We start from the raw sequence: 54,976 nt of genomic DNA, 5'->3' as shown, positions 1-54,976 counted from the left end.
GTTCCTCGGCCGCAAGCCCTGCCTGCCCGCGAGCCCCTTGCTGCTGGGGCGGCGCGAGGCGGAGGGGGTGCGGGCCGCGCTCGCCGCCGAGCCACTGGCCGATATCGGCCCGCGCCGGCGCCCCGGCCCCATCCCGGCCCTGTGGCCGCTGGATGAGGGGCAAGGTGCCCAGGTCGAAGAGCGCTACGCCCCGCGCGACTGGCGCAACAACATCCACCGCGGCACGCAGCGCCATGCCGTGGGCTTTCTGGAGGTACTGGCATGAGCGCGCTGCATCTCGTGCGCATTCCCGTCCATGCACCGCGCCTGCTGCGCTTCGCCCATGAACACGGCATCGCCCAGGAAGACGAAACCCTGGGCTACACCCTGCACGCTTGGTTCGCGGCCCTGTTCGGGGAACACGCGCCCAAGCCCTTCCGCTACTTCGAGCGGCGCGACGAGGTGCTGGGCTACGCCCGGATCCCCGCCGAAGAACTTCTGGCGCGGGCGCAGGCCTTCGCCTCCCCCGGCGGCTGGGCGGCCCTGGATGCCGAAGGCCTGGCCAGCAAGCCCATGCCCGGTGAGTGGCGTCGTGGCCAGCGCCTGCGGCTGGAGGTTCTGGTCTGCCCCGTTTCGCGCAAGGACGACGAGGAGAAAGACGTGTACCTGCGGGCGCTGGACCGCACGGGCGCGGCCACACCGCCACGCGCCGAGGTCTATCGCCAATGGTTCATGGCCCAATGGGGCGAGGCGCTGCGGCTGGAACAGGTGGAACTGCTGGGAATGAGCGCCCGCAGCCGGCTCTTGCGCCGCGCCCGCAACGGCGGCAACCGCCTCCGCCTCGTCGAGCGGCCGCAGGCCCTGTTTGGCGCGGATGCCGTGGTGCAGGACGGCACGGCCTTCGCGGCGCAACTGGCCCGCGGCATCGGCCGCCATCGCGCCTTCGGTTTTGGCATGGTCCTGCTCAGCCCGCCGCGATGAGCCCCGCGCCTGGCCTGTTGCACGGGCGGCTGGGACTGGCCGCCTCGCGCATCCCGCACGCCGACCGCCACGGCCTGTTGTGGCTGGAGTACGGCAGGCTGTCGGTGGAGGACGGCACGCTGCGCTTCGTGGCGGCCAAAAGCGAGACGCTCGACGCTGGCGACTACGCCATCCCCTATCAGGCGGTGTCGATGATTCTGCTCGGCCCGGGCACCAGCCTGACGCAGGATGTGCTGCGCCTTTGCGCCCGCCACGGCACCCTGATCGCCGCCGTCGGCGAAGGCGGCGTCAAGAGCTACACCGCACCGCCGATGGGGCAAGGCCGCTCCGACGTCGCCCGCCGCCACGCCGAGCGCTGGGCCGACGCAAAACTGCGGCTCGACACCGCACGCCGCCTCTACGCCTGGCGCTTCGGGCGCGTGCTGCCGCATCGCGACATCGAAACCCTGCGCGGCATCGAAGGCGCGCGCATGAAGGAGAGCTACAAGCTCGTTGCGCAACGGTTCGGCATTCCCTGGCAGGGGCGCCGCTATGACCGTGACAATCCAAACAGCGCAGACCCGGCGAACCAGGCAATCAACCATGCGGCAACGTTCGTGGAAGCCGCCGCCGACATTGCCGTCGCTGCCGTCGGCGCGCTGCCACCGCTGGGCTTCATCCACGAAGATTCGAGCAATGCCTTCACTCTGGATGTGGCCGATCTGTACCGTGTCGACATCACCCTTCCGCTGGCGTTTGGCGCAGTGCGTGCACTCGCTGATGGCAAGGCCGCTCATCTGGAGCGTGAGGTTCGACAACGCGCCGCCAGGCTCTTCCGGCAGGAGAAGCTGATCCCCCGCATGATCGACCGCATCAAGGAGCTCTTCGATGTCGATGACGGTGGTGGTGACCCGTAACGTATCCCCGCGGATACGCGGTTTTTTGGCCTCTGTAATGCTTGAACTGGCACCTGGCGTCTATAGCGCCCCTCGCCTCTCCCCCGCAGTACGGAATCGCGTCTGGCAGGTGCTCGAACAATGGTTTCCTAACGAACGCGATGCCGCGCTGATCCTCCTGTGGCAAGAGCGTGGCATCCCCGGTGGGCAGGCCATACGCGTATTGGGCACCCCACCCATCCACTTCCAAGAAGCCGACGGCCTGCTCCTTGCGTGCAGACGCTGATACCGAGCGAAATAGGGTTCTTTGACAATTTGGCTTTATCGCCAGAGACTTAGATACTAGGGTCTCCCCCGCGCACGCGGGGATCGACCTCCAGAGGCCAGCAGGCCATGCCACGCCCCCAGGTCTCCCCCGCGCACGCGGGGATCGACCCCACGGTCGGATCGTCGCACCATACTTTTGCTGGTCTCCCCCGCGCACGCGGGGATCGACCCCCCACGAACAACGCGGCACTGGATGCCTGCGGGTCTCCCCCGCGCACGCGGGGATCGACCCGGCGTCGGCGTGTTCGGCGAGGCAGGCCCCGAGTCTCCCCCGCGCACGCGGGGATCGACCCCGTTCGATGTCGCGGGCATCGCCGATCTCCAGGTCTCCCCCGCGCACGCGGGGATCGACCCGAACCCGGATACCGCGTGCTGGTCGGCAGATCGTCTCCCCCGCGCACGCGGGGATCGACCCTCGCCGGAGATTTCCGGCGAGCACCTGTCCGCGTCTCCCCCGCGCACGCGGGGATCGACCCGTATGTCGCCAGCGTGCCGACCGCGGCGAACCGTCTCCCCCGCGCACGCGGGGATCGACCCCTGCTGCATATCGACACCTCAATGCTCGGATAGTCTCCCCCGCGCACGCGGGGATCGACCTCAGGATCAGCGCCCCGCGGGGGGGGGTTCTTCGTCTCCCCCGCGCACGCGGGGATCGACCCGTCGCCACCCGCGTGCCGTCCAGTTCCACCAGGTCTCCCCCGCGCACGCGGGGATCGACCCCAGGCCACCAGCTACGCCGCCGGCCGCCTGGCGTCTCCCCCGCGCACGCGGGGATCGACCCCTGCCCGTCACCGCCACCGGCGACGAGGTGGCGTCTCCCCCGCGCACGCGGGGATCGACCCCGGAAAATAGCCATATCAGGTATCAGCGCCCGGTCTCCCCCGCGCACGCGGGGATCGACCCCACCCCTGTGAGGCGTGTAAACCGCGTATGAAGTCTCCCCCGCGCACGCGGGGATCGACCTCCACTCCGGAGACCTGATCCATGGCCATCATCGTCTCCCCCGCGCACGCGGGGATCGACCCTTCGGCCCAGGGCATGCCCAGCGCCCGCAGCGGTCTCCCCCGCGCACGCGGGGATCGACCTTAGGCGTGATTGGGAATTTAACGCGTTAAATTGTCTCCCCCGCGCACGCGGGGATCGACCCGATGCCGGGCGATCTGCTGCTGCTGGGCCTGCAACCCGCGCAGCCTGTCCTGCAGCGCGGCCATGGCCTTGTCGGCGGTGTGGCTCCCGCCGGTGATGGCGCGGAGCTTGGCCCCCGCCCGATCCACCAGGTCCAGGATGACCTGTAAACGCAGGGTGTCAGCCATGGCCGGCCTCTGCCGGCCGCGCCAGCGTCAGAACGGGACGAACTGCATGAGGTTGCCGACCAGGATCCACACGGCAAGCCAGAACCAGATGCGGCGACGCCTGCGGCGGCTCACCGCCACGGCCGCCGGGGTCGGCGGCAGCGGCGGGGGAGTGGCCTCCACGGGATAGGCGCGGTCGACCAGGGGCTTGATCACGCCGTTGAGCGCTGAGTGCACGCCTACGGCGAGCATCACCACCACCAGAAAGACCAGCGCGTCCATGATTCGATCCTACCATCATTCCGACGCCTCATGCCGCTCGCGGGCACGCTCCCGCCATGCCATCAGTTCATCGAGGAACATGCCGTCCATCGCTGCCGGCGGCCAGTGGAACACCACCGCGATGTCGGCCATGGCGTCCTCTACGTCTCCCCCGCGCACGCGGGGATCGACCCGCGGCGGGTTGACCTGGATATAGGCGCGGCTTCATGCGGGAGGTCTGCCCAGCGCACACGCACAGGAGATCGCCCCTTCCGGCCCGGCAGCTTGCCTGGCACAAGACCAACCGCGCGCCGCGCCATGACCGCTGCGGGGCCGCGGCTCGCGTCGGCTCTTCCCGCGTCGCAACGCCTTCCGCCTCTCCCTCTCCCGCTGCCAAGCCTGCCTGGGGCTCGCGCCCCCTCGACGCCGCGGCATCGCATCATGCGCGCACACGGGGTCACAGCGGCCCATACGAGGGAGGCGCACATGTTCGGAATGCTGTTCCAGTGGATCGGCTACATGCTGACGATGGCCGGCGTCCTGCTGGCGCTGCTGCTGGTCGCCCGGTTCGATGCGTGGTGGTGGGCGGCGGCGCTGGTGCTGCTGATCGTCGGGGGTTCGATCGCGGTCGGGATCGGCGCCGGTCTCGGCAAGCCGTGGGCGCTGAAGGCGTACCGCTGGCTGACCTGGCACCGGCGGCACGGCGCGCAAAACGACGAGGCAGACGACGCGCCGTGACTGCCCGCGGGGCTGCGGCTCACACCGGATGCCCGTCCAGGAACGCGCGGATGCGCGGCACCAGCACTTCGTGGGTGTCCTCCAGCACGTAGTGCCCGGCGTGCGGGTAGGCGTGCACCTCGGCGTTCGGCAGGGCGCGGCGGAAGCCGTCGAGGAAGTGGCGGTCGAACACGAAGTCGCGCAGGCCCCAGCCGATCAGGGCGGGGCGGTCGGCATAGCCGGGCAGCGCCGCGGCCATCGCCTGCACCAGCGGCATCGCGCGGTCGTCCGCGCGCAGCGGGATGTCCTGCATGAAGCGCAGGGTGGCGATGGCATTGTCCCAGCCGGCGTACACGTCGGCATAGGCCGCGCGCACGGCGCGCGGCAGGCGGCGGGTGGTGCCGAAGTGGGCGGCGCCGCGCGCGAACAGGTTGTAGCGGCGGATCAACCAGCCGCCGAGGCGGGAGTCGCGGCCGAGCGCCAGCCGGCGCGGGAAGCGCTTGCCCGCCGGCAGCGGGAACGCGCCGGTGTTGGTGATCACCAGCCGGCGCACGCGCGCGGGATCGCGCAGCGCCCAACCGAAGCCGATGCCGCCGCCCCAGTCGTGCACCGCCAGGGTCAGCGGGCCGTCGATGCGCAGGTGGCGCAGCAGGGCGTCGAGGTCGTCGATCCGCGACTGCAGGGTGTAGTCGTAGCGCGGCACGGCGTGCGGGGCATCGTCCGGGCGGTCGGACAGGCCCATGCCGACGTGGTCGGGCACGACGCAGCGGTAGCGGTCGCGCAGGCCCAGCACCAGATGCCGCCAGTAGTAGCTCCACGACGGATTGCCGTGCAGCATCAGCACCACCTCGCCGTCGCGCGGGCCCTCGTCGAGGAAGGACAGGCCGATGCCGGGGCGGACCGTGAAGCGCTGCGGGGTGAACGGATAGTCGGGGCGCGTCATCCGTGCATTGTAGGCGGGGGCGCGGGATCCTCCGCTGCGATCCGGATCCACACCGCCAGCGGCGCGTCCACACCCGGCGCCGGCTGCACCGCGCGCACCCGCGCGATGAGCCGCCGGCCCGCGCGCAGATGGGCCTGCACGCCTGCCGCGCGCCCGCGCGTGACCCAGCCGACCTGGCGGCCATCGTGATACAGCCGCACGGCACACGGATCGAACGGATCCTCCTCCGCCACCGCCGCCAGGGTCAGCGCCTGGCCCGGGGCGAACGCCTCGGCGGTCAGCCCGAGGTGTTCGAACCCCACCATCCGGCAGTCCCAGTCCAGCGGCAGCGCGCAAGGCGCCAGCACCTGCGCGCGCAGGCGCGGCAGCAGGCGCGCGAGCAGGGCCTGGCTGGCGGCATCCAGCGGCGCAGGGCGGCGCCGTTCCGCCTGCACCGCCGGCCGCCGGCACCGGGAGGCGTCGCGCTCCGCCGCGATCTTGGCCGCCGCCAGCGCGGCGCGGCTGGCCGCCGCTGCCGCGGGGGAATTGAGCCATTGCAATAGGCCATCCGCCGCCTCCGCCAGCGCATCGTCCGCCGCGCTGTTGCGCACACCGCGCAGCTGCGCCAGCGACCAGCGGATCTCGCCCTCCCCCATGGGCTCAGGCGCGAATTGCGCGGTCGCGCGCACGTCGCGGGCGGCATGGTGCAGATGCACGATGCGGTGCCCGCGTAGGCGGCAGGCCTGGGCATAGCCCAGGCTGCCGACGCAGTGCCGCATGCGCGCGCCCTCCTCCGCCAGCGCGGCCAGGTCCGGCAACTCGCGCCAGTGCACGCCGGCGGCCTCGCCCTGCCCCAGGACCGCCGGCCATGCGGCTGCGTCCGCCACACCCGTGTCCTCTGCGGGCGGCGCCTGCGCGGCAGGCGCCACCGCCGGCTGCCGCTGCAGGGCGGCATGCCAGGCCTGCGAGGCGCGCAGCCAGGCGCGCGGCCCGAGTTCGAGCAGCGCCAGCGTGCGCACCGCGTCGCCCATGACGCGGCTGCCGAGCGCGCGGTCGGCGGCCACCAGCGCCTCCAGCAGCGCCTCGGCGAAGTCGTCCGCGTCCCGCCACGGACCGCCCACGTGGGTGTCCGGGGCGCCGCAGTCCTGCGACCGCGGGGGACGGTCAGTGCGGCATGCAGGCCCTCGGCGCGCCGGCCGATCCCGGCGGCCGCCTCACCAGACCACTTCGGCCATCGAGCAGTTCAGGCCGGAACCGATGCCCAGCAGGGCGATCCGCTTGCCCTTCTGCAGGCGGCCCATCTCGCGCAGCTTGGACAGCACGATCGGCACGCTGGCCGGGCCGATGTTGCCGTGCTCGCCGAAGATGGTCATGACCTTGCGCGGGTCGATGCCCATCGCCTTGGTGAAGGCGGCGGTGTGCACCTTGCTGACCTGGTGGATCACGAACTCGTCCAGCTCGTGCACCGCCCAGCCGAGCTTCTGCTTGGCGACCTCGAAGGTCTTGGTCGCCAACTTGATGCCCTCCACCAGCAGCAGGCGGGTATCGGTGATCATGCCGTCGAGATTACCGCGGCAGAGCTTGTTCCACTCGGTCGCGGCGCGGGTGACGCCGCCCTTGTAGCGCGGCGCGCCCGGGGCCAGCTCGGCGCGCGCCAGCACCATCGCGGCAGCGCCGGAGCCGAGGGTGAGCGTGGCCAGCTCGTTCTTGAAGTCCTCCTCGGTGACGTCGGCGCGGGTCATGCGCTCGATCGTCTTCTCGTAGGCGAGGTTGGCGGTCTCCCCGTCCACGATCAGGGCGTACTCGATCTCGCCGCGCTCGATCATGCGCGCGGCGATGTCCATGCCGTTGATGAAGGCCAGGCAGGCATTGGCCACGTCGAAGTTCTGGCAGGTGTCGGGCAGGCCGAGGTTGCCGCTCACGATCGAGGCGGTGGACGGCTCCAGGTAGTCGCGGCTGACCGAGGTGTTGACCAGCAGGCCGACCCGCTCCGGGGCGATCCCGGCGTCGGCCAGCGCCTTCACCCCGGCCAGGGTGGCGGCGTCGGAGGCCTGCACGTCACCGTCCCACAGCCGCCGCGCCTGCACCCCGGCGATGTCGCCGAGCACGTCCACCCGGATGCCGAGGCGGTCGAGGGTCGGCTTCAGGCGCGCGTTGATCTCCTCGGTGGTCAGCCGGCGCGGGGCATCGATATGGGCCAGACCGGCGATGGCGACGTGATGGAACAGCATGGAGCGGGCTCACGGAAGCAGGCGCAAGGCGCCGGAACCGCACAGCATAGCGGTTTTCGCCTCAGTACGCCGGCGTAGGGGGCGCCCTGTTCAGCCAGGTCCCGCGCCGCAGCGCCACAGCGCCCAGCGCTGGCGCCCGTCCTCCGGGGGCCCGAGCGGGCTGATAGCGTCCGCACCGGCGCCGGGGGCGGCGTTGCGCGCCAGGGTCTCCAGCTCGTCGCGCACCTGCAGTTCGCTGCGGCGGTAGTACAGTACCCGGTCCTGGACCGAGACCTTGGCCTCCCCGCGCGGGAGGCAGCCGGCCGGGGCGGCGCCGAGCACGCGCACCCGCGCCGCGTCCGGGGCCAGATGCACGAAGGTGCAGGCCGAAACGGCCAGCAGCAGCGGCACGGGCAGCAGGCGGAGGGATCGGCGCATGTGCTGAGGCTCCGGGCGGACGCGGGCCGCCAGTGTGGCCGGCGCGGGCTGAACCCTCGCGCAGCCGCAGGACGCGGCCGCCGCACGGCGGCCGCGTCGCCCGCGTCACGGCTTGGCGGCGACCGGCCTGCCGTCGGCGTCGATCACCTGCACCTCGCCCAGGTTGAGCGCACGCACCGGGCCGGCGGTCTTGGACAGGTCGCCGACCACCACCCAGGTCAGGCCATCGGGGGCGAGGGCCTTGGCGGCGGCATTCACCTGCGCCGGGGTCATCGCCTCGATCTGCGCCTTGCGCTGCAGCACGTAGTCGTCCGGGCGGCCGTACAGGGCGTTGCTGGCGATGGTGTTCATCACCGCGGCGGCGGTCTCGTAGGCGCCGGGCAGGCTCAGGGTCAGGATCTTCTCCATGCCCTCGACCTCGTCCGCACTGGCCGGGCGCTTGCCGCTGGCATAGTCGGCGATCTCGCGCTGCATCTCGGCCATCGCCTCGCCGGTCTTGTCGATCTGCACCGGGGCCGAGGCCGTCCACAGGCGCGGGCCGACCGCGCCGCCGGCGCCGCTGCGGGCGCCGTAGGACCAGTGCTTGTCCTCGCGCAGGTTCATGTTCAGGCGCGCGGTGAAGTCGCCGCCGATCACCATGTTGGCCATGTCGTACTCGACCGTCTTCGGGTCGGTGCTGGGCGGCAGCGGCTTGGCGGCGACGATGGTCGCCTGCACCGCGCCCGGCTGGTCGATCAGGAACACCCGCGGCTTGGCCTGCGCGGGCGCAGGCGGGATGCTGGCGGTGGTCGCCGCGGCGGGCGCCAGCCAGTCGCCGAAGTACTTCTCCAGCAGCGGCAGGATCTCCTTCATCGTGGTGTCGCCGACCACCACCAGGGTCGCGTCCTGCGGGCGCAGCGCCTGCGCGTGCCAGGCCTGCAGGTCGGCGCGGGTGAGCGCGGCGATCGAGGCCTCGGTGCCGCTGCGCGGCGCGGCGTAGGGATGCCCGGGGCCGTACACCAGCGCCGGCAGCACCCGCTGCACGATCCCGTTCGGGTTGGCCTTCTCCTGCTGGATGCCGGCGATCCACTGGCCCTTCACGCGGTCGATGTCGGCCTGGTCGAAGCGCGGCCGCCGCAGCATGTCGGCGTACAGCGCCAGCGAGGGCTCGAGGTTCTGCTTGAGCGCGGACAGGTAGCCGCTGCTGCTGTCCTGGCCGGCGCTGGCGCCGATGTTGGCGCCGAGGGCCTGCGCGCGGTCGGCGAACGCCAGCGCGTCGAGCTTGCCCGCGCCCTCGTCCAGCAGGCCGGCGGCGAACGCGGCCAGCCCCGGCTTGCCGGCCGGGTCGGCGGCGCTGCCGCCGCGGAACTCGTAGCTCATCTGCACCACCGGCACGTCGTGGCGCTCGGCGAGGATCACCTTCGTCCCGTTGCGCAGGGTGGCGTGCTGCTGGGCCGGGAACACCAAGTCGGGGAAGCGGCTGGGCATCGGCGGGCCGGCCTTGCGGTCGACCGTGCTCGGCAGGGTCTTGTACTTGGGATCGACCGCCGGCAGCGCGAGCTTGGCCGGGGTGACCGCCGGCTCCTCCACCACCGGCTGGCGCTCGCCGGGCACCACCACCAGGGTATGGCTGCCCTTGCCGGCGCCGAGCCAGCGCTCGCCGGTGGCGCGCAGGCTGGCCGGGGTGGCCGCGGCCAGGGTCTTCAAGCTGTCGCGGAAGCAGCCGGGGTTGCCGGTGTAGACGGTGCACTCGGCCAGCACGTCGGCCTTGCCGCCGAAGCCGCCGATGCGCTCGATGCCGCGGATCCAGCCGGCCTCGAGGGTGGTGCGCGCGCGCGCCAGTTCGTCCGCGCTGGGGCCGTCCTTGAGCAGGCGCTTGAGCTCCTCATCGATCGCGGCCTCGACCTTGGCCGGATCCACGCCCTTCTTCACGCTGGCGATGACGTAGAAATTGCTGCCCAGCTGGGAGCCGTTGACCCCGGCGGTGACGTTGTCCACCAGCTTGTCCTGGTGCACCAGCCGGCGGTCCAGGCGCGAGGACTTGCCGCCGCCGAGCACCTGCGCGAACAGCTGCAGGCGGTCCAGGTCCGGCTGGCCGAACTCGGCCACGTTCCACAGCCGGTAGATGCGCGCCTGCGGCACGCGGTCGGTCATGGTCGCGCGGGTGTCGGTGGTGTGCGCGGCCACGTCCACCTTGGGCTGGGCCATGGTCGGCCCGGCCGGGATGTCGCCGAAGTACTTGGCAACCTTCTCCTTGGCGGTGGCCAGGTCGATGTCCCCGGCCAGCACCAGCACCGCGTTGTTCGGCCCGTACCAGGTGCGGAACCAGGTCTTCACGTCCTCCAGCGAGGCCGCGTTGAGGTCGTTCATCGAGCCGATCGTGCTGTGGTGGTACGGGTGGCCCTTGGGGTACATCGCCTTGCCGAGCGTGTCCCAGACCAGGCCGTAGGGCTGGTTCTCGCCCTGCCGCTTCTCGTTCTGGACCACGCCGCGCTGCTCGTCCAGGGTCTTCTGGTCGATCGCGCCGAGCAGGTGGCCCATGCGGTCGGACTCCATCCACAGCGCCATGTCCAGCGCGGTGGTGGGCACGTTCTCGAAGTAGTTGGTGCGGTCGGAATTGGTGGTGCCGTTCTGGTTGGTGGCACCGACCGCCTTGAACGGGGTGAAGAACTCGCCCGGCGCGTTCTCGCTGCCGTTGAACATCAGGTGCTCGAACAGATGGGCGAAGCCGGTGCGCCCGGCCGGCTCGTCCTTGCTGCCGACGTGGTACCAGACGTTGACCGCCACGATCGGCGCCTTGCGGTCGGTGTGCACCACCACCCGCAGCCCGTTGGGCAGGGTGAAGGTCTGGTAGGGGATGTCGACCGCGGCGGCGGCCGGCGCCGTGGCGGCGCGCGTGGCCGGGGCATAGGCGGCGCCGGCGAGCGCGCCGGCGAGGGCGACGGCGAGCGCGGCGGGACGGAACAGGGACATGCGCGACTCCGGAACGGGATGGGCGATGGCCGGATGTTATGGGCGCAGGCGCGCCGATACACTAGGCCTAAAGCCACTGCCGGGAGTCTCGCGTTCATGTCCGCCCGGGTCCTCGTCACCGGTGCCAACCGCGGCCTCGGTCTGGAATTCACCCGCCAGCTGCTGGCGCGCGGCGATGCGGTGATCGCCACCTGCCGGCGCCCGGCCGCCGCGGATGCGCTGACCGCGCTGGCCGCCGCACATCCGGGCCGGCTGCACGTGCTGCCGCTGGACGTCGCCAGCGAGGGCGCACGCGCGGAACTGGTGCGCGAGCTGGCGCTGGTGCTGGACGGCGCCCCCCTCGACCTGCTCGTCAACAACGCCGGCGTGCTGCATGCGGGCGAACGCTTCGGCGCGGTCACCCAAGCCGCGCTGGAGCACAGCCTGCGGGTGAACGCGGTCGGCCCGTTCCTGCTCGCCCAGGCGCTGGCGCCGCAGCTGCGCGACGGCGCGACCGTGGCCAATTTGAGCTCGCAGCTGGGGTCGATCGCACGGGTGGACCGCTTCGGCACGCCCAGCTACTGCACCGGCAAGGCCGCGCTCAACATGCTCGGCGCGCAGCTGGCGCGGGCGCTGGCGCCGCGCGGCATCGTGGTGCTGCAGCTGCATCCGGGCTGGGTGCAGACCGACATGGGCGGGCCGCAGGCGCCGCTGGCCGCCCGCGATGCGGTGGCCGGCCTGCTGGAGGTGATCGCGGCGGCGACGCCGGCGCAGTCCGGCGCCTTCCTCGACTGGCAGGGCCAGCCGCTGCCGTGGTGAGCCGCGCGCGCGGATGTTCCACGTCATCCTGCACCGGCCGGAGATCCCGCCCAACACCGGCAACGTGATCCGGCTGTGCGCCAACACCGGCGCCCGCCTGCACCTGGTGCAGCCGCTCGGCTTCGTGCTCGAGGACCGCCTGCTGCGCCGCGCCGGGCTGGACTACCACGAATACGCGCAGGTGCAGGTCCACCCCGACCTGCCGGCCGCGCTGACGGCGATCGCCGCTGCCACCGGTGCGCCGGTGCGCGTGTACGCTCTGAGCACGCGCGGGCAGGTGCGCTTCGACGCGCCGCGCTTCGCCGCCGGCGATGCCTTCCTGTTCGGCAGCGAGAGCCGCGGCTTGCCGGAGGACGTGCTGGCGGCGATCCCCGCGGCGCAGCGGCTGCGGCTGCCGATGCGCCCGCACAACCGCAGCCTCAACCTGTCCAACGCGGTGGCGGTGATGGTGTTCGAGGCCTGGCGCCAGCACGGCTACGCCGGCGGCGGCTGAGGCCCGGGGCACGACCGCGCTGGACCCGAATAGTTCCTGTACCGAAAAGTTTTGTATTCATCGCCGGTTGCAACGGCGCGCCGAGAATGCGCCCCACGCCGCCACCCCACGGCGGCGTGCCACAACAACACAACAACCGAAGCGAGGTCTCCCCCATGACCACCAAGCGCTCCATGCTGGCCCTGGCCCTGCTGGCCGCCCTGCCGTTCGCCGCCTCCGCGGCCGACGGGCTGTCCTACAACTACGTGCAGGGCAACTACGCCTACACCAACACCAAGTCCGGCGATGCCGACGGCTGGGGCCTGAACGGCTCGGTCGCGGTCCACCCAAACGTGTTCCTGTTCGGCAGCTACGCCAACCAGGACATCAAGCACACCAGCACCGGCTACGACCAGTGGCGGCTGGGCGCGGGCTACAACACCGCGATCTCGCAGAACACCGACTTCGTGGCCGACGTGGCCTACGACAAGTACAAGGGCCACCACGGCGGCCCGTCGTACGACGGCTACAGCGTCGAGGGCGGTGTGCGCTCGGCCCTGCTGCCGCAGCTGGAGGGCTATGCCCTGCTCGGCTACGAGGACGGCCACAAGATCAGCGGCGAGGTCTACGGCCGCCTCGGCGCCCAGGTCAAGTTCAACCCGAACTGGGGCGTGGCCGCGGACGTCAAGCTGGCCAAGGGTGGCGACACCCAGTGGATGGTCGGCCCGCGCCTGACCTGGTAAGCGCCTCGAAAAGGGCGCGGCCGCCGGTTCCTGTCCCGGCGTCGCGCCCCTCGGTCGAGCGGCAGTCCCCCTCCGCCCGACACCGGTGCCCGGCCGCAAGGCCGGGCACCGCCTTTTCCGGGCCGGCCATTTGGTACGAATGGCAGCGGGCCGACCGCCGCCCTGGCCCGGCAGCGGTCCGGTCGCATCGCGGTGCAGGCGCGCACGGCTGGGGTGAAGCGGCCGCTCCGGGCCAGCAGCAGGCACGCCCGGCGGCGCGTCAGTGGCCGCCGAACAGGCCGCTGGGGTATTCCGGCTTGCGCTCGCGCGCCATCAGCCGCCGCAGGCCCTCGGCCGGGGTGATCCGCCCGTGCAGCACGTCGCGCACGTGGCTGGAGATCGGCAGCTCCACGCCGTGGCGCTCGGCCTGGCGCATGACCTCGTCCGCGGTCTGGATGGATTCCACCACCTGGCCGATCTCGCGCACCGCCTCGGCGATGCTGGCGCCGCGCCCGAGCGCCAGCCCGAGGCGGCGGTTGCGCGACAGGTCGCCGGTGCAGGTCAGCACCAGGTCGCCCAGCCCGGCCAGGCCCATCAGCGTCTCCGGACGGCCGCCGATGGCGAGGTTCAGGCGCAACATCTCGTTCAGGCCGCGGGTGATCAGGCCGGCGCGCGCGTTCAGCCCCAGGCCCATGCCGTCGGCCACCCCGGTGGCGACCGCCAGCACGTTCTTCATCGCGCCGCCCAACTCGGCGCCGAGCAGATCGTCGCCGGTGTAGGCGCGGAACGCCGGGCCGTGCAGCAGGTCGGCGACCCGCTGCGCGAACGCGGCGTCCTCCGAATGCACGGTCAGCGCGGTCGGCAGCCCGCGCGCGACCTCCAGCGCGAACGACGGGCCGGTGACCACCGCCAGCGGCACGTCCGCGCCGAGTTCGGCGGCGGCGACCTCATGCAGGAAGCGCCCGCTGCCGGGCTCGAAGCCCTTGGTCGCCCATGCCACCCCGGCCGCCGGCGGCCGCAGCGGGGCGAGCGCGCGCAGGGTCTCGGCGAACGCATGCGAGGGCACCACCACCAGCACCAGGCCGGCCTCGGCCAGTGCCTCCGGCAGTGCGCTGGTGGCGCGCAGCGCGGGCGGCAGCGCGATCCCGGGCAGGTAGCGCGGGTTCTCGCCGCGCCCGGCGATGGCCGCGACCGTCTCCGGGTCGCGGCCCCACAGCACGGTGGGATGGCCGTGGCGCGCGATCAGCGCGGCCAGCGCGGTGCCCCAGGAGCCCGCGCCGAGCACCGCGACGGTCGGCGTGCCGGCAGCCATCCGCGCCGGCTCAGGCGTTGCCCGCGGTCTCGGTGCCGGCCAGCCCGGCGTCGCCCTGGCCCTGCCGCTGCGCGGCGCGCTGGCGCAGGGTCTCGGCGTACAGCCCCTCGAAGTTGATCGGCTGCAGCGGGAACGGCGGGAAGCCGCCGGACTGCACCAGCTGGCCGAGCGCGGCGCCGGCGTAGGGGTAGAGGATGCTGGCGCACTGGATGCCCAGCAGCGCGTCCACGGTCTGCTCGTCGAACCCGGCCAGGATGAACACGCCGGCCTGCTCGATCTCCGCCAGGTAGGCGGTCTTGCCGTTCAGGGTGCAGGTCAGGGTGATGCCCAGGCTGACCTCGTAGGCGGCCTCGTTCAGGCGCTGCACCTTCTGCGCCAGCTTCATCTGCAGGTCCGGCTGGCCCTGTTCGGTGAACACCTGCGGCGCGCCGGGGACTTCGAAGGACAGGTCCTTCACGTACAGCTTCTCGACCGCGAAGGTCGGGCCGGCCGGCTGCGGCTGGGCGTCGGCGACGGGCGCGCCGCCATTGAGGGTTTCGTCGGACATCGGGGACTCCAGTGGATGCGCCGCGCGGCGCAGGATGAACGGAACGGGACCGCGAACAGGGGCGGGATTATCGCACGGCCCGGCGCCGCGGCCGCGCCGGCCCGACCGCCGGCCTCAGCGCCGGCCCTTGACCAGCGGCAGGTCGGCGCCCTGCCAGGCGTGGATGCCGCCCTCCAGCACCGCCACGTTGCTGAAGCCGGCCTTGCGCAGGCGCGCGGCGGCGACGCTCGCGGTCTGCCCGACCCGGCACACCATCACCACCGGCAGTTCGCGCGCCGGCGCCAGCGCCTTGTTCTCCGGATCGAACTGGCTCATCTGCACGTTGCGCGAGCCGGCGATGTGGCCCTTCTCGAACTCCGCCGGGCTGCGCACGTCCACCACCAGCGCGTTGCCGTGGTTGATCATCGCGGTCAGCTCGGCCGGGCCGATCCGGCGGATGCCGGACAGGCGCCCGGCGATCTCGTTGTAGACGATGGCCACGGTCAGGCCGGCCAGTGCCAGCGACAGGTAGGGATGGCGGCCGGCGAAGGCGATCAGTTCGGCGAGGGTCACGGCGGCAGGCTCGGCGGCACGGGCGCGCGCGGGGCGCGGGAGGGGCGCGGATTGTAGCGCGCGCGCCGGGAGGCTCAGCGCTCGCCCCACAGGTCGGGCAGCCCGCTCATCTGCCACCAGGCCTTGCCCTGCGGGTCGTAGTGCCAGTGCTCGCGGTAGCGCACGGTGCGCTCGACCAGGGTGTGGCGGTTGATCACCCCGATCTCGATGTCGCGCACCACGTCGCCGTCCGGGCGCACGCTGGCGCCCAGCTCGCGGTAGCTGGAGATCTGGATCTGGCCGTAGCGCGACAGGTCGAGGTCGGTCAGCGGATGCGCGCGCCGCACCTCCGGATCGACCAGGTTCCACGCGCCCTCGAAGTCGCCCCAGCGGATCGCCGCCGACCACGCGTACTGCGCTTCATCCAGCGCACTGCCGCGGCTGGCGGACTTCGGGCAGCCGGCCAGCAGGGCCAGGCAGCACAGCAGCAGGCAACGCAGCAGCAGGCGGGGCATCGCGGGCGCTCCGGTCGGGGCCTGCATGCTAACCCGGCGCCCGCCTCAGCCGCGCGCGATCGCCACGTAGCGGGCATCGAGGACGGCGGCGACCGCGCCATCGGCCAGCCGCACCTGCGCGCGCACGCGCAGTCCGGCGCGGCCGTGGGCACGCACCTGGGCCGCCAGCGCCGCGGCGGCCGCAGGATCCTCGGCGGCCGCCTCCACTTGCAGGTCCTCGTACACCGGCTTGAGGTAGCGCACCCGGCTGTCGGCCACGTAGAGGTCGGCCTCCACCCCGGCCTCGGCCAGCCGCAGCGCCAGCACGCCCCAGCCGGCGATCGTCATCAGCGACACCAGGCTGCCGCCGAACGCGCAGCCCTTGTCGTTGACGTTCGCCGCCAGCGGCGCGCCCAAGCGCAGGCGGCCGTCCGCCCAGCCGAGCACGCGCGGCTGCAGCGCGCGCACCGGCGGCATGGCGTCGAAGTGGGAGGCGAGCAGGTCGGCGGCGGACACGGTCGGCATGCCGCCAGCCTGCCGCAGCATGGCGGCCTGTGCCAAGCTCGGCGCATGCCCGCCACCGCCCCGCCCCCGCCTGCCGCCCGCTGGACGGTGCTCTCGCTGCGCCCGGCCGGACAGCACGCCGGCCTGCGCCGGGCCGCGGCGCGCGCCGGCGGGCGCCTGCTGGCGCTGTCGCCGCTTGCGATCGTGCCGGCCGGCGAGGCCGCCGTGCGCGCGGCGCTGGCACAGGCGCTGGCCTGCCCGCGGGTGGTGGTGACCAGCGCCAACGCGGTCGCGGCCGCCGCCGCGCTCGCCCCGCTGCGCGCCCGCCGCGGGCAGGTCTGGCTGGCGGTCGGCAGCAGCACCCGGCGCGCGCTGGCGCGGATCGGCATCCCCGCGCTTGCGCCGCAGCGGATGGACAGCGAGGGCCTGCTCGCGCTGCCCGCGCTGCAGGACGTGGCCGGCCTGCACATCGGCCTGCTGACCGGCCGCGGCGGCCGCGACCGCCTGCTGCCGGCGCTGCGCGCGCGCGGCGCGATCCCGGTGCGCGCCGACCTGTATGCGCGCCAGCCGCGCATGATTCCGGCGCGGCGCTGGCAGGCGCTGCGCGCGGCCTGGGTGCCGCCGGTGCCGCTGTGGCTGGCGCTGAGCAGCGCCGAGGCGCTGCAGGCGTGGCAGGCGCAGCTGCCGCCCGACCTCGCCGCGCGCCTGCCGCAGCTGCCGGTGGTGGCAGCCAGCGCCCGCCTGGCCGAGGTCGCCCGCGCCGCCGGCTTCACCCGCCTTGCAGTGGCCGCCGCCCCCACCCCGCCGGCGCTGGTCCAGGCCGCGCTGCCGCTGCTGGGCATGGCCGCGGATGGCACGCCTACAATGCCCAGATGACCGCCATCCCCCCGCTCGACACCGTCCGCGCCTACCTCACCGACCTGCAGGACCGCATCTGCGCGGCGATCGAAGCCGCCGACGGCGGCGCCCGCTTCGGCGAGGACGCCTGGACGAAGGATCCGGATGCCTCGCCCATCCGCGGCGGCGGACGCACCCGCGTGCTGCGCGAGGGCGCGGTGTTCGAGCAGGCCGGGATCGGCTTCTCCGACGTGGCGGGCGACCGCCTGCCGCCCTCCGCCAGCGCGCATCGGCCGGAACTGGCCGGCGCCGGCTGGCGCGCGGTCGGAGTCTCGCTGGTATTCCACCCGCGCAACCCGTACCTGCCCACCACCCATGCCAACGTGCGCCACTTCCGCGCCGAGCGCGACGGCCAGACTGTGGCCTGGTGGTTCGGCGGCGGCTTCGATCTCACCCCGTTCTATCCGTTCGACGAGGACGTGCGGCATTGGCACCGCACCGCGCGCGCGCTGTGCGAGCCGTTCGGCGGGCAGGCGCGCTACGCGGCGCACAAGCGCTGGTGCGACGAGTACTTCTTTCTCAGGCACCGCGGCGAGACCCGCGGCGTCGGCGGGCTGTTCTTCGACGACCTCGGCGAGGACTTCGCCCGCGACTTCGCCTACCTGCGCGCGGTCGGCGACGGCTTCCTCGACGCCTACCTGCCGATCGTCGCGCGCCGCAAGGACACCGCCTACGGCGAACGCGAGCGCCAGTTCCAGCTGTACCGCCGCGGCCGCTACGTCGAATTCAACCTGGTCTACGACCGTGGCACCGTATTCGGCCTGCAGAGCGGCGGCCGCACCGAATCCATCCTGATGAGCCTGCCGCCGCTGGCGCGCTGGGAATACGGCTATAGCCCAGAACCCGGCAGCCCGGAAGCGCGCCTGGCCGACTACCTGCGCCCGCGCGACTGGCTGGCGGGGGAGTGACCATACGCCGGCAGCACTCGGGACATGGGCGCAGGGCCGGATTCCGTCACTGCGCGCATAGGGGGATGGCCGGCAAAGCCGGCGATTGCACGACCGGGAGCGCGCGCAGGCACACCCTCCTGCGCGTGTGCGCGCCGAGCCGCCCTCAATGCCCCGGTCGCCGCCGCCGGCGGCTGGCCGGATGCACGCGCACCACGCCGTCGATGCGGTGGCGCGGCAGCACGCTGATCTTGCCGTCGGTCTCGAGCAGGGCCAGGCCGATGTCGGCCACGTTGGCAATGCCGTTGAGCCGCATCGCCTCCTCGAAGTCCTGCCGGCTGACCAACTCCTGCTCCAGCATCTCGGAGAACACCACGCCGTCGTGCGCCAGCACCACCGGGCGGCCCTCGAGCAGGCGCTCGGCCGCGGGCGAGCGCGCGGTGACCCAGGCCACGGCGTAGTTCAGCACCATCAGGGTCGCGGCCAGGATGACCGCGCCGGTGACGGAGTTGTCGCCGCCGTTGAGGCCGTTCTGCACCGCGTTGCCGACCAGGATCAGCAGCACCAGGTCGAACGGGGTGAACTGGCCGATCGCGCGCTTGCCGGACAGCCGCACCAGCACCATCACCAGGGCATAGATGACCACCCCGCGCAGGACGAACACCCACCACGGCGCGGAAAGTTGCAGCACGGCGTCCATCGACGAATCCCGGGAACGACGGCCGGCACTGTGCCGGATGCGCCGCGGCGATGCCAGCACGGCCGCAAATAAAAAGCCCCGCAGCCAGGGGGAGGGCTGCAGGGCCGGGGGAGCGCAGGTTGGGGAGGACCTGGACTCCGGTGTGATCACACCAGGGGAGGGGTTGTGATCATCGCAACGGGCGTTGCACCCGTTGCGCACATGAGACCACCCGCCACATGGATGGTTCGTGAAGATTCGGGTTAAAAAACTGTTGGGTTCAGGAATGATTCATTGCGTCGGACGCGGCGTTGTGCTCGGTCTTGCGACGCAGGCGGCGCGCGGCGCAACGCCATGGCAGCAGCTCAATGCGCCTCGTCCCAGTTGGTCCCCACCCCGCCCTCCACCTTGAGCGGCACGCGCAGGTCGGCGACCCCGGCCATCAGCGCGGGCACCTGCGCCATCAGCGCGGGCACGAAGTCGGCGTCGGCCTCGAACACCAGCTCGTCGTGCACCTGCAGGATCATCAGCGCGCGCGGCGCGCCGGCGGCGGTGCGCTGGCCGTCCAGCCACGCATCCACCGCCACCATCGCGCGCTTGATGATGTCGGCGGCGGTGCCCTGCATCGGCGCGTTGATCGCGGCGCGCTCGGCGCCGGCGCGCTGCGCGGCATTGCGCGCGTGGATGTGCTCCAGCGCCAGCCGGCGCCCGAACACGGTCTCGACGTAGCCCTGCGCGTGCGCCTGCGCGCGGGTGCGCTCCATGTAGTCGCGCACGCCCGGATAGCGGCTGAAGTAGAGCGCGATGTAGTCCTGCGCCTGGCCGCGGTCGATCCCGAGCTGGCGCGCCAGCCCGAACGCGCCCATGCCGTAGATCAGCCCGAAGTTGATCGCCTTGGCCGCGCGCCGCTCCTCGGCGGTCACCGCCTCCAGCGGCTTGCCCAGCACCTCGGCGGCGGTCGCGCGGTGGATGTCCGCGCCCTGCGCAAACGCGCGCAGCAGCGCCGGGTCCTGCGACAGGTGGGCCATGATCCGCAACTCGATCTGCGAATAGTCGAACGAGACGATCCGGCGCCCCGGCGGCGCGACGAACGCGGCGCGGATGCGGCGGCCCTCCTCGGTGCGCACCGGGATGTTCTGCAGGTTGGGATCGGACGAGGACAGCCGCCCGGTGGCGGCGCCGGCCTGGTGGTAGCTGGTGTGCACGCGCCCGCTGGCCGGGTTCACCATCTCCGGCAGCTTGTCGGTGTAGGTGCTCTTGAGCTTGGCCAGGCCGCGGTAGTCGAGGATCACCCGCGGCAGCTCGTGCAGGTCGGCGATCGCCTCCAGCGCCTCCTCGTTGGTGGAGGGCGCGCCGCCCGGGGTCTTCACCCGCGCCGGCAGCCGGAGCTCGTCGAACAGCAGCGCGCCCAGCTGCTTGGGCGAATCCAGGTTGAAGCTGCGCCCGGCCAGCGCGGTGGCGCGCTGCTGCAGGGCGAGCATGCGCCGCGCGAGGTCGGCCGACTGCCGGCGCAGCGCCTCCACGTCGATCATGACGCCGTTGTCCTCGATCCGCGCCAGCACCGGCACCAGCGGCATCTCGATCTCGCGGTAGACCGCCAGCAGCGCCGGCTCCGCCTCCAGCTTGGGCAGCAGCGCGCGGTGCAGGCGCAGGGTGATGTCGGCGTCCTCGGCGGCATAGCGGGTGGCCGGCTCCAGCGCGACCTGCGCGAACGGGATCTGCTTGGCGCCCTTGCCGGCCACGTCCTCGTACTTGACGGTGGTGTAGCCGAGGTGGCGGCGCGCCAGCGAGTCCATGTCGTGGCGGGCCTGTCCGGCTTCCAGCACGAAGCTCTCCAGCAGGGTGTCGTCGGCGTAGCCGCGCACTGCGATGCCGTGCCGGCGCAGCACGTGCAGGTCGTACTTGCCGTGCTGGCCGAGCTTCTTCTTCGCCGGATCCTCCAGCAGCGGGCGCAGCGCCTCCAGCACCTCGCCGCGGTCCAGCTGCGCGGGCACGCCGGGATAGGCGTGCGCCAGCGGGATGTAGCAGGCCTGCCCGGGCTCCACGCTGAAGCTGAGCCCGACCAGGTTGGCGCGCAGCGGGTCGAGGCTGTCGGTTTCGGTGTCGAACGCGAATTCCGCGGCCGCCTGCAGCCGCGCGATCCAGGCATCCAGCTGGGCCCGGGTCAGCACGGTCTCGTACGCGCCGGCCGCGGCTTGGGCGGCGTCGCCCGGAGCGGCCGCGGCGGCCGGCGCGGGGCCCGCGGCCGCAGCGGCGGCGTCCAGCTCCTTCAGCGCCTGGTTGAAACCGTAGCGGGTGTACAGCGCGCGCAGGGCCTCCACGTCGCGCGCGCGCAGGGCGAGATCCTGCGGCGCCACGTCCAGCGCCACGTCGGTCTTGATGGTGACCAGTTCGCGGTTCAGCGGCAGCCGCGGCAGCGCCGCGCGCAGGTTCTCGCCGAGCTTGCCCTTCATCGCCGCGGCCTGCGCCATCACCGCGTCCAGCGAGCCGTAGTCGGCGAGCCACTTGGCCGCGGTCTTCTCGCCGCATTTCTCCACGCCCGGCACGTTGTCGATCTTGTCGCCCATCAGCGCCAGCCAGTCGACGATCTGCGCGGGGCGCACGCCGAACTTGGCCAGCACCGCCTCCTCCGAGTCCAACCGGCTGCCGCTCATGGTGTTGACCAGCGCGATCGCGCCGCGGCCGTCCTGCCCCGGCGGCCGCACCAGCTGGGCGAAGTCCTTGTCGCCGGTGGAGATGGTGACCGCCATGCCCTGCTCCGCCGCGCGCATCGCCAAGGTGCCGATCACGTCGTCGGCCTCCACCCCCGGCACGCGCAGGATCGGGATGCCCAGCGCCTGCACCACCTCCAGCATCGGCGCCACCTGCGCGCGCAGGGCCTCCGGCATCGGCGGGCGGTTGGCCTTGTAGGCCGGATCGAGCGCGTCGCGGAAGGTCGGCCCCGGCGCGTCCACCACGAAGGCGATGTGCTCGGGCTGCTCCTTCAGGTGCGCGCGCAGCATGTTGACCACCCCGAACAGCGCGCCGGTCGGCTCGCCGGCCGCATTCGACAGCGGCGGCAGCGCGTGGAACGCGCGGTACAGGTAGGAGGAGCCGTCGATCAGGACCAGGCGGGACATGCCCGGATTCTACGGCGCGCGCAGCCCGGCCCGGCGCGGCTTCGCGCATACTGTCGGCATCGCACTGCCGAGGACGACCCGATGCGCGCCCTGCTGCCCCTGACCTGCGCCGCCCTGCTCGCCGCCTGCGCCAGCCCCGGCCCGGAGGCCCTGCTGCCCAAGGAGGCGCAGCCGGTCACCCGCACCGAGGCCAACGGCGACACCGTGACCGAGTACCGCGTGGCCGGGGTGCTGAAGATGGTCAAGGTGGTGCCGCTGCGCGGTCCGACTTACTACATCTACGACCGCAACGGCGACGGCATCGTGGACGAGCGCGACAACACCAACGGCGGCCCGATGACCTACTACAAGCTGTTCAGCTGGTGAGGCTTCAGGCCGGGGCGAGGTGGGCGTAGGCCAGCACCAGCCACTTGCTGCCGGCCTCGTCGAAATTGACCTGCACCCGCGCGTGGGCGCCGCGGCCCTCGACGTCGGTGACCACGCCGAGGCCGAAGGTCGGATGCCGCACCGCGGACCCCAGCGCCAGCGGCGGCGGCTCCAGCGCGGCAGGCCCGGGCGCGCGGCGCGGCGCCGGGGCGAACGCGCGCGCGCCGAACCCGGGCTGCGGCCGCGGCCGGATCTCGTGCAGCAGGGCCTTGGGGATCTCGCGCAGGAAGCGCGAGGGCATGCCGTACAGGTCGCTGCCGTGGATGCGCCGCGATTCGGCGTGGCACAGCACCAGCTGGCGGCGCGCGCGGGTGATGCCGACGTAGGCCAGGCGGCGCTCCTCCGCCATCCGCCCCGGCTCCTCGGCCGAGCGCGCGTTCGGGAACAGCCCCTCCTCCAGCCCGACCAGGAACACCAGCGGGAACTCCAGCCCCTTGGCGCTGTGCAGGGTCATCAGCTGCACCCCGTCCTCGCCGGCCTCGGTCTGGCCCTCGCCGGCCTCGAGCGCGGCGTAGGCGAGGAAGGCCAACAGCTCCGGCATCGCCGCGGCGTCCTCGTCGTCGCCGTGCACGAAGCGCGAGGCCACCGAGACCAGCTCGTCGAGGTTGTCGGTGCGCGAGTCGAGCTGCCCGCGCGACTCGGCCTCGTAGTGCGCGCGCAGGCCGGAGCGCGCCAGCGCATGGTCCAGCTTCTCCGCCAGCGGCAGCGGTGCGGCCTCCTCCGCGATCGCCTCCAGCAGGCGCAAAAAGCCGGCCACCGCGTTGCGCGCGCGCGCGGCCAGGGCGTCGCCCGCGGCCAGCCGCGCCGCGGCGCGCCACAGCGAACTGCCCTCGGCGCGCGCCAGGCGCCGGATCTCGTCCAGGGTGCGCTCGCCGATCCCGCGCGGCGGGGTGTTCACCACCCGCTCGAACGCCGCGTCGTCGTCGCGGTTGGCCAGCAGGCGCAGGTAGGCCAGCGCGTCCTTGACCTCGGCGCGCTCGAAGAAGCGCAGCCCGCCGTACACCCGGTACGGGATCTGGCGCTTGAGCAATTCCTCTTCGAACGCGCGCGACTGCGCGTTGCTGCGGTACAGGATGGCGGCGTCGCCCCAGTTGCCGCCGCCCTGCACCCACTGCGCGATGCGGTCGGCCACGTAGGCGGCCTCGTCCAGTTCGTTCCAGGCGGCGTACACGTCGATCGGCTCGCCCTCGCCGGCCTCGGTCCACAGGCGCTTGCCGAGGCGGTCGTCGTTGTGCGCGATCACTGCGTTGGCGGCGGCGAGGATGTTGCCGCTGGAGCGGTAGTTCTGCTCCAGGCGCAGGGTGGTGGCGCCGCGGAAGTCGCGCAGGAAGCGCTGCACGTTCTCCACCCGCGCGCCGCGCCAGCCGTAGATGGCCTGGTCGTCGTCGCCGACCACGAACACCTGCCCGCATCTTTCATCGGTGCCGCCGCCGGCGAGCAGGCGCACGAAGCCGTACTGGATCGCATTGGTGTCCTGGAACTCGTCCACCAGCAGCTGCCCGAACCGGCGCCGATAGTGCTCCAGCAGGGCCGGCTGCCCGCGCAGCAGCTCGTGCGCGCGCAGCAGCAGCTCGGCGAAATCGACCAGCCCGGCGCGCTCGCAGCGCTCCTGGTAGGCGGCGTAGGCCTGCAGCAGGGCCTGGCCCCAGTCGTCGCCGGGCGCCGGCTGGATGTGCGCCGGGCGCCGGCCCTCGTCCTTCTGCGCGTTGATCCACCACGCGATCTGGCGCGGCGGGTAGCGGCCCTCGTCCAGCTCCAGCGCCTGCGCCACCCGCTTGACCAGGCGCAGCTGGTCGTCGCTGTCGAGCACCTGGAAGCCCTCGGGCAGTCCGGCCTCCTGCCAGTGCAGGCGCAGCAGGCGGTGGGCCAGGCCGTGGAAGGTGCCGATCCACATCCCGCGCGGGTCTCCGCGCAGCTGCGCGGCGATGCGCGCGCGCATCTCGCCGGCGGCCTTGTTGGTGAAGGTGACCGCGAAGATGCCGTGCAGCGGCACCCCGTACACCTCGTGCAGCCAGGCGATGCGGTGGGTGAGCACGCGGGTCTTGCCGGAGCCGGCGCCGGCCAGCACCAGGTAGTGCCCGGGCGGCGCCGACACCGCCTCGCGCTGGGCCGGGTTCAGGCCGTCGAGCAGGTGGGAGACATCCATCCGCGCATTCTAGGGAATGCGGCCGCAGGCGGCCGCCCATGTGCGCGCACCGCGCGGCGCGCACACGGCGCGCGGCAGGCCCGGCTCAATGCCCGCCGTGGACGCGGCGCGCGGCGGCGATGCCGGCGTTCATCACCTTGTCGGTATAGGCGATGCCGAGCGCGGACAGGATGAACACCGCGTGGATGATGGTCTGCCACATCACCCCGGTGGCGGTGCTGTTGGTGCACGGCGCGCCGCCGACCGCGGCGGCGCACAGCGGCAGCCCGAGCTGGCCGGCCTCGATGAAGGTCTTGAGCAGGTGGATCGAGGAGATGCCGATGATCGCCATCGCCAGCTTGACCTTGAGCACGCTGGCATTGACGTGGCTGAGCCACTCCGGCTGGTCGGGATGGCCCTCCAGGTGCAGGCGCGAGACGAAGGTCTCGTAGCCGCCGACGATCACCATCACCAGCAGGTTGCTGATCATCACCACGTCGATCAGGCCGAGCACGATCAGCATGATGCCCTGCTCGCTGAGCCGGTTGGCGTCGTGGATCAGGTGCCAGAGTTCCTTGAGGAACAGGAACACGTACACGCCCTGGGCCACGATCAGGCCGAGGTACAGCGGCAGCTGCAGCCAGCGCGAGGAGAAGATCAGGGCCGGCAGCGGGTTCAGGCGGGGTGGGCTCATGGCGCGTCGGGCGGGGCGGAACCGGCGCGCAGGGTAGCCAAGCCGCCGCGCGCGGCCAAGCCCCGCGCGGAGGCCGCGGCGCTCACGGCTGCAGCGGCTTGAGCGCGAACTCCCGCGGCGGCTCGGCGCCGAGCAGGTGCCTGACGAAGTAGTCCCAGCGCCGGCGCATGACGTAGTAGCTGTCGGCGCCGAAGCCGTGCCGGGCCTGCGGCAGCAGCAGCAGGTCGAAGTCCTTGTTGGCCTTCATCAGCGCGTCCACCACCAGCAGGGTGGACTGCGGCGGCACGTTGTCGTCCATCAGCCCGTGCAGCAGGAACAGCTTGCCCTTGAGCTGCTTGGCGTAGGGCGCGTTGTCCTGGCCGGTGTAGTTGGTGGTGCCGTCCGGCCGCTTCTCCAGCAGGCCCTGGTAGCGCTCGCCCCAATCGTCCTCATAGCTGAGGTTGTCGTGGTTGCCGGATTCGGCGATGCCGACCTTGTACACGTCCGGGTAGCGGAACATCGCCGCCGCGGTGGCATTGCCGCCGCCGGAATGGCCCCAGATGCCGGCGCGCGCGGTGTCGATCCACGGATAGCGCTCGCCCAGCTGCTTCAGCGCGGCCACCTGGTCGGGCAGGGTGTTGTCGGCCATGTTGCCGTAGCAGCTGTCCTGGAACGCCTTGCTGCGCAGCGGCGTGCACATGCCGTCCAGGGCCATCACCACGAAGCCGAGCTCGGCCAGCGCCTGGTGGTCGAGGTGCGCCGGCAGGAAGCTGCGGCTGCGCACCGAGCCGACCTGCGGGCCGGGATAGATGTAGGTGATGATCGGGTACTTCTTGTTGGGATCGAACTGCGAGGGCTTGAACAGCTGGCCGTACAGGTCGGTTTTGCCGTCGCGCGCCTTCACCGTGAACGGCTGCGGCGGCACCCAGCCGGCGGCCTTCAGGCGGGTGAGGTCCGCGCGCGCCAGCTCGCGCACCAGCGTGCCGTCGCGCGCGCGCAGGCGCGCCACCGGCGCGCTGTCCACGGTCGAGGCCACGTCCAGAAAGTGGCGGCCGTCCGCGGCCACGGTCAGCACGTGGTTGGCGTCCTCCGGGGTCAGCAGGCGCACGCGGCCGTCGTCCAGGCCGACCTCGTAGGCGTGCACGAAGTAGGGATCGCGGCCCGGCTCGCGGCCGACGCCCTCCACCAGCAGGGTGCGCCGCTGCGGGTCGTAGTGGTCGATGCGGGTGACGTTCCAGTCGCCGTGGGTGAGTTGGCGCTTCTGCTTGCCGGTGGCCAGATCGTGCAGGTACAGGTGGCCCCAGTCGGACTTCTGGCTGAACCAGAGGAACTCGTTGCTCTCCGGCAGGTAGCGCCAGTTGGCGGTGTCCAGCGCCGGCGCGCTCTGGTACTGGGTGGCCACGGTCTCGGTGTACACGTCGCGCACCCGGCCGGTGGCGGCGTCCGCTACCCGCAGGGTCGCGGACTTGTGGCCGCGGTCGGTGCTGATGAAGGCCAGGGTCTTGCCGTCCGCCGCCCACTGCACGTCCTGCCAGCGGTCGTCGCACAGCAGGTCGTCGGCGCAGGTGGAGCGGTGCGGCTCGGCCGGCAGCTGCAGGCGGATCACCCGCGGCGTGCCGCCGCCGAGGTCCACGATCACCCGCTCCAGCATCAGGATGTCCGGATCGCCGGCGAACGGATAGCGCCACTGCTCGACCTTGGGCGCGCCGACGTTGGTCGCGGTCAGGGTCATCTGCCGCACCTTGCGCTGGTCGAGGCGGAAGGTGGCGAGCTTGTGGCCGTCCGGCGACCACACCACCACCGCATTGTCGGTGTGCTTCCAGCCGGCGTTGTCGGTGGCATAGCCGTAGTCCGGCTGGCCGTCGAAGGTCAGCTGGGTCTCCGCCCCGCTGGCGAGGTCGCGCAGCCACAGGTTCCAGTCGCGGATGAAGACCTCGCGGGTGCCGTCCGGGGACGCCGCGCCCGGCTCGCTGCCGGTCGCCGGACGGGCCAACGGGCGGCAGCCCGCCGCGTCGCAGCGGAAGCGGCGGCCGTCGCGCAGGGTGAGCTGCAGCGCGTCGCCGTCGCGCGCGACCGTCGCCACCGGCAGCCGTCCGGGCGCGACCGCGCGGGCGCCGTCGCCGGCATTGGCGGCGGCCGCCAGCGCCGCGGCGTCGAACGCCGGGCGCGGTTCCTGCCCGGGCAGCACCCGCCACCAGCGGGTCTGGCCGTCCACGCTCTCGCCGTAGACCAGGCTGCCGTCGTCCAGCCAGGCCGGATTGACCAGCAGGTGGTCGACCAGGGGCGCGGTGCGGTCGCCCAGCATCCGCGCGGCGCGCTCGTAGTCGGCCGCGGTCACCTGCGGCACCTGCGCCTGCGCGCCCGCCGCCAGCATCAGCAGCCCCCCGGCCAGCAGTCCGGCCCATCCGTCGATCCTGCGCATGCAGACTCCATCGCGTTCGCTCGCCCCCTGCGGGACACCGCGGCGATGCTAGCGCGACGGCGCCGCCGCCACCCCTGCCGAACGTCCCGCGCGGCGCCCGCAAGGCGCGCTTAACGCCGGCGCAGGCCATACTTGCACGCATGGTTGCCGACCCGTCCCCGCTGACCCCCGACGCGATCGCCGTGGTGATCCCGGCATTGAACGAGGCCCGCCGCATCCGCGAGGTGGCCAGCGCCGCCCTGCGCGAATGCCCGCGCGTGATCGTGGTCGACGACGGCTCCGACGACGGCACCGCCGAGGCGGTCGCCGACCTGCCGCTGACCCTGCTGCGCCATACGCACCGGATGGGCAAGGGCGCCGCGCTGCGCGATGGCTTCGCCGAAGCCCTGCGCCAGGGCGCGCGCGCGGTGCTGACCATGGACGGCGACGGCCAGCACGCGGCGGCCGACATCCCGCGGTTGCTCGCGGCCGGCAACCGCCACCCGGGCTGGATCGTGATCGGCGCGCGCCTGCGTCGGCGCGAGCTGCAGCCGCGCCTGCGGCGCTGGGCCAACGGCTTCGGCGACTGGGGCCTGGCCTGGGCGCTGGGCTACCAGATCGCCGACAGCCAGAGCGGGCAGCGCCTGTACCCGGCGGAGGTGTGCCGGCTGGCGCTGGCCGGCATCCCCGGCGAGGACTTCGTGTTCGAGGCGCAGGTGCTGATCTCGGCCGCGCGCGTGCTCGGCACCCGCTGCGTGTCGGTCCCGATCGAGGCCCGCTACAACAGCGTGCACGGCGCGCCGCAGTTCCGCCCGAGCCATTTCCGCCCGCTCCGCGACCTGTGGCGGATCACCCACCACATCGTCGGCCAGGCCCTGCGCCACCACCCCTGGCGCCTGCACCGGCAAGCGCGCCGGCAGCCGCCGGTGGTGTTCGACCCGGACCCGGACGCGGCCGCCGCCGAGCCGCGCGTGGCGCAGCTGCCGGCTGCCTCCTGACCCCTCCGGGTATCCTGCGCGCCGCATGTCCGTGCTCCCGCTCGCCGCCGCCGCGCCCGCGCTCCGGGTGGACTACCGGCCTGCGCCGCTGGAGGCGCTGCTGGCCGAACCGGGCACCCTGGCGGTGTTCGGGTTCGGCGACGCAGCGCCGGCCGTGCACCCGGATCCGCGCTACCTGCACGTCGCCCTGCCCGCGTACGGCCCGCCCGCGTTCGAATGCTGGACGGTGGCGGGGCCGGTGGCCAGCGGCCGCCACGACGGCCTGGCCTGGAGCCGCGGCGGCGGGCTGGCGTTCGCCGCGCTGGCGCTGCCCGACACCGCCGACGCCGCCGCGGTGGCCGCGACGGCCTATGCGCGCCTGCAGGCCTGGCTGGCCGCCAGCGACACCCCGCATGCGCTGCGCATCTGGAACTACCTGGACGCGATCACCGCCGGCGACGGCGATGCCGAGCGCTACCGCCGCTTCTGCGTCGGCCGCGCGCAGGGCATCGGGCGCGCGCTCGCCCCGGCCGAGCTGCCGGCCGCGACCGCGATCGGGCATCCGCAGCCGAGCGGCCGCTTCCAGCTCTACTGGCTGGCCGCCGCGCAGCCCGGCACCGCGCTGGAGAACCCGCGCCAGGTCGCGGCCTGGCGCTACCCGCGCCAGTACGGGCCGCAGCCGCCGGGCTTCGCGCGCGCGCAGTTGCCGGCCAGTCCCGGCATGCCGCTGCTGCTGTCCGGCACCGCCGCGGTGGTCGGGCATGCCTCGCATCATCCGCATTCGGTGCCGGCGCAGCTGGAGGAGATCCTGGCCAATCTCGACAGCCTGATCGCCGCCGCACGCCGCCTGCGTCCCGCGCTGGCGGAGCGGCCCGGCCCCGGCACCCGCCTGAAGGCCTACGTGCGCGATCCGCAGGCGCTGCCGGAGGTCGCCGCCTGGCTGCAGGCGCACCTGCCGGAGGTGCCGGCGCTGGTCCTGCACGGCCATGTGTGCCGGCGCGAACTGGCGGTCGAACTCGACGGCGTGCATGCTTGAACGCGGGCACCGCACGGGTGCCGCATCGCGACAGGAGCGGACATGGGCCTGCTGAGCCTGCTGTGGGGCATCGTGGCGCTGGTATGGATGGTGCTGGCGCTGCTGCCGGTGGTCGGCATCACCAACTGGCTGCTGATCCCGTTCGCCGCCCTCGGCGCGATCCTCGCCGCGCTCGGCCTGCTGGTCACCCGCCGCGAGCGCAACGCGCGCGCCAAGGCCGGGCTGGCGGTCAACCTGCTGGTGATCGTGGTCGCCGTCTGGCGGCTCGGACTCGGCGGCGGGCTGCTGTGAGGGCGCCGCTGCGCCGCGGGCCTGATGGCTGCCCTCGTGCCATCGCCAGTCGCTCGATCCCGGCCTCGGCACCAACCAGCAAAGCGTAGAATGCCGGCATGAGCTATCCCCATGTGCGCCTGCGGCGGATGCGCCGCGATGCCTTCTCGCGCCGGCTGATGCGCGAGCACGTGCTGACCGCGGACGACCTGATCTACCCGGTGTTCGTGCACGAGCCGGCCGGGCGCGCGCCGGTGGCGTCGATGCCGGGGGTGGAGCGGCTGTCGATCGACGAGTTGCTGCGGGTGGCCGAACAGGCCTGCACGCTGCGCATCCCGGCGCTCGCACTGTTCCCGGTCACCGCGCCGGAGGCCAAGACCCCCACCGCGGAGGCGGCCTGGGACGACGACGGCCTCGCCCAGCGCGCGGTGCGCGCGCTCAAGGCGCGCTTCCCCGAACTCGGCGTGATCACCGACGTCGCGCTCGACCCCTACACCAGCCACGGCCAGGACGGCCTGCTCGACGCCGCGGGCTATGTGATGAACGACGCGACGATCATGGCCCTGGTGAAGCAAGCGCTGAGCCACGCCCGCGCCGGCGCCGACGTGGTCGCGCCCAGCGACATGATGGACGGGCGGATCGGCGCGATCCGCGCCGCGCTCGAGGCCGACGGCCACGTCCACACCCGCATCCTCGCCTATAGCGCCAAGTACGCCAGCGCCTTCTACGGCCCGTTCCGCGACGCGGTCGGCTCCGCCGCCGCGCTTGGCAAGGCGGACAAGCGCACCTACCAGATGGACCCGGGCAACGGCGACGAGGCCCTGCGCGAGGTCGCGCTCGACCTCGCCGAGGGCGCCGACATGGTGATGGTCAAGCCCGGCCTGCCCTACCTCGACATCGTGCGCCGGGTGAAGCGGCGGTTCGGAGTGCCGACCTTCGCCTACCAGGTCAGCGGCGAATACGCCATGCTCAAGGCCGCGGCCGGCAACGGCTGGTTGGACGAGCGCGCATGCGCGCTGGAGGCGCTGACCTGCTTCAAGCGCGCCGGCTGCGACGGCATCCTCACCTATTTCGCGCTGGACGCCGCGCGCTGGCTGCGCGAGGAGGCCGGCGCCTGAGCGCCGCCGCGCCCGCGCTGCACGCCGTGTTCGGGCACCCGGTGGCGCATTCGCGCTCACCGCGCATCCATGCCCTGTTCGGCGCGCAGACCGGGATCGGCGTGCGCTACGAGGCGATCGACGCCGCGCCGGCGCGCTTCGCGCAGGCGCTGGCCGCCTTCGCCGCGCGCGGCGGCCGCGGCGCCAACGTCACCCTGCCACTGAAGGAAGACGCCTTCGCGCTGTGCCGCTCGGCCAGCCCGCGCGCGCGCCGCGCCGGCGCGGTGAACACGCTGGTCCGCGCGGACGGCGGCTGGCACGGCGACAACACCGACGGCGCGGGCCTGGTGCGCGACCTCAGCGCGCGCCACGGCCTGGACCTGCGCGACCGCCGCGTGCTGCTGCTGGGCGCCGGCGGCGCCGCGCGCGGGGTCGCCCCCGCGCTGCTGGACGCCGGCATCGGCGCACTGTGGATCGCCAACCGCACCGCCGCCCGCGCGGATGCGCTGGCGGACGCGCTGGGCGATCCGGCGCGGGTGCAGGCGCGCGGCTGGGACGCCCTGCCCGGGCTGGGCGGGTTCGACCTGCTGGTGAACGCCACCGCCGCCACCCGCGGCGGCGCGCTGCCGGCGCTGCCGATGGCGCTGGTGGCGCCGCACAGCGCGGCGGTCGACCTCGGCTACGGCACGGACGCCGCGCCGTTCCTCGCCTGGGCCCGCGCCGCCGGCTGCGCGCAGGCGTTGGACGGGCTGGGCATGCTGGTGGAACAAGCGGCGGAAAGCTTCCAGTGCTGGCACGGCGTGCGTCCGGACACCGACCCGGTCTATGCCGACCTGCGCCGTCTCACCGATACGCAGCCTACAAGCGACTAAACCCAGAGCGCGACGTGCGCCCCTGTGCGCGTCGCCTTTCGTCAACGCTCAAAGCGCCTGGTTCAACACGCTGCGGTCACGCAACCGGAACGGCGTGTTGCCTGACACCATCTCGCCGCTATTGAGATCGGACACGCCCACAGCCAGCTCCATGTCATCCGCTTTCGACCATGGCGGATCCAGCCGGGGGCCGCGGTATTCGTAACGCCAGACGCCGACTCCATAGCGCTCGACTTCATCCGGTTTCTTGTTTATTACATATTCCACCGGCACTCTCACCATATGCTTCTGCCCAGGGCTTGAGTTTTCGACACTGAACGTCCACTTTCGCGCAGCCCCCATCGCATTTTTTTCCAGCAGCGCTCTTGCCTTGTCGAGGACTCTTGGGCTGCCTTTGACGTTATACAGGCTTGATTGTTCAGCAAATACATCCGCCACACTGCCATCCGAATTGACGCGCAGGCGCAGCAACGCGATGCCTTCAACACCAGCCGCAAACAATTCGTATGGGTATTTTGGGTATAGGTGAGACTGCAGACTATTCAACCTGGCCACCGCTTTGCCAGCCGCACGTTCGGCTGCCTCTCGGTCTTCCTTGGTCAACGGCGCAAATATGACATTGTCGATTTTGACCTCGTATTTTTGCTCCCCGATCTCCCGAGCCACCAGGGTGATCCGCATCGGCGTCTTCGCCCGAACCGGCTTGCCATCCTGCTCGATCGGCACAAATGCCCACTTCGGGATTGCCTTATCCAGCATCTTCTGAATGTCCGGGGTGAGCTCGGTACGCAGGGCATAGGCTTCGACTTCGCCCTGGGTGCCAATGGTCAACTCCCCGTCCACCCGCATGGTCAACACGCTTTCGCCCGACCCCTGCTCCGCCGGTGCCGTCCCGGCCTGCGCCCCGGCACAGGCCAGCCACAGCGCCAGCACGCCTGCTTGCAACAAACGCATGATTGTCTCTCCCTGATGTTCGATCACATCCCCACACACCCGAAATCTACCGCGCAAGACGCGCCCCTCATGACCCCGCGTCGCCCGCCAGATACTCGTCTTTCAAGCGTACGTAGTGGCCGGCGCTGTAGTAAAGCGCCTCGATCTCGGCATCACTCAGCATCCGCACTTTTCTGGCCGGGTTGCCCAGCCACAGCTCCCCCTCGCCCACCACCTTGCCCGGCGGCACCAGCGCGCCGGCACCGACGAAGGCGTGCTTTCTCACCACTGCGCCGTCCAGCACGATGGCACCCATCCCGATCAGCACCGCATCCTCGATCGTGCAGGCATGGATGATGGCCTTGTGGCCGATGGTGACGTCGCTGCCGATGCGGGTGGCGAAACCGCCCAGCTTGGCGTGCGGGCCGTCGTGGCTGACGTGGATGACGGTGCCGTCCTGAATATTGGTGCGGTCGCCAATACGGATGAAATTGACGTCACCGCGGATGACCGTGTACGGCCACACCGACACATCATCACCCAGTACCACGTCGCCGATCACGCTGGCGCGGGGGTCGACGTAGGCGCGCGCGCCGAGGGTGGGCGTGATGCCGCGGTAGGGTCGCAGGTCCATGGGCGGATTATCGCGGGTTCCCGCGTGCGCCGCGCGCAACCGGCCGCCCGCGGCGCCGGCGCGCGGGATTGCCCCGCCGCCGCACTACACTGGCCCGCATGGACACCGCCGCCGACACCCCGACCACCGACCTGCGCCCCACCCTCGACCGCCTGCGCGCGGCCTGGCAGGCGCGCAAGCCCGATTTCGCCCAGCGCCGCGACGACCTGCGCCGGCTGCGCGCGGCGCTCAAGCCGCGGCTGGACGAGATGGCGCGCACCATCGCCGCCGACTTCGGCCACCGCGCGCTGGACGAGAGCCGGATCGCCGACGGCATGACCGTGCTCAACGACATCGACCACCTGCTGGCGCACCTGCGCGGCTGGATGCGCCCGCGGCGGGTGGCGGTGGGCTGGCGCTTCTGGCCGGGGCGGGCGTGGATCGAACCGCATCCGCTGGGCGTGGTCGGGGTGATCGCGCCGTGGAACTACCCGGTCAACCTCGCGCTGATCCCGCTGGCGACGGCGATCGCCGCCGGCAACCACGTGTTCCTCAAGCCCTCCGAGCACACCCCGCGCACCAGCGCGTTCCTGCGCGACCTGCTGGCGGAGGTGTTCCCCGCGGACCGGGTGGCGGTCGCCACCGGCGGGCCCGAGGTCGGCGCCGCGTTCGCCGGCCTGCCGTTCGACCACCTGGTGTTCACCGGCTCCACCGCGGTCGGGCGCAAGGTGATGGCCGCGGCCGCGCCCAACCTGACCCCGCTGACCCTGGAGCTGGGCGGCAAGTCGCCGGCGATCGTGTGCCCCGACTATCCGCTGGCGAAGGCGGCCGCGCGGATCGCCACCGGCAAGTGGTTCAACTGCGGCCAGACCTGCATCGCGCCCGACTACGTGCTGGTGCCGGCGGCGCAGCGCGATGCGTTCGTCGCGGCCTTGCGCGCGGAAGTGGTGGCGCGCTACGGCGCCCAGCTCGACAACCGCGAGGACTACACCCGGATCGTCAACGCCGGCCAGTACGCGCGCCTGCAGGGCTACCTCGACGATGCGCGCGCGCGCGGCGTCGCGGCCGTCACCCTCGCCGGCGGCGCCGACCCGGCGCAGCGCCTGCTGCCGCCGACCGTGCTGCTGGACCCGGGCGACGATGCGCGGGTGATGCAGGAGGAGATCTTCGGCCCGATCCTGCCGGTCAAGGGCTACCGCACGCTGGACGAGGCGATCGCCTACGTCAATGCCCACGACCGCCCGCTGGCGCTGTACCCCTTCAGCCGCGACGCCGCCAACGTGCGCCGCATCCTCGAGGCCACCCTGGCCGGCGGGGTGAGCATCAACGACACCCTGTTCCACTTCGCGATCGCCAACCTGCCGTTCGGCGGGGTCGGCCCCAGCGGCATGGGCGCCTACCACGCGCGCGCCGGCTTCGACGCCATGAGCAAGCCGCTGCCGGTGTTCCGCCAGGCCGCGCTGACCGCCGGCGACCTGCTCAAGCCCCCGTACGCGAAGGTGCGCTGGCTGCTGGACCGTATCATCCGCTGACGCCGCGCACCCGGACCTCGCATCGAACGCGCATGAAGATCGCCAGCTGGAACGTCAATTCGCTCAACGTGCGCCTGCCGCAGCTGCAACAGTGGCTGCAGGAGGCCGCGCCGGACGTGGTGGGCCTGCAGGAAACCAAGCTGGAGGACCACCGCTTCCCGGACGCGGCGCTGCTGGAGGCTGGCTACCGCAGCGTGTTCCACGGGCAGAAGACCTACAACGGGGTGGCGATCCTGGCGCGCGGGCACGCGCCCGAGGACGTGCAGGTGGGCATCCCGGGGTTCGAGGACGCGCAGGCGCGCGCGATCGCGGCGACGGTGGGCGGCGTGCGCATCGTCAACCTGTACGTGGTCAACGGGCAGGACGTGGGCACCGAGAAATACGCCTACAAGCTGCGCTGGCTGGAGGCGGTGCGCGCCTGGGTGGCGGACGAACTCGCGCGGCATCCGCGGCTGGTGGTGCTGGGCGACTTCAACATCGCGCCCGACGCGCGCGACGTGCACGACCCGGCGGTGTGGAACGACGCCCACATCCTCACCTCCGCGCCGGAACGCGAGGCGCTGCGCCGGCTGCTGGCGCTGGGCCTGCACGACGGCCTGCGCCTGCACCGCGAGGACGGCGGCATCTTCAGCTGGTGGGACTACCGGCAGGCCGCGTTCCGCCGCAACCTGGGCCTGCGCATCGACCTGACCCTGGTGTCGGACGCGCTGCGCGCGGCCACCGTCGAAGCCGGCATCGACCGCACCCCGCGCACCTGGGAACGCCCCAGCGACCACGCGCCGGCGTTCGTCGTCCTCGGCTGAGCCGCCGGCGGAGGCCGGACACACGAAGGCCCGGCGAGCCGGGCCTTCGGAGGACATCCCTGGCGCGCCGCGCCGTGGGGGAGGCCGGCGCCGGCGGCGGCGTCAGCGCACGCTGCCGCGGCGGAACAGGTTGACGATCGCCAGCAGGATGATCGCGCCGATCAGCGCGGTGACCAGGTAGCCGATCCAGCCGGCGAAGCTCAGGCCGACCATCGGCAGCACGAAACCGCCGATCACGCCGCCGATGATGCCGACCACGATGTTGAGGATGATCCCCTGCTGGGCGTCAGTGCGCATGACCAGGCTGGCCAGCCAGCCGGCGATGCCGCCGACGATGAGCATGATGATCAGGTTCATGGTGTGGCTCCTCGTATGGATGGGAACGGCGCCGGCACGCAGCCGGGCCGCGGGCGCAGTCTCGGCGCGCCGGCGTGACGGGCGCGTGGGCGCTTGCGGCGCAGGGTTCAGGCATGTTGAGCTGGCGTGATGGAGGCGCGCGACGGCCGCTGGGAGGAGGTGCACTGGCGCTGGCAGGCGCGCCCGCGCGATGCGCTCGCCGCGGCGCGCGCGTGGCTGTCCGCGCTGGCCGGCGCGCAGGCCGCGGCCGGCCTGCACCGCGACGTGCGCGGGCGGCCGCGGCTGGCGCCCGGCGCCGGCGACATCGGCTGGTCGCACACCGGCGACGGCCTGCTGCTGGCGTGGACGCCGCACGGGCAGATCGGGGTGGATGCCGAGCACGCCGACCGCCATGCCGATGCGCTGCGCATCGCGCGCCGCTATTTCCGCACGGAGGAATGCGCGCAGCTGGCCGCGCTGGCACCGGGGCCGCGGCGGGCGCATTTCCTGCGCCTGTGGTGCGCCAAGGAAGCGGTGCTCAAGGCGCACGGGCACGGGCTTGCGTTCGGGCTGCACCGGCTGGCGGTCGCCGCCGGCGGGGACGCCCCGCGGCTGCTGGCCTGCGATCCGGCGCTGGGCGATGCGGCCGGCTGGCGGCTGCACCTGCTGGCGCCGGATCCTGCGCACGTCGCGGTGATCGCGCGCCACGACGGCATACTGGCGCCATGAATCCCGACCTCTCCGACCTGCGCGCGCCGCTGCAGCAGGGCCTCGCCGCGCTCGCGCTGGAACCGGCGCTGGCCACGCCGCTGCTGGACTACCTCGCCCTGCTGGTGCGCTGGAACGCCGCCTACAACCTCACCGCAATCCGCGATCCGCGCGAGATGCTGGCCAAGCACCTGCTGGATTCGCTGGCGATGCAACCGTTCGCGCGCGCGCGGCCGGACCTGGCCGACCTCGGCAGCGGCCCCGGGCTGCCCGGCCTGCCGCTGGCGATCGCCACGCCGGGGCTTCGGGTGACCCTGGTGGAAAGCAACGGCAAGAAGGCGCGCTTCCTGCGCGAGGCGGTGCGCCAGCTCGGGCTGGGCAACGTGCAGGTGGCCGAGTCGCGGATCGAGGCGTTCCGCCCGCCCGCCCCGTTCGCGGCGATCACCGCGCGCGCGCTGGCCACGCTGCCGCAGATCCTGGCGCTGGGCGGGCACCTGCTGGCCCCCGGCGGGCGGCTGCTGGCGATGAAGGGCGCAGTGCCGGAGGAGGAGATCGCCGCGCTGCCGCCGCCGTGGCGGGTGCTGGCGGTGCATCCGCTCACGGTGCCGGGGCTGGAGGCCCGCCGCCACCTGGTGGAGGTCGGGCGCGACCCGGCTGGGGCATAATCGGCTGCCCGGCGCCCGCCGCGCCCGGCACCCCACGAGGATTCCACGCCGCATGGCCCGCATCATCGCCATCGCCAACCAGAAGGGCGGGGTCGGCAAGACCACGACCGCGGTCAACCTGGCCGCGGCGCTGGCGCGCACCCCGCAGCGGGTGCTGCTGGTGGATCTCGACCCGCAGGGCAACGCCACCATGGGCAGCGGGGTGGACAAGCGCGAGCTGGACGCCTCGGTGACCGAGGTCCTGCTCGGCGAGGCCGGCGCGGACGCGGCGCTGGTGCAGACCGCCGACGGCTACGCCCTGCTGCCCGGCAACATCGACCTCACCGCCGCCGAGATCCGGCTGATGGACGCACCGCAGCGCGAGGCGCGCCTGCGCGCGGCGCTGGAACCGCTGCGCGCCGGCTACGACTTCATCCTGATCGACTGCCCGCCGTCGCTGTCGCTGCTGACCCTGAACGCGCTGAGCGCGGCCGACGCGGTGCTGGTGCCGATGCAGTGCGAGTACTACGCGCTGGAGGGCCTGTCGGCGCTGCTGGACACCATCGAGGCGCTGAAGGCGCGGCTGAACCCGCACCTGGAGATCGAGGGCGTGCTGCGCACCATGTACGACGTGCGCAACAACCTCGCCAACGCGGTCTCGGCGGAGCTGACCGCGCACTTCGGCGAGCGCGTGTTCCGCACCATCATCCCGCGCAACGTGCGCCTGGCCGAGGCCCCCAGCCACGGCCAGAGCATCCTGGGTTACGACCGCGCCAGCCGCGGCGCGGTGGCCTACCTCGGCCTGGCCGGCGAGGTCCTGCGCCGCCAGCGCGAACGCACCACGCCACCGAAGGAGGCCGCGGCATGACGGCAGGCAAGGAGGCCGGCAAGGCCGCAGGCAAGAAGCGCGGGCTGGGACGCGGGCTGGAGGCGCTGCTGGGGCCGAAGGCCGCGGCCGAGGCGCCGGCCCTGCAGCAGGCGATGCCGGGCGACGAACTGCGCACCCTGCCGGTGGACGCGCTGGTGCCCGGCAAGTACCAGCCGCGGCGGCAGATGGACGAGGGCAAGCTGGAGGAGCTGGCCGCCTCGATCCGCGCCCAGGGCCTGATCCAGCCGATCGTCGTGCGCGAACTGCGCGACGCCCAGGGCCGCGGCGGCCGGGTGTACGAGATCATCGCCGGCGAGCGCCGCTGGCGTGCCAGCCGGCGCGCCGGGCTCGCCGACGTGCCGGTGGTCGTCCGCGAGGTGGACGACCGCACCGTGGTCGCGATGGCGCTGATCGAGAACATCCAGCGCGAGGACCTCAACCCGCTGGAGGAGGCGCAGGCGCTGCAGCGGCTGATCGACGAGTTCGACCTCACCCATGCCGCCGCCGCGGAGGCGGTCGGCCGCTCGCGCGCGGCGGTGTCCAACCTGCTGCGCCTGCTGGAACTGCCGGAGGCGGTGCGGGTGCTGGTGCAGACCGGCGCGATCGAGATGGGCCATGCGCGCGCGTTGCTGGCGCTGGCCGAGCCGATGGCGGTGGCGCTGGCGCGCCAGGCCGCCGAGGAGGGCTGGTCGGTGCGCCAGGTCGAGCACCGGGTGCAGCAGCTGGCCGCCGGCAAGGTCCCGACCGACCCGAAGAAGGCCGCGCCCAAGGCCAAGCCGCCGCAGGCCGACATCGCCGCGCTCGAGCGCGAGCTGTCGGACGCCCTCGGCAGCCGGGTCGAGGTGCGCAACGGCCGCGGCAACAAGGGCCGGCTGGTGATCCACTACGCCGACCTCGAGGCCCTCGACGGCGTGCTCGCGCGCCTGCGCCGGCCGGGCTGAGCGCGCCATGAGCCTGCCGCCCGCCGCCCCGCAGCTGTCGGTGGTCGTCCCCGTGCACAACGAGGAGGACAACGTCGCCCCGCTGATCGCCGAGATCCTCGCCGCGCTGCGCGGGCGCATCGCATTCGAAATCGTGTACGTGGACGACGCCTCGCGCGACGCCACCCTCGCACGCCTGCGCGCGCTGCAGGCCGCGACCCCGGAGCTGCGCGTGGTCCGCCACCTCAGCAACGCCGGGCAGAGCACCGCGGTGCGCAACGGGGTGAAGGCCGCGCGCGCGCCGTGGATCGCCACCCTCGACGGCGACGGCCAGAACGACCCGGCCGACATCCCGCGCCTGCTGGCCGAGCGCGCCGCCGCCGCGCCCGAGGTCAAGCTGTTCGCCGGCTGGCGCGTGAACCGCCGGGACAGCGGCAGCAAGCGCTGGGCCAGCAAGTTCGCCAACGCGCTGCGCGCGCGCCTGCTGCGCGACGCCACCCCGGACACCGGCTGCGGGATCAAGCTGTTCGAGCGCGCGGCCTTCCTCGACCTGCCCTACTTCGACCACATGCACCGCTACCTGCCGGCACTGATGCAGCGCGCCGGCTGGCGCACCGTGAGCGTGCCGGTCAACCACCGCCCGCGCAGCGCCGGCGCTTCCAAGTACACCAACCTCGGGCGCGCGCTGGTCGGCGTGCGCGACCTGCTCGGCGTGTCCTGGCTGATCGCGCGCAGCCGGCGCACCGCGGTGGAGGAGCTGGCGCCGTGATCCTCGCCCCTGCCGGCTTCATGGACACCCCGCTGCCGTGGCTGGAATGGACCGGCATCCACATGAGCCCGTGGAAGCTGATCGGCCTGGTCGGCGCGCTGATGTTCGGCGGGCGCTGGCTGGTGCAGTTCGTCGCCAGCCGCCGCCACCGCAAGCCGGTGATCCCGCGCCTGTTCTGGTACATGAGCATCGTCGGCAGCCTGATGACGCTCAGCTACTTCATCTTCGGCAAGAACGACGCGGTCGGCATCCTGCAGAACCTGTTCCCGGCGTTCACCGCCGGCTACAGCCTGTACCTGGACATCCGCCACCGCGGCTGGAAGCGCGACCGCGCCAGCCACTGAGGGGAGCGCCGATGCGGGTGCTGCTGGTGGAGGATTCGGCGGTACTCGGACAGGCCCTGCACGACCACCTGGAGCGCGCCGGGCACGCCTGCGACCTGGCCGCCGACGGCATGCAGGCGCTGGCGCACCTGCACGCGCACGCCTACGATGCGCTAGTGCTCGACCTGATGCTGCCGCGGCTGGACGGCTTCGCCCTGCTCGCCCGCCTGCGCGCGCGCGGCGACGCGGTGCCGGTGCTGGTGCTGTCGGCGCGCGACCAGGTGTCCGACCGCGTGCGCGCGCTGGACGCCGGCGCCGACGACTACCTGGTCAAGCCGTTCGCGCTGGACGAGCTGCTCGCGCGCCTGCGCGCGCTGGTGCGGCGGCCGCCGCAGGCGCAGCCGCCGCAGCTGCGGCTGGGCGCGCTGGAGCTGGACCCGCGCCTGCGCCTGGCCCGCCATGCCGGCCGCGACCTCGACCTTTCGCCCAAGGAATACGCGCTGCTGGAGGTGCTGCTGCGCGAGCGCGGCCAGGTGCTGTCGCGCGCGCAGCTGTTCGAGCGCCTGTACGACCACGCCAGCGAGGCCTCGGACAAGGTGATCGAGGTGATCCTGAGCACCCTGCGCGGCAAGCTGGCGCGCGCCGGCGCCGGCAACCCGATCCAGACCCGGCGCGGCTTCGGCTACACCATCCCATGAGCGCCGCCGCGCCGTCCGCCCGCGCCGGCTGGTCGCTGCGCCGGCGCCTGGCCTGGCAGCTGGCGCTGGTCGCCGGCGCGGTGCTGGCGCTGCTGTTCGTGCTGCTGGACACCCTGATCGACCGCGAGATCTATGCCCACCTCGACCAGGGCCTGGCGCTGCGCGCCGAGGTCATCACCCACGCCCTGCAGCGGCACGGCGCCGACCTGCCGCTGCCGGACTACCAGGAGGACGGCCACACCGAGTTCTTCACCGTGTACGCCGGCGACGGGCGGGTGCTGGCGACCTCGCCCAACAGCCGCGGCCTGCTGCTGCCGCCGCCGCGCGCCGGCACGCGGCTGCCGGCGTTCTACGACGCCGGCCTGCCGGACGGCCATCCCGGCCGCCTGCTGGCGCGCACGCTCGATCCGGTCGCCGGCACCCGGCTGGTGGTCGGCACCGAGCGCGCGCACTGGGACGCGGTGGAACGCCGCGTGCACGCCCTGCTGATGCTCGGCATCGGGCTGGCCCTGCTGGCGGTGGTGGTGCTCGCGGTCTGGCTGGTCGGGCGCAGCTTCGGCCTGCTCGAGGGCCTGCGCGCGGATCTGGCGGCGGTGGATGCCGACACCCCGGCGCCGCCGCCGGCCGATTTGCCGCGCGAACTGCAGCCGTTCGCACGCAGCCTGCACGCGGCGATGGAGCGCCTGCGCGAGGCGGCCCAGCGCGAGCGCCGCTTCGCGCGCGACCTCGCGCACGAGCTGCGCACCCCGGTCGCGGAAATCCAGGCCAGCGCCGAGGCCGCCCTGCCGCAGCTGCGCGAGGCGCCGGCGCGCAGCGCGCTGCAGGCGATGCTCGAGGCCGGCCGGCGCATGCAGCGCAGCATCGAATCGCTGCTGGTACTGGCGCGGGTCGAGTCCGGGCTGGAGCGCCCCGCCGCCGACCCGGTCGAACTGGCCGCGCTGCTGCGCGCCCTGCTGGCGGCGGCCGCGCCGCGCCTGGCCGCGCGCGGGCTGCGCGCGACCACGACCGTGCCGGACACCGCCTGGGCCCTGGGCGATGCCGGGATGCTCGAGCGGCTGGCCAGCAACCTGCTGGACAACGCGATCGACTACGCCCCGGCCGGCAGCCTCCTGCACCTGCACCTGTGGCGCACCCCCGCCGGCTGGCAGCTGGACATCGCCAATCCCGCCCCCGACCTCGGCGCGGACGACGTCGCCCACTTCGGCGAGCGCTTCTGGCGGCGCGAGGCCGAGGGCGGCACCGCGCTGCACGCCGGCCTCGGCCTCGCCCTGTGCCGGGCGCTGGCCGACGCGCTCGGGATCACGCTCGGGTTCGCGCTGGAGGACGGCCACCTGCACGCGCGCATCGGCCCGCTGCCGGCGCTGTGAGCGCCGCATGCGTGGCGCGCCTTTCGCGTTCGGGGTGAGCCCGTCGAACCACCGACGGGCTTGCCTGCCCGCGCGCATCCCGCGCCAGGCGCGGGACGGACGGCGGAGCGCGCGCACGCCCGGCGGTCCTTAAGCAAGCCCAAAGCCTGCCGCGGCAGGCTGGCCGTGGATCCCCTGCCGCGAGCCTCGCCATGCCGCGCCCGTTCGTCCGTCCCGTTTCCCACTGCCGCCGCGGAGGCCGGCCGTGAGCCCGCGCCTGCGTCGTGCCGCCGGGCTCGCCGTGGCGGCGGTGATCCTCGCCCTGCTCGGCTGGCGGCTGTGGCCGCGCGGCGAGGCGGCGAGCGAGCCGCTCGCCCCGCAGGCCGCGGCGGACGGCAGCGTGCAGCTGGCGCCGTCGCAGGTGCAGGCGCTCGGGATCGCGCTGGCCGACGTGCAGGCCGCGCGCGAGGTGCCGGTGCCGGGCCTGCCGGCACAGGTCGAGGCGCCGCTGGAGGCCAGCCAGCAGGTGGTGACGCCGTGGGCCGGCACGGTCAGCGCGGTGCTGGTGCACGAGGGCGTGGCGGTGCGCGCCGGGCAGCCGGTGCTACGCCTGCGCAGCGCGGAGGCGCTGCGCGCCGGCGCCGAACTGGCGCGCGCCGCGGCCGAGGCCGGGGTCGCCGCGCAGCAGGCCCGGCGCGATGCGCAGCTGTTGGCGGAAGGCATCATCCCGGCCGCGCGCAACGCGCAGAGCCAGGCCCAGGCGCGCAGCGCGCAGGCGGAGCTGGCGCGCGCGCAGGATGCGCTGGCCGGGGCACGGGTGCGGCTGGCCGCCGGCGGCGAGGTCGAACTGCTGGCGCCGCTCGCCGGGCGCGTGCTGCGGCGGATGGTGCGCCCCGGCGATCCGCTGCCGGCACAGGCCGCGGCGCTCCTGATCGCCGATCCGGCGCGGGTCGACGTGGCGGTCGCGGTGCCGGCCGCGCTGCGCGCACAGCTGGCGCCGGGGTTGGCGCTGCGCCTGGGCGACGGCCAGCGTGCGCAGGTGGTGGCGGTCGGCGCCGACCTCGACCCGGCCAGCCAGCAACTGCCGCTGCGCGCGCGCCTGGAGACCGCCGACGGGCTGCTGCCGGGCACCCGGCTGGAAGCGACCCTGCTGCTGCCGGCGCCGGCCGGTGCGCTGGCGCTGCCGGCCGCGGCGCTGCTGCCGGAAGGCGCCGGGCAAGTCGCGTTCGTGCGCCAAGGCGAGCGCTTCCGCGCGCTGCCGGTGGCGCAGGTGCTCGGCAGCGCCGACGGCCAGGCGGTGGTGCTGGCGCCGGGGCTGCGCCCGGGCATGCAGGTGGTGGTGCGCGGCACCGCGGCGCTGAAGGCGCTGCTGCCGCCGCCGCAGCCGGCCAGCACGCGCTGAGGGCGGCACCGTGCTCGCGCGCCTGACCGAATTCTCGCTGCGCCAGCGCCTGCTGGTCCTGCTCGCCGCGCTCGGGCTGGCGCTGGCCGGGGCGTGGGCGTTCGCACGCCTGCCGATCGACGCCTTCCCGGACATCTCGCCGGCGCAGGTCAAGCTGATCCTGAAGGCCCCGGGCATGACCCCGGAGGAAGTGGAGCAGCGGGTGATCGCGCCGCTGGAGATGGAGCTGCTCGGCACCCCGCGGGTGACCATGCTGCGCTCGACCGCCAAGTACGCGATCGCGGACCTCACCCTCGACTTCGAGGAAGGCACCGACGTGTACTGGGCGCGCCAGCAGGTGGCCGAGCGCTACGCCGCGGTCGCGCCGCAGCTGCCGGCGGGGGTGGACGGCGGGCTGGCGCCGATCTCGACCCCGCTGTCGGACGTGTACATGTTCACCATCGAGGGCGGCGGCCTGACCCTGGCCCAGCGCCGCACCCTGCTCGACTGGACCCTGCGCCCGGCGCTGCGCACCCTGCCCGGGGTGGCGGACGTCAACGTGCTCGGCGGGCAGGCACGCAGCTTCGTGGTGGTGCCGGACCCAGCCAAGCTGGCGCAGGCCGGGCTGAGCCACGCCGACCTCGCGCAGGCGATCGAACGCAACAACCGCAACGACGGCGCCGGGCGGGTGGACGCCGGCGAGGAGACCCTGATCGTGCGCGTGGAGGGCGCGCTGCGCGACGCCGCCGACATCGCCGCGCTGCCGGTGCGCGACGGCCCGCCGCTGGTGCGGGTCGGCGACGTGGCGCAGGTGCGGGTGGACGCCCTGACCCGCTACGGCGCGGTCACCCGCGACGGCAAGGGCGAGGCGGTGGAAGGCATCGTGGTCGCGCTGCGCGGGGCGGACGCCTCGGCGCTGGTGGCGGCGGTGCGCCAGCGCCTGGACGAGCTCGCCCCGAGCCTGCCGCCGGGGGTGCGGATCGTGCCGTTCTACGACCGCAGCAGCCTGATCCAGCGCGCGGTCGGCACCGTCGAGCACGCCCTGCTGGAGGCCACCGTGCTGGTGGTGGTGCTGCTGCTGCTGTTCCTCGGCGAGCTGCGCGCGGCGCTGGTGGTGGCGCTGATGCTGCCGTTCGCGGCGCTGGCCACCTTCCTGCTGATGCGGCTGACCGGGATGAGCGCCAACCTGATGAGCCTGGGCGGGCTGGCGATCGCGATCGGCATGCTGGTGGACGCCGCGGTGGTGGTGGTGGAGAACGCGGTCAGCCGGCTCGACCCGCATGCGCCGGGCGCGCACCTGCCGCGCCTGCACCGGGTATACGCCGCCACCCGCGAGGTGGCGGTGCCGGTCGCCGCCGGCATCCTCATCATCTGCCTCACCTTCATGCCGCTGCTGACCCTGCAGGGGCTGGAGGGCAAGCTGTTCGCGCCGGTCGCGCTGACCATCGTGTTCGCGCTGGGCGCCTCGCTACTGCTGTCGCTGACCCTGGTGCCGGTGCTGGCCTCGCTGCTGCTGAAGGAACGCGCGCACGGCGAGCCGTGGCTGATGCGGCGGGTGCACGCGCTGTACCAGCCGCTGCTGGACGGCGCGCTGCGGCGCCCGCGGCTGGCGCTGGCCGCCGCCGGCGGCGCCCTGGTGCTGGGCGTGCTGGCCTGGCTGGGCACCGGCAAGACCTTCATGCCGACCATGGACGAAGGCGACCTCCTGCTGCAGCTGCAGAAGCCACCGTCGATCAGCCTGCCGGCCTCGCTGGCGACCGACGACGCGGTGGCGCGCGCGATCCTGGCGCGGGTGCCGGAGGTGCGCCACGTCATCGCGCGCGCCGGCTCGGACGAACTCGGGCTGGACCCGATGGGCCTGAACGAGACCGACATGTTCATGCAGCTGGCCCCGCGCGATCAGTGGCAGGTGCCGGACAAGCAGGCGCTGGCCGAGCGCATCCGCAAGGTGATGGCGGATTTCCCGGGCCTGGACTACGGCTTCACCCAGCCGATCGAGATGCGGGTGTCGGAGATGCTGACCGGCAGCCGCGGCGACGTGGCGATCAAGGTGTTCGGGCCGGACCTTCAGACCCTGGGCGAGCTGTCCGCGCGCATCGCCGCCACCCTGGAGGGCATCCGCGGCGCGCAGGACGTGCTGACCCAGGCCGCCGACCACGTGCAGTACCTGCAGGTGCGGGTGGACCCGCAGGCCGCCGGCCGCGCCGGGCTGAGCGTGACCGCGGTGCAGGACGAGCTGCGCGCGCAGCTGGAGGGCATGCGCGCCGGCAGCGTGATCGAGCCGGACAAGCGCACCCCGATCCTGGTGCGCGGCGATGCCGGCCTGCGCGCCTCGGCCGCGCGCTTCGGCCAAGGCCTGCTGGCGCGCGGCGACGGCAGCGGCGACATCCCGCTGGCGGCGCTGGCCACGGTCGCGTCGGCCACCGGCCCGGTGGCGGTGCGGCGCGAGGGCGGCTCGCGCTTCGCCCTGATCCAGGCCAACGTCAGCGGGCGCGACCTGGTCGGCTTCGTCGCCGAGGCGCGCGCCGCGGTAGCGCGCCAAGTGCCGCTGCCGCCCGGCTACCGGCTGGTGTGGGGCGGCCAGTTCGAGAACCAGCAGCGCGCCGCCGCGCGCCTCGGGCTGGTGGTGCCGGTCGCGCTCGGGCTGATCTTCGTGGTGCTGTTCATGACCTTCGGCTCGGCGCGCCAGGCGCTCTTGATCCTCGGCAACATCCCGTTCGCGCTGGTCGGCGGCATCCTCGCGCTGTGGCTGGCCGGGCAATACCTGTCGGTGCCGGCCTCGGTCGGCTTCATCGCCCTGCTCGGCATCGCCGTGCTCAACGGGCTGGTGCTGGTGGCGCACTTCAACCAGCTGCACGCGCAGGGCCTGCCGCTCGCGCGGGTGGTGCGCGAGGGCGCGCTGCGCCGGCTGCGCCCGGTGCTGATGACCGCCAGCATCACCGCGTTCGGGCTGGTGCCGCTGCTGTTGGCCAGCGGCCCCGGCTCCGAGATCCAGCGCCCATTGGCCATCGTGGTGATCGGCGGGCTGGTGAGCTCCACCGCCCTGACCCTGCTGCTGCTGCCGCTGCTGTACCGCCGCTTCGGACAGCCACCGGCGGCCCCTGCCGGAGCGTCCGCATGAGTGCCCTGGTACGCCTGACCCTGGTCTTTCCGCCGCGGCTGGAGGATGCCGTGACCGATGCCCTCACCGCCCACCCCGGCCTGCCCGGCTACACCCTGGTGCGCGCCGAGGGGCATGCCCACGACTTCGCGCGCGCCTCCACCGCCGAGCGCGTGCGCGGGCGCGTGCAGCGGCGGGTGCTGTGGATGCTGATCGCGCCCGAGCAGGTGGAAACCGCGCTGGACGCGTTGCGCGCGCAGGTGGCGGCCACCGACGTGCGCTGGTGGACCGAGCCGGTGCTGGCCGCGGGGCGGCTGGCATGAGCCGGCATCGCATCCTCCTGCTGGCGCTGGCGCTCGCGCTGCCCGCGGCCCGGGCCACCGAGCCCGATTTCCTGCCGCCGGAGGATCTGGCCCTGCGCGCGCTGCTGGCGCAGCCGGAGGTGCGTGCCGCCGACGCCGCCGCGCAGGCGGCCGCGGCCGATGCGCGCGCGCTGGCGGCCGGCAGCAACGAGTGGGAGGCCGTCCTCATCCCGCAGCGGCGCAGCGTGGATCCGAACCTGCGCTACCGCGAGTTCGAGGGCCAGCTCAGCCGCCGCATCCGCCTGCCGGGCAAGGCCGCGCTCGACCGCGAGATCGGCGCGACCGCGCTGACCGCGGCCCGGCTCGGGATCGACGACGCCACCCACCAGGCCGCGCGCCGGCTCGGCCAGGACTGGATGGGCTGGCTGCGCGCACGCGCGCTGGCGCAGGCGGCGCAGGGACAGCTGGAACTGCTGCAGCAGGCGCGCGCGGCGCTGGCGCGGCGGGTGCAGCTGGGTGACGCCGCCCGCCGCGAACTGGAGCAGATGGACGCCGAACTGGCGCAGGCGCAGGCCGAAGCGGTGCGCGCCGCCGGCGAGGCGGAGGCCGCGCGCAAGGCGCTGGCCGCCACCTATCCCGGCCTGCCACTGCCGGAGGCGCTGCCGGCGCTGCCGGATCCGGCGCCGCTGCCGGGCGGTCCCGGTTACTGGCGCGACCTGATCATCGCGCGCAGCCACGAGATCGGCATCGCCCGCCAGCAGGCCCTGCACCAGCAGGCGCTGGCCGCGCGCGCGCGCGCCGACCGCCTGCCCGACCCGAGCCTCGGCCTGCGCGTGCTCGACGACCGCGGCGGCGCCGAGCGCGCGGTCGGGCTGGTGGTGTCGATGCCGCTCGGCGGGCGCTACCGCCGCGACGTCGCCGCACGCGAGGCCGCACGCGCCGACATGGCCGAGGCCGAAGCCGACGGGGTGCGCCGGATGATCGCGCGCGAGGCGCAGGCGACCGCCGACCTCGCCGAGACCCGGCATGCCGAATGGCGGGCGATGCAGGGCGCCGCCGCCGCACAGGACGCGGCCGCCGCGCGCACTCGCCGCGCCTGGGAGCTGGGCGAGGCGCCGCTGGCGGAATGGCTGCTGGCGCAGCGCAGCGCGCGCCAGGCCCGCGCGGCCGAAGTACGCAGCCGGCTGGACGCGCTGGAAGCGGCGCTGCGGGTGCGCATCGACAGCCACGAGCTGTGGCACGACAACGCCGACGAGGCCGATGGCCACCCGCGCGAGTGAACCCCGCCGCCCCTCGCGCGGATGCTAGGCTGCCGGCGGTCGGATGCGGAGGCCGGGAATGCGTCGAGGGCTGTGGATCCTGCTGCTGGGCGGGCTGCTGCTGGGCGGCTGCGCGCCCGCCTTCGCCCAGGACACAGAGCGCACCCAGGCCGCGGACGCCGCGCTGCGTGCGCTCTACCAGGCCGAATGGGCGTGGCGCCAGCAGCAGGCCCCGGCCTGGGGCGAGGACGCCGACCCCGCCGCCGCCCCGGCCGACCGCCTGCCCGACGTCGGCGCGCCCGCGCAGGCGGCGCGCCTGGCCTATCTCGAGGACGTGCTGCGCCGGCTGGAGGCGATCGACGTGGCCGCGCTCTCGCCCGGCGAGCGCCTGAACTACGCGGTGTACCGGCCGCAGATCGCGCACATGGCGGCGGCGCTGCGCCTGCGCGAGTACGAGATGCCGTTCAATTCCGACAGCGCGTTCTGGTCGGACCTGGACTTCATGGCGCGCGCCGAGCTGCGCGACGCCGCCGCCTACCGCGCCTACGCCGCGCGCCTGCGCGACGTGCCGCGCTACTTCGACCAGCAGATCGCCAACATGCGCGCCGGGCTGGCGCGCGGGTTCTCGGTGCCGCGCGCGGTGCTCGCCGGGCGCGACGGCGCGATCGCCGCGGTGGCGGCGCTCGAGGACCCGGAGGCGGCCGCGCTGTACGCGCCCTACGCGAAGCTGCCGGCGTCGATCCCGACCGCCGAGCAGGCCGCGCTGCGCGCGGAGGGCCGCGCCGCGATCACTGAGGCGGTGATCCCCGCCTACCGCCGGCTGCTGGCGTTCTTCCGCGACGAGTACCTGCCGCGCGCGCGCACCACCCTGGCCGCCGAGGCCCTGCCCGACGGCAAGGCCTACTACCGCGAGCAGATCCGCCGCTACACCACGCTCGACCTGGCGCCGGAAGAGATCCACGCGATCGGCCTGCGCGAGGTCGCCGACCTGCGCGCGCAGATGGAGGCGATCATCGACCGCCTCGGCTTCCGCGGCCGCTCGCCGCAGACCCGGTTCGCGGATTTCCTCGCCTTCCTGCGCAGCGACCCGCAGTTCTACGCGCAGACGCCGCAAGAGCTGCTGGATCGCGCGGCCTGGATCAGCAAGCGGGTGGACGGCCAGCTCGGCCGCCTGATCGGCACCCTGCCGCGCGGGCGCTTCACCATCGAGCCGGTCCCGGCGGCGATCGCGCCGTACTGGACCGCCGGCCGCGGCAGCGCCGACGTGTACTGGGTGAACACCTACGACCTGCCCAGCCGCCCGCTATACAACCTGCCGGCGCTGACCCTGCACGAGTCCGCGCCCGGGCATTCGCTGCAGCAGATGCTGGTGCGCGAGCAGGGCGCGCTGCCGGGCTTCCGCAAGGAGTACATCAGCGCCTACGGCGAGGGCTGGGCGCTGTACAGCGAGTGGCTGGGCGAGGAAATGGGCCTCTACCAGACGCCCTACGAGGAGTTCGGCCGCCTCACCTACGCGATGTGGCGCGCCTGCCGGCTAGTGATCGACACCGGCATCCACCACTATGGCTGGAGCCGCGCGCGCGCGGTCGCCTACCTGCGCGACAACACCGCCCTGTCCGAGCACGAGGTCGCCACCGAGGTGGACCGCTACATCAGCTGGCCGGGGCAGGCGCTGAGCTACAAGCTGGGCGAGATCGCGATCCGCGACCTGCGCCGCGAGGCGGAGGCCGCGCTGGGCCCGCGCTTCGACGTGCGCGCCTTCCACGACGTGGTGCTGGGCCAGGGCGCGCTGCCGCTGCCGGTGCTGCAGGCGCAGGTGCGGGCCTGGATCGCCGCGCAGCAGGCCGCCGCGGCGCGGTGACCGCCCGCCGCCGGCAAGTGCTTGCGCGGCAAGGAAAAAGCGGGCATCATGCGCGGCTCGCTGCCTATGGCAGCACCTCCCGGCCGCGTGCCGGGGCCGCCGTCCCCCGGGCCATGGGGGACCCCAACGCCATCTCCGAGGTGCCCGATGTCCAAAGTCTGCCAAGTCACCGGCAAGCGCACGACGACCGGCAACAACGTCTCGCACTCCAACCGCAAGACGCGTCGTCGCTTCCAGCCCAACCTCCACGAGCGCCGCTTCTGGGTCGCCTCCGAGAACCGTTGGGTCAAGCTCCGCGTTTCCACCGCCGCGCTGCGCACCATCGACAAGAACGGCATCGACGCCGTGCTCGCCGACCTGCGCAAGCAGGGCCTGAAGGTCTAAGGGAGGATCGAACCATGGCGTCCAAGCGCGACAAGATCCGCCTGATCTCCTCGGCCGGCACCGGCCACTTCTACACCACCGACAAGAACAAGAAGAACACTCCGAACAAGATGGAAATCAAGAAGTTCGACCCGGTGGTGCGCAAGCACGTGATCTACAAGGAAGGCAAGATCAAGTAAGCCTTCCCGGCCCGCTCCGGCCCCATGCGAGGCCCGCCCCCCGGCGGGCCTCGCGCGTTTCATGCGTCCGACGAAGCCGCGTCGAACCCCACGCATACCCCCGATGCGGTTCCGCGCGCGGCGCGGACGTGCTGCAATCGCCGCATGGACTGGCCGCACCTGCACCCCGCCGCCGCGTGGATCTTCGCCCTCGACTGGGCAATCCGGATCGGGGCGCTGCTGTGGATCCCGGTGCGCAGCGCGCCCGCGGCGGCACGCAGCTGGTTGCTGCTGATCGGCTTCGTGCCGCTGCTGGGGCTGCCGCTGTACCTCGCGTTCGGGCAGCCGTGGGTCTCGCGCCTGCGCCGCGAGCGCCAGGCCAACGCCTCGCGGGTGATCGCCGAGCGCCAGCAGCCGCTCGGGCACCTGCGCTGGACCCCGCACCCGGACAGCATCGCCGACGACGTCGCGCGCCTGGTCGAGCACACCGGCGCGTTCATGCCGATGACCGGCAACGCGGTGCACCTCGACGACGACTACGCGCGCAGCCTGCGGGGGCTGCTGCAGGACATCGCCGGCGCACGCGAGCACGTACACCTGCTGTACTACCTGATGTACGACGACGCCGTCGGGCGCGCGGTCACGGACGCCCTGGTCGCGGCCGCGGCGCGCGGGGTGCATTGCCGGCTGCTGCTGGATGCGGTGGGCGCCAAGCGCGGGCTGCGCGCGTTCGCGCCCGCGCTGCGCGCGGCCGGGGTCGAGGTGCACGCGATGCTGGCCGGCGGGCTGGCCTGGCGGCGCAGCGCGCGCATGGACCTGCGCAACCACCGCAAGCTGGCGGTGATCGACGGCCGCATCGGCTGGACCGGCTCGCAGAACCTCGCCGAACCGGAGTTCATCCCGGGCGTGCCCAACCGCGAGGTGGTCGCGCGCGTGCAGGGGCCGGTGGTGGCGCAGCTGGCGGCGCTGTTCGCCAGCGACTGGTACCTCGAGACCGGGCAGGTGCTGGCGCTGCCGGCGCACCCGCCGGCGCCGGCCGGGGCCAGCCCGGCGCAGCTGCTGCCGAGCGGGCCGACCTACCCGTTCGCCAACGCCCGCAACGCGGTGGTCTCGCTGATCCACCGCGCGCGCCGCGAACTGGTGCTGGCCACGCCGTATTTCGTGCCCGACGACGCGACCCAGGACGCGCTGGAGATCGCCGCGCTGTCCGGCATCGACGTGCGCCTGATCCTGTCCGAGCGCAACAACCAGCGCCTGACCGCGTGGGCGCAGGACTCCTACCTCGACGGCCTGCTCGCGGCCGGGGTCAAGGTCGCGCTGCACCGGCCGCATTTCCTGCACGCCAAGTTCCTGCGCGTGGACGATGAGATCGCGCTGGTCGGCTCGATCAACCTCGACATCCGCTCGTTCGCGCTCAACGCCGAGCTCGGGCTGCTGTGCTACGACCCGGCGGTGGTGGCGCAGCTGCGCCGGATCGAGGCCGACTGCCTGGCGCACGCGCGCCTGCTGCAGCCGCAGGCGTGGCAGCGGCGCCCGCGCTGGCGGCGCAGCCTGGCCGGGCTGGCGCGGCTGGCCGATTCCTTCCTGTGAGCGCGCCCGTCAGGGCGCGATGCGCCCGCGCAGCAGCGCCTCCACCACCGACGGGTCGGCCAGGGTGCTGGTGTCGCCCAGCTGCCCGGGGGCGTTCTCGGCGATCTTGCGCAGGATGCGGCGCATGATCTTGCCGCTGCGGGTCTTGGGCAGGGCCGGGGCGAACTGGATCACGTCGGGGGTGGCGATCGGGCCGATCACCCGGCGCACCTGCGCCACCAATTCGGCGCGCAGGGCATCGCTCTCGTGCGCCCCGGCGATGAGGGTGATGAAGGCGTAGATCCCCTGGCCCTTGAGGTCGTGCGGGAAGCCGACGACCGCGGCCTCCGCCACCTGCGGATGCGCCACCAGCGCGCTCTCCACCTCGGCGGTGCCGATGCGGTGGCCGGAGACGTTGATCACGTCGTCCACCCGCCCGGTGATCCAGTAGTCGCCGTCGGCGTCGCGGCGGCAGCCGTCGCCGGTGAAATAGGTGCCCGGATAGGTCTTGAAGTAGGTGTCGATGAAGCGCTGGTGGTCGCCGTACACCGTGCGCATCTGTCCCGGCCAGGACCCGAGCAGGACCAGGTTGCCCTCGCCGGCCCCCTCCAGCAGGGTACCGCCGGCATCCACCAGCGCGGCGCGGATGCCGGGCAGCGGCTGGGTGGCCGAACCGGGCTTGAGCGGGCTGGCGCCGGGCACGGGCGAAATGAGGATGCCGCCGGTCTCGGTCTGCCACCAGGTGTCCACGATCGGGCAGCGGCCCTCGCCCACTACCTCGAAATACCAGCGCCAGGCCTCGGGGTTGATCGGCTCGCCCACGCTGCCGAGCAGCCGCAGCGAAGCGCGCGAGGTGCGCTTGACCGGCGCCTCACCCTCGCGCATCAGCGCGCGGATCGCGGTCGGCGCGGTGTAGAACACGCTGACGCGGTGGCGGTCCACCACCTGCCAGAAGCGCGAGGCATCCGGATGGTTGGGCACGCCCTCGAACAGCACCTGGGTGCAGGCGTTGGCCAGCGGCCCGTACACGATGTAGCTGTGGCCGGTGACCCAGCCGACGTCGGCGGTGCACCAGTACACGTCGTCCGGCTTGAGGTCGAACACCAGCGCGTGGGTGTGGCTGGCCCAGGCGAGGTAGCCGCCGGTGGTGTGCAGCACGCCCTTCGGCTTGCCGGTGCTGCCGGAGGTGTAGAGGATGAACAGCGGATCCTCGGCATTCATGCGCGCCGGCTCGCAGGCGTCGGGCTGGCCGTCCACCACCGCATCGAACCAGCGGTCGCGCGGCATCTGCATGGCCACCGCGGCGCCGGTATGGCGCACCACCAGCACGGTCTCCACGGAATGCGTGCCGGGCAGCTTCAGGGCGGCGTCCACGTTCGCCTTCAGCGGGATCCGCTTGCCGCCGCGCAGGCCTTCGTCGGCGGTGATGATGAGCTTGCTGCCGCAGTCGGCGATGCGGTCGGCGATCGACTGCGGGGCGAAGCCGCCGAACACCACCATGTGCACCGCGCCGATCCGCGCGCAGGCCAGCATCGCCACCACCGCTTCCGGGATCATCGGCAGGTAGATCGTGACCCGGTCGCCCTTGGCCACGCCGAGGTTGCGCAGCGCGTTCGCCAGCCGGCACACGCGCGCATGCAGCTCGCGGTAGGTGAGCGTACGCACCGGCGCCGCGGGATCGTCCGGCTCGCAGATCAGCGCAGGCTTGTCGCCGTGCTGGTCCAGATGCCGGTCCAGGCAGTTCACGCTGGCGTTCAGCTCGCCATCGGCGTACCAACGGATGCGGAAATCCGCGGGGTCGAAGCTGACGTCGGAGATCGCGGTGGGGAAGCGGTACCAGTCCAGCCGCCGCGCCACTTCGGCCCAGAACGCGTCCGGGTCCTGCGCGGCCCGGCGGCGGGCCTCGGCGAGCGCGGCGGCGTCGCAGTTGGCGCGCGCGGCGAACGCGGCGGGAGTGGGCACGGTCATGGCGGCAGGATCGGACATGGCGGCGGCAGGCACGGGAACACTCGCGCCAGCTTAACCCCGGCAGCACGCAAACTTCCCGCACACGCCGCCGCGCCCGCGCGGGCGCAGGCTTTGCCCTTTCCTTGCCGCGAGTCCCCCATGCGCCGTTCCCCTTTGCACCGCCACCCGCTCGTCCTCGCCCTCGCCGCCGCGCTGCCGCTGGCCCTGCTGGCCGGCTGCCAGCGCGCCGCCGCACCCGCGCCGGCGACCCCGGCGGCCGCGCCGGCCCCCGCCGCGCCCACGATCGGCATCGACCTGGCCGCGCTGGACAAGGCCGTGCGGCCCGGCGACGACTTCTATGCCTACGCCAACGGCGGCTGGGAGAAGACCGCGCAGATCCCGGCCGACCGCGCCAGCACCGGCGTGTTCTACACCGTGTTCGAGAAGGCCGAGCAGCGCCAGGCCGAAATCGTGCAGGGCCTGGCCAAGGCCCATCCGGCGCCGGGCACGGACGCGCGCAAGCTGGCCGACTACTACGCCGCCTACATGGACGAGGCCACGATCGAGCGCCGCGGGCTCGCGCCGCTGCAGCCGACCCTGGACGCGATCGCGCGGATCGGCGACCGCCGCGCGCTGTCGGCCTACCTCGGCAGCACCCTGCGCGCCGACGTGGATCCGATCAATGCCACCAATTTCTATACCCCGCACCTGTTCGGCCTGTTCGTGGCG

Annotated in this window: 57 protein-coding genes and 1 CRISPR repeat array (2 of these 58 running past the window's edge); of the genes, 36 read left to right on the top strand and 21 right to left on the bottom strand. The window is 73.3% G+C overall.

Annotation, left to right across the window (positions count from 1 at the left end; translation table 11 throughout):
• The 5 genes from cas5e to ML340_RS03315 form a co-directional block, all read left to right on the top strand.
• Positions 1–265, top strand: partial view of a type I-E CRISPR-associated protein Cas5/CasD gene (gene cas5e / locus ML340_RS03330; protein ID WP_240096622.1) — the end only. Its footprint begins 452 nt before the window's first position; 265 of the gene's 717 nt are visible here — the last part of the coding sequence; the start codon falls outside the window, past its left edge; its stop codon occupies positions 263–265.
• Positions 262–960: a type I-E CRISPR-associated protein Cas6/Cse3/CasE gene (locus ML340_RS03325; protein WP_240096620.1), complete on the top strand. Its 699-nt coding sequence runs from the start codon at positions 262–264 to the stop codon at positions 958–960. The genes cas5e and ML340_RS03325 overlap by 4 nt, the downstream gene beginning before the upstream one ends.
• Positions 957–1,856, top strand: coding sequence for a type I-E CRISPR-associated endonuclease Cas1e (gene cas1e, locus ML340_RS03320; RefSeq protein ID WP_240096618.1), 900 nt, complete (start codon positions 957–959; stop codon positions 1,854–1,856). Before ML340_RS03325 ends, cas1e begins: the two co-directional genes overlap by 4 nt.
• Positions 1,828–2,121 carry a type I-E CRISPR-associated endoribonuclease Cas2e gene (cas2e, locus tag ML340_RS11990; RefSeq protein ID WP_425608263.1) on the top strand — a complete coding sequence of 98 codons (294 nt, stop codon included), beginning with the start codon at positions 1,828–1,830 and terminating at the stop codon, positions 2,119–2,121. Before cas1e ends, cas2e begins: the two co-directional genes overlap by 29 nt.
• 61 nt (positions 2,122–2,182) lie before the next feature.
• A CRISPR array of direct repeats spans positions 2,183–3,308; the repeat unit is 28 nt; unit sequence GTCTCCCCCGCGCACGCGGGGATCGACC.
• Positions 3,309–3,310: 2 nt separating this feature from the next.
• On the top strand, positions 3,311–3,457 hold the full coding sequence (locus tag ML340_RS03315) for a hypothetical protein (protein WP_240096616.1): 147 nt from the start codon (positions 3,311–3,313) through the stop codon (positions 3,455–3,457).
• A gap of 45 nt (positions 3,458–3,502) precedes the next feature.
• On the opposite strand, the gene ML340_RS03310 is transcribed toward ML340_RS03315, so the two are convergent.
• On the bottom strand, positions 3,503–3,736 hold the full coding sequence (locus ML340_RS03310) for a hypothetical protein (protein WP_240096614.1): 234 nt from the start codon (positions 3,734–3,736) through the stop codon (positions 3,503–3,505).
• 15 nt (positions 3,737–3,751) lie between these two features.
• Positions 3,752–3,868 (bottom strand): GpE family phage tail protein, encoded by a 117-nt coding sequence (locus ML340_RS03305; RefSeq protein WP_240096612.1) that lies wholly within the window; start codon positions 3,866–3,868, stop codon positions 3,752–3,754.
• A gap of 333 nt (positions 3,869–4,201) precedes the next feature.
• On the opposite strand from ML340_RS03305, the gene ML340_RS03300 reads away from it, so the two are divergent.
• Positions 4,202–4,453: a hypothetical protein gene (locus ML340_RS03300; RefSeq protein ID WP_240096610.1), complete on the top strand. Its 252-nt coding sequence runs from the start codon at positions 4,202–4,204 to the stop codon at positions 4,451–4,453.
• A gap of 19 nt (positions 4,454–4,472) precedes the next feature.
• Here the strand turns inward: ML340_RS03300 and ML340_RS03295 are convergent, their stop codons facing one another.
• The 5 genes from ML340_RS03295 to ML340_RS03275 all read right to left on the bottom strand — a co-directional run bounded on the left by ML340_RS03295 (position 4,473) and on the right by ML340_RS03275 (position 10,954).
• Positions 4,473–5,375 (bottom strand): alpha/beta fold hydrolase, encoded by a 903-nt coding sequence (locus ML340_RS03295; protein ID WP_240096608.1) that lies wholly within the window; start codon positions 5,373–5,375, stop codon positions 4,473–4,475.
• Positions 5,372–6,475, bottom strand: coding sequence for a hypothetical protein (locus ML340_RS03290; protein WP_240096606.1), 1,104 nt, complete (start codon positions 6,473–6,475; stop codon positions 5,372–5,374). Before ML340_RS03290 ends, ML340_RS03295 begins: the two co-directional genes overlap by 4 nt.
• Positions 6,476–6,568: 93 nt before the next feature.
• Positions 6,569–7,585 (bottom strand): 3-oxoacyl-ACP synthase III, encoded by a 1,017-nt coding sequence (locus tag ML340_RS03285; RefSeq protein ID WP_240096604.1) that lies wholly within the window; start codon positions 7,583–7,585, stop codon positions 6,569–6,571.
• Between the two features lie 90 nt (positions 7,586–7,675).
• Positions 7,676–8,002: a DUF4156 domain-containing protein gene (locus tag ML340_RS03280; RefSeq protein WP_240096602.1), complete on the bottom strand. Its 327-nt coding sequence runs from the start codon at positions 8,000–8,002 to the stop codon at positions 7,676–7,678.
• 105 nt (positions 8,003–8,107) lie between these two features.
• On the bottom strand, positions 8,108–10,954 hold the full coding sequence (locus tag ML340_RS03275) for a M16 family metallopeptidase (RefSeq protein ID WP_240096601.1): 2,847 nt from the start codon (positions 10,952–10,954) through the stop codon (positions 8,108–8,110).
• Between the two features lie 96 nt (positions 10,955–11,050).
• Between ML340_RS03275 and ML340_RS03270 the strand changes: the two genes are divergently transcribed.
• From ML340_RS03270 to ML340_RS03260, 3 genes are all read left to right on the top strand, one after another.
• Positions 11,051–11,752, top strand: coding sequence for an SDR family oxidoreductase (locus tag ML340_RS03270; RefSeq protein ID WP_240096598.1), 702 nt, complete (start codon positions 11,051–11,053; stop codon positions 11,750–11,752).
• Between the two features lie 13 nt (positions 11,753–11,765).
• Positions 11,766–12,245 (top strand): tRNA (cytidine(34)-2'-O)-methyltransferase, encoded by a 480-nt coding sequence (locus ML340_RS03265; RefSeq protein ID WP_240096596.1) that lies wholly within the window; start codon positions 11,766–11,768, stop codon positions 12,243–12,245.
• A 155-nt stretch (positions 12,246–12,400) separates the two neighbouring features.
• Positions 12,401–12,967 (top strand): porin family protein, encoded by a 567-nt coding sequence (locus ML340_RS03260; RefSeq protein WP_240096594.1) that lies wholly within the window; start codon positions 12,401–12,403, stop codon positions 12,965–12,967.
• Positions 12,968–13,226: 259 nt separating this feature from the next.
• Here the strand turns inward: ML340_RS03260 and ML340_RS03255 are convergent, their stop codons facing one another.
• The 5 genes from ML340_RS03255 to ML340_RS03235 all read right to left on the bottom strand — a co-directional run bounded on the left by ML340_RS03255 (position 13,227) and on the right by ML340_RS03235 (position 16,355).
• Positions 13,227–14,258, bottom strand: coding sequence for an NAD(P)H-dependent glycerol-3-phosphate dehydrogenase (locus tag ML340_RS03255; protein WP_240096592.1), 1,032 nt, complete (start codon positions 14,256–14,258; stop codon positions 13,227–13,229).
• 10 nt (positions 14,259–14,268) lie between these two features.
• Positions 14,269–14,805, bottom strand: a complete 537-nt coding sequence (gene secB / locus ML340_RS03250) for a protein-export chaperone SecB (RefSeq protein WP_240096590.1) — start codon at positions 14,803–14,805, stop codon at positions 14,269–14,271.
• A gap of 114 nt (positions 14,806–14,919) precedes the next feature.
• Complete coding sequence (locus ML340_RS03245; RefSeq protein WP_240096588.1) at positions 14,920–15,357, bottom strand: rhodanese-like domain-containing protein; 438 nt, start codon at positions 15,355–15,357, stop codon at positions 14,920–14,922.
• 74 nt (positions 15,358–15,431) lie between these two features.
• Entirely contained in the window at positions 15,432–15,851 is a 420-nt protein-coding gene (locus tag ML340_RS03240) for a hypothetical protein (protein ID WP_240096586.1), read from the bottom strand.
• A 45-nt stretch (positions 15,852–15,896) separates the two neighbouring features.
• A complete protein-coding gene (locus ML340_RS03235; RefSeq protein ID WP_240096585.1) occupies positions 15,897–16,355 on the bottom strand; it encodes a YiiD C-terminal domain-containing protein in 459 nt (152 codons plus the stop codon).
• Between the two features lie 45 nt (positions 16,356–16,400).
• Between ML340_RS03235 and ML340_RS03230 the strand changes: the two genes are divergently transcribed.
• Positions 16,401–17,210 (top strand): uroporphyrinogen-III synthase, encoded by an 810-nt coding sequence (locus ML340_RS03230; protein WP_240096584.1) that lies wholly within the window; start codon positions 16,401–16,403, stop codon positions 17,208–17,210.
• Complete coding sequence (hemF, locus tag ML340_RS03225) at positions 17,207–18,139, top strand: oxygen-dependent coproporphyrinogen oxidase (protein WP_275672580.1); 933 nt, start codon at positions 17,207–17,209, stop codon at positions 18,137–18,139. Before ML340_RS03230 ends, hemF begins: the two co-directional genes overlap by 4 nt.
• Before the next feature lie 145 nt (positions 18,140–18,284).
• On the opposite strand, the gene ML340_RS03220 is transcribed toward hemF, so the two are convergent.
• Together ML340_RS03220 and polA are read right to left on the bottom strand one after the other, a co-directional pair.
• A complete protein-coding gene (locus ML340_RS03220; RefSeq protein ID WP_240096583.1) occupies positions 18,285–18,818 on the bottom strand; it encodes a DUF421 domain-containing protein in 534 nt (177 codons plus the stop codon).
• A 344-nt stretch (positions 18,819–19,162) separates the two neighbouring features.
• Positions 19,163–21,916, bottom strand: coding sequence for a DNA polymerase I (gene polA, locus ML340_RS03215; RefSeq protein WP_240096582.1), 2,754 nt, complete (start codon positions 21,914–21,916; stop codon positions 19,163–19,165).
• Positions 21,917–21,997: 81 nt separating this feature from the next.
• Between polA and ML340_RS03210 the strand changes: the two genes are divergently transcribed.
• Positions 21,998–22,282, top strand: coding sequence for a DUF2782 domain-containing protein (locus tag ML340_RS03210; RefSeq protein WP_240096581.1), 285 nt, complete (start codon positions 21,998–22,000; stop codon positions 22,280–22,282).
• Between the two features lie 4 nt (positions 22,283–22,286).
• Here the strand turns inward: ML340_RS03210 and uvrD are convergent, their stop codons facing one another.
• The 3 genes from uvrD to ML340_RS03195 form a co-directional block, all read right to left on the bottom strand.
• Positions 22,287–24,488 (bottom strand): DNA helicase II, encoded by a 2,202-nt coding sequence (uvrD, locus tag ML340_RS03205; RefSeq protein ID WP_240096580.1) that lies wholly within the window; start codon positions 24,486–24,488, stop codon positions 22,287–22,289.
• 85 nt (positions 24,489–24,573) lie between these two features.
• On the bottom strand, positions 24,574–25,161 hold the full coding sequence (locus tag ML340_RS03200) for a TIGR00645 family protein (RefSeq protein ID WP_240096579.1): 588 nt from the start codon (positions 25,159–25,161) through the stop codon (positions 24,574–24,576).
• Positions 25,162–25,243: 82 nt separating this feature from the next.
• Complete coding sequence (locus ML340_RS03195; protein WP_240096578.1) at positions 25,244–27,562, bottom strand: S9 family peptidase; 2,319 nt, start codon at positions 27,560–27,562, stop codon at positions 25,244–25,246.
• Positions 27,563–27,702: 140 nt separating this feature from the next.
• On the opposite strand from ML340_RS03195, the gene ML340_RS03190 reads away from it, so the two are divergent.
• The 5 genes from ML340_RS03190 to aroE all read left to right on the top strand — a co-directional run bounded on the left by ML340_RS03190 (position 27,703) and on the right by aroE (position 31,793).
• Positions 27,703–28,539 (top strand): glycosyltransferase family 2 protein, encoded by an 837-nt coding sequence (locus tag ML340_RS03190; RefSeq protein WP_240096577.1) that lies wholly within the window; start codon positions 27,703–27,705, stop codon positions 28,537–28,539.
• Between the two features lie 25 nt (positions 28,540–28,564).
• Positions 28,565–29,554, top strand: a complete 990-nt coding sequence (locus ML340_RS03185) for a chorismate transformation FkbO/Hyg5 family protein (protein WP_240096576.1) — start codon at positions 28,565–28,567, stop codon at positions 29,552–29,554.
• A 48-nt stretch (positions 29,555–29,602) separates the two neighbouring features.
• A complete protein-coding gene (locus ML340_RS03180) occupies positions 29,603–29,845 on the top strand; it encodes a hypothetical protein (RefSeq protein ID WP_425608271.1) in 243 nt (80 codons plus the stop codon).
• A 98-nt stretch (positions 29,846–29,943) separates the two neighbouring features.
• A complete protein-coding gene (hemB, locus tag ML340_RS03175) occupies positions 29,944–30,942 on the top strand; it encodes a porphobilinogen synthase (RefSeq protein WP_240096574.1) in 999 nt (332 codons plus the stop codon).
• Positions 30,943–30,959: 17 nt separating this feature from the next.
• The gene (gene aroE, locus ML340_RS03170; protein ID WP_425608270.1) at positions 30,960–31,793 is read left to right on the top strand and encodes a shikimate dehydrogenase; all 834 of its coding nucleotides are present in this window, start codon (positions 30,960–30,962) and stop codon (positions 31,791–31,793) included.
• A gap of 48 nt (positions 31,794–31,841) precedes the next feature.
• Here aroE and ML340_RS03165 read toward each other — a convergent pair whose 3' ends face one another.
• Positions 31,842–32,747 carry a TonB family protein gene (locus ML340_RS03165; RefSeq protein WP_240096573.1) on the bottom strand — a complete coding sequence of 302 codons (906 nt, stop codon included), beginning with the start codon at positions 32,745–32,747 and terminating at the stop codon, positions 31,842–31,844.
• A gap of 67 nt (positions 32,748–32,814) precedes the next feature.
• Positions 32,815–33,360, bottom strand: a complete 546-nt coding sequence (locus ML340_RS03160; protein WP_240096572.1) for a gamma carbonic anhydrase family protein — start codon at positions 33,358–33,360, stop codon at positions 32,815–32,817.
• 98 nt (positions 33,361–33,458) lie between these two features.
• Between ML340_RS03160 and ML340_RS03155 the strand changes: the two genes are divergently transcribed.
• Together ML340_RS03155 and xth are read left to right on the top strand one after the other, a co-directional pair.
• Positions 33,459–34,871 (top strand): coniferyl aldehyde dehydrogenase, encoded by a 1,413-nt coding sequence (locus ML340_RS03155; RefSeq protein WP_240096571.1) that lies wholly within the window; start codon positions 33,459–33,461, stop codon positions 34,869–34,871.
• Positions 34,872–34,903: 32 nt separating this feature from the next.
• Entirely contained in the window at positions 34,904–35,674 is a 771-nt protein-coding gene (gene xth / locus ML340_RS03150; RefSeq protein ID WP_240096569.1) for an exodeoxyribonuclease III, read from the top strand.
• Positions 35,675–35,776: 102 nt separating this feature from the next.
• Here the strand turns inward: xth and ML340_RS03145 are convergent, their stop codons facing one another.
• Positions 35,777–36,031 carry a GlsB/YeaQ/YmgE family stress response membrane protein gene (locus tag ML340_RS03145; protein WP_240096567.1) on the bottom strand — a complete coding sequence of 85 codons (255 nt, stop codon included), beginning with the start codon at positions 36,029–36,031 and terminating at the stop codon, positions 35,777–35,779.
• 129 nt (positions 36,032–36,160) lie between these two features.
• Here ML340_RS03145 and ML340_RS03140 point away from each other — a divergent pair, with 129 nt between their 5' ends.
• The 16 genes from ML340_RS03140 (at position 36,161) to cls (ending at position 52,321) form a co-directional block, all read left to right on the top strand.
• On the top strand, positions 36,161–36,739 hold the full coding sequence (locus ML340_RS03140) for a 4'-phosphopantetheinyl transferase family protein (protein WP_240096565.1): 579 nt from the start codon (positions 36,161–36,163) through the stop codon (positions 36,737–36,739).
• A complete protein-coding gene (gene rsmG, locus ML340_RS03135; RefSeq protein ID WP_240096563.1) occupies positions 36,736–37,383 on the top strand; it encodes a 16S rRNA (guanine(527)-N(7))-methyltransferase RsmG in 648 nt (215 codons plus the stop codon). Before ML340_RS03140 ends, rsmG begins: the two co-directional genes overlap by 4 nt.
• 52 nt (positions 37,384–37,435) lie before the next feature.
• On the top strand, positions 37,436–38,230 hold the full coding sequence (locus tag ML340_RS03130; protein ID WP_240096561.1) for a ParA family protein: 795 nt from the start codon (positions 37,436–37,438) through the stop codon (positions 38,228–38,230).
• Positions 38,227–39,171, top strand: a complete 945-nt coding sequence (locus ML340_RS03125) for a ParB/RepB/Spo0J family partition protein (protein ID WP_240096559.1) — start codon at positions 38,227–38,229, stop codon at positions 39,169–39,171. Before ML340_RS03130 ends, ML340_RS03125 begins: the two co-directional genes overlap by 4 nt.
• Before the next feature lie 7 nt (positions 39,172–39,178).
• The gene (locus ML340_RS03120; protein ID WP_240096557.1) at positions 39,179–39,919 is read left to right on the top strand and encodes a glycosyltransferase; all 741 of its coding nucleotides are present in this window, start codon (positions 39,179–39,181) and stop codon (positions 39,917–39,919) included.
• A 20-nt stretch (positions 39,920–39,939) separates the two neighbouring features.
• Positions 39,940–40,263 (top strand): lipid-A-disaccharide synthase N-terminal domain-containing protein, encoded by a 324-nt coding sequence (locus ML340_RS03115; RefSeq protein ID WP_240096713.1) that lies wholly within the window; start codon positions 39,940–39,942, stop codon positions 40,261–40,263.
• An 11-nt stretch (positions 40,264–40,274) separates the two neighbouring features.
• Positions 40,275–40,940: a response regulator transcription factor gene (locus tag ML340_RS03110; protein ID WP_240096556.1), complete on the top strand. Its 666-nt coding sequence runs from the start codon at positions 40,275–40,277 to the stop codon at positions 40,938–40,940.
• The gene (locus ML340_RS03105) at positions 40,937–42,307 is read left to right on the top strand and encodes a sensor histidine kinase (RefSeq protein WP_240096554.1); all 1,371 of its coding nucleotides are present in this window, start codon (positions 40,937–40,939) and stop codon (positions 42,305–42,307) included. The genes ML340_RS03110 and ML340_RS03105 overlap by 4 nt, the downstream gene beginning before the upstream one ends.
• 244 nt (positions 42,308–42,551) lie before the next feature.
• Positions 42,552–43,688: an efflux RND transporter periplasmic adaptor subunit gene (locus tag ML340_RS03100; RefSeq protein ID WP_240096552.1), complete on the top strand. Its 1,137-nt coding sequence runs from the start codon at positions 42,552–42,554 to the stop codon at positions 43,686–43,688.
• Between the two features lie 10 nt (positions 43,689–43,698).
• Positions 43,699–46,788, top strand: coding sequence for an efflux RND transporter permease subunit (locus tag ML340_RS03095; RefSeq protein ID WP_240096550.1), 3,090 nt, complete (start codon positions 43,699–43,701; stop codon positions 46,786–46,788).
• Positions 46,785–47,090 carry a DUF3240 family protein gene (locus ML340_RS03090; RefSeq protein WP_240096549.1) on the top strand — a complete coding sequence of 102 codons (306 nt, stop codon included), beginning with the start codon at positions 46,785–46,787 and terminating at the stop codon, positions 47,088–47,090. The genes ML340_RS03095 and ML340_RS03090 overlap by 4 nt, the downstream gene beginning before the upstream one ends.
• Entirely contained in the window at positions 47,087–48,349 is a 1,263-nt protein-coding gene (locus ML340_RS03085) for a TolC family protein (protein ID WP_240096547.1), read from the top strand. Before ML340_RS03090 ends, ML340_RS03085 begins: the two co-directional genes overlap by 4 nt.
• A gap of 43 nt (positions 48,350–48,392) precedes the next feature.
• On the top strand, positions 48,393–50,189 hold the full coding sequence (locus ML340_RS03080; RefSeq protein ID WP_425608262.1) for a DUF885 domain-containing protein: 1,797 nt from the start codon (positions 48,393–48,395) through the stop codon (positions 50,187–50,189).
• Between the two features lie 147 nt (positions 50,190–50,336).
• Entirely contained in the window at positions 50,337–50,573 is a 237-nt protein-coding gene (gene rpmB / locus ML340_RS03075) for a 50S ribosomal protein L28 (protein WP_072755037.1), read from the top strand.
• Positions 50,574–50,587: 14 nt separating this feature from the next.
• Positions 50,588–50,752 carry a 50S ribosomal protein L33 gene (rpmG, locus tag ML340_RS03070; protein WP_123770103.1) on the top strand — a complete coding sequence of 55 codons (165 nt, stop codon included), beginning with the start codon at positions 50,588–50,590 and terminating at the stop codon, positions 50,750–50,752.
• Positions 50,753–50,896: 144 nt separating this feature from the next.
• On the top strand, positions 50,897–52,321 hold the full coding sequence (cls, locus tag ML340_RS03065; RefSeq protein WP_240096543.1) for a cardiolipin synthase: 1,425 nt from the start codon (positions 50,897–50,899) through the stop codon (positions 52,319–52,321).
• Positions 52,322–52,330: 9 nt separating this feature from the next.
• On the opposite strand, the gene acs is transcribed toward cls, so the two are convergent.
• Positions 52,331–54,286, bottom strand: a complete 1,956-nt coding sequence (gene acs / locus ML340_RS03060) for an acetate--CoA ligase (protein WP_425608261.1) — start codon at positions 54,284–54,286, stop codon at positions 52,331–52,333.
• Positions 54,287–54,406: 120 nt separating this feature from the next.
• Between acs and ML340_RS03055 the strand changes: the two genes are divergently transcribed.
• Positions 54,407–54,976: the beginning of a M13 family metallopeptidase gene (locus tag ML340_RS03055; RefSeq protein ID WP_240096541.1), read on the top strand. It continues 1,545 nt past the right edge of the window; 570 of the gene's 2,115 nt are visible here — the first part of the coding sequence; the start codon lies at positions 54,407–54,409; its stop codon lies beyond the right edge, outside the window.

It is taken from the genome of Thermomonas flagellata, from assembly GCF_022419185.1.
GTDB lineage: Bacteria > Pseudomonadota > Gammaproteobacteria > Xanthomonadales > Xanthomonadaceae > Thermomonas > Thermomonas flagellata.
This window is presented reverse-complemented; position numbering and strand designations above follow the sequence as displayed.

Coding starts and splice junctions, on each gene's coding strand:
- ML340_RS03155 (WP_240096571.1), top strand. CDS start 33,459: ATGGACACCGCCGCCGACACCCCGACCACCGACCTGCGCCCCACCCTC.
- ML340_RS03105 (WP_240096554.1), top strand. CDS start 40,937: ATGAGCGCCGCCGCGCCGTCCGCCCGCGCCGGCTGGTCGCTGCGCCGG.
- ML340_RS03300 (WP_240096610.1), top strand. CDS start 4,202: ATGTTCGGAATGCTGTTCCAGTGGATCGGCTACATGCTGACGATGGCC.
- ML340_RS03230 (WP_240096584.1), top strand. CDS start 16,401: ATGCCCGCCACCGCCCCGCCCCCGCCTGCCGCCCGCTGGACGGTGCTC.
- ML340_RS03260 (WP_240096594.1), top strand. CDS start 12,401: ATGACCACCAAGCGCTCCATGCTGGCCCTGGCCCTGCTGGCCGCCCTG.
- ML340_RS03165 (WP_240096573.1), bottom strand. CDS start 32,747: ATGCGTTTGTTGCAAGCAGGCGTGCTGGCGCTGTGGCTGGCCTGTGCC.
- ML340_RS03110 (WP_240096556.1), top strand. CDS start 40,275: ATGCGGGTGCTGCTGGTGGAGGATTCGGCGGTACTCGGACAGGCCCTG.
- ML340_RS03195 (WP_240096578.1), bottom strand. CDS start 27,562: ATGCGCAGGATCGACGGATGGGCCGGACTGCTGGCCGGGGGGCTGCTG.
- cas1e (WP_240096618.1), top strand. CDS start 957: ATGAGCCCCGCGCCTGGCCTGTTGCACGGGCGGCTGGGACTGGCCGCC.
- ML340_RS03280 (WP_240096602.1), bottom strand. CDS start 8,002: ATGCGCCGATCCCTCCGCCTGCTGCCCGTGCCGCTGCTGCTGGCCGTT.
- ML340_RS03090 (WP_240096549.1), top strand. CDS start 46,785: ATGAGTGCCCTGGTACGCCTGACCCTGGTCTTTCCGCCGCGGCTGGAG.
- ML340_RS03235 (WP_240096585.1), bottom strand. CDS start 16,355: ATGCCGACCGTGTCCGCCGCCGACCTGCTCGCCTCCCACTTCGACGCC.
- ML340_RS03190 (WP_240096577.1), top strand. CDS start 27,703: ATGGTTGCCGACCCGTCCCCGCTGACCCCCGACGCGATCGCCGTGGTG.
- ML340_RS03080 (WP_425608262.1), top strand. CDS start 48,393: ATGCGGAGGCCGGGAATGCGTCGAGGGCTGTGGATCCTGCTGCTGGGC.
- ML340_RS03185 (WP_240096576.1), top strand. CDS start 28,565: ATGTCCGTGCTCCCGCTCGCCGCCGCCGCGCCCGCGCTCCGGGTGGAC.
- ML340_RS03120 (WP_240096557.1), top strand. CDS start 39,179: ATGAGCCTGCCGCCCGCCGCCCCGCAGCTGTCGGTGGTCGTCCCCGTG.
- secB (WP_240096590.1), bottom strand. CDS start 14,805: ATGTCCGACGAAACCCTCAATGGCGGCGCGCCCGTCGCCGACGCCCAG.
- cls (WP_240096543.1), top strand. CDS start 50,897: ATGGACTGGCCGCACCTGCACCCCGCCGCCGCGTGGATCTTCGCCCTC.
- ML340_RS03295 (WP_240096608.1), bottom strand. CDS start 5,375: ATGACGCGCCCCGACTATCCGTTCACCCCGCAGCGCTTCACGGTCCGC.
- ML340_RS03275 (WP_240096601.1), bottom strand. CDS start 10,954: ATGTCCCTGTTCCGTCCCGCCGCGCTCGCCGTCGCCCTCGCCGGCGCG.
- cas2e (WP_425608263.1), top strand. CDS start 1,828: ATGTCGATGACGGTGGTGGTGACCCGTAACGTATCCCCGCGGATACGC.
- xth (WP_240096569.1), top strand. CDS start 34,904: ATGAAGATCGCCAGCTGGAACGTCAATTCGCTCAACGTGCGCCTGCCG.
- ML340_RS03315 (WP_240096616.1), top strand. CDS start 3,311: ATGCCGGGCGATCTGCTGCTGCTGGGCCTGCAACCCGCGCAGCCTGTC.
- polA (WP_240096582.1), bottom strand. CDS start 21,916: ATGTCCCGCCTGGTCCTGATCGACGGCTCCTCCTACCTGTACCGCGCG.
- hemF (WP_275672580.1), top strand. CDS start 17,207: ATGACCGCCATCCCCCCGCTCGACACCGTCCGCGCCTACCTCACCGAC.
- ML340_RS03130 (WP_240096561.1), top strand. CDS start 37,436: ATGGCCCGCATCATCGCCATCGCCAACCAGAAGGGCGGGGTCGGCAAG.
- ML340_RS03285 (WP_240096604.1), bottom strand. CDS start 7,585: ATGCTGTTCCATCACGTCGCCATCGCCGGTCTGGCCCATATCGATGCC.
- hemB (WP_240096574.1), top strand. CDS start 29,944: ATGAGCTATCCCCATGTGCGCCTGCGGCGGATGCGCCGCGATGCCTTC.
- ML340_RS03200 (WP_240096579.1), bottom strand. CDS start 25,161: ATGAGCCCACCCCGCCTGAACCCGCTGCCGGCCCTGATCTTCTCCTCG.
- ML340_RS03115 (WP_240096713.1), top strand. CDS start 39,940: ATGGACACCCCGCTGCCGTGGCTGGAATGGACCGGCATCCACATGAGC.
- acs (WP_425608261.1), bottom strand. CDS start 54,286: ATGTCCGATCCTGCCGCCATGACCGTGCCCACTCCCGCCGCGTTCGCC.
- ML340_RS03255 (WP_240096592.1), bottom strand. CDS start 14,258: ATGGCTGCCGGCACGCCGACCGTCGCGGTGCTCGGCGCGGGCTCCTGG.
- ML340_RS03325 (WP_240096620.1), top strand. CDS start 262: ATGAGCGCGCTGCATCTCGTGCGCATTCCCGTCCATGCACCGCGCCTG.
- ML340_RS03085 (WP_240096547.1), top strand. CDS start 47,087: ATGAGCCGGCATCGCATCCTCCTGCTGGCGCTGGCGCTCGCGCTGCCC.
- ML340_RS03310 (WP_240096614.1), bottom strand. CDS start 3,736: ATGGACGCGCTGGTCTTTCTGGTGGTGGTGATGCTCGCCGTAGGCGTG.
- rpmG (WP_123770103.1), top strand. CDS start 50,588: ATGGCGTCCAAGCGCGACAAGATCCGCCTGATCTCCTCGGCCGGCACC.
- ML340_RS03160 (WP_240096572.1), bottom strand. CDS start 33,360: ATGGACCTGCGACCCTACCGCGGCATCACGCCCACCCTCGGCGCGCGC.
- ML340_RS03125 (WP_240096559.1), top strand. CDS start 38,227: ATGACGGCAGGCAAGGAGGCCGGCAAGGCCGCAGGCAAGAAGCGCGGG.
- ML340_RS03220 (WP_240096583.1), bottom strand. CDS start 18,818: ATGGACGCCGTGCTGCAACTTTCCGCGCCGTGGTGGGTGTTCGTCCTG.
- rsmG (WP_240096563.1), top strand. CDS start 36,736: ATGAATCCCGACCTCTCCGACCTGCGCGCGCCGCTGCAGCAGGGCCTC.
- ML340_RS03240 (WP_240096586.1), bottom strand. CDS start 15,851: ATGCCCCGCCTGCTGCTGCGTTGCCTGCTGCTGTGCTGCCTGGCCCTG.
- ML340_RS03140 (WP_240096565.1), top strand. CDS start 36,161: ATGGAGGCGCGCGACGGCCGCTGGGAGGAGGTGCACTGGCGCTGGCAG.
- rpmB (WP_072755037.1), top strand. CDS start 50,337: ATGTCCAAAGTCTGCCAAGTCACCGGCAAGCGCACGACGACCGGCAAC.
- ML340_RS03265 (WP_240096596.1), top strand. CDS start 11,766: ATGTTCCACGTCATCCTGCACCGGCCGGAGATCCCGCCCAACACCGGC.
- ML340_RS03270 (WP_240096598.1), top strand. CDS start 11,051: ATGTCCGCCCGGGTCCTCGTCACCGGTGCCAACCGCGGCCTCGGTCTG.
- ML340_RS03305 (WP_240096612.1), bottom strand. CDS start 3,868: ATGGCCGACATCGCGGTGGTGTTCCACTGGCCGCCGGCAGCGATGGAC.
- ML340_RS03210 (WP_240096581.1), top strand. CDS start 21,998: ATGCGCGCCCTGCTGCCCCTGACCTGCGCCGCCCTGCTCGCCGCCTGC.
- ML340_RS03145 (WP_240096567.1), bottom strand. CDS start 36,031: ATGAACCTGATCATCATGCTCATCGTCGGCGGCATCGCCGGCTGGCTG.
- uvrD (WP_240096580.1), bottom strand. CDS start 24,488: ATGGATGTCTCCCACCTGCTCGACGGCCTGAACCCGGCCCAGCGCGAG.